Here is a 56,835-nt window from a genome sequence, read left to right as displayed (position 1 = left end):
GGGATACCCCGATCCCGGGCTGCTCAGGATCGCCGGGGTGCCGGCCTTCTCCGGGTTCATGTACGCCAGCGTCGGCTCCTACATCTGTCAGGCCTTCCGGCGGTTCGCCCTGCGGGTCTCCCACTACCCGGCTGCCGCGATGGTGGTGCTGGCGGGCTGCTCCTACGCGAACTTCTTCACCCACCACTGGCTGCCCGATCTGCGGGTGATCCTGGCGCTGGCCTTCGTGGCGGTGCTGTGGCGCAGCCGGGTGTGGTTCCGGGTCGGCCTGCGCTGGTACTGGATGCCGCTGTGGGCGGCCTTCGTGCTGATCGGCGCGGCGCTGTGGGTCGCCGAGAATCTGGCCACCCTGCTGGGGGCCTGGCGGTACCCCGACCAGGCATCCGGATGGCATCTGGTCCACGTCGGCAAATGGGGTTCCTGGGCGCTGCTGGTGAGCCTGTCGTTCGCCCTGGTCGCGGCCGTCAAACAGTGGGAGGGACAGTTGGAACCGGACGGCAACTGGCCCACCGCAGACTGAACAATGTTCAGCTTCTGAAGGACGACCCCTGCGCTGCGAGTGTCGGTCGCGGGTGCAAGGATAAGGGGTATGAGTCCGCGAAAGATTGGCGTTACCGAGCTCGCGCTCCGCGACGCGCATCAGAGCCTGATTGCAACCCGCATGGCCATGGAGGACATGGTCGGTGCCTGTGCCGACATCGACGCAGCTGGCTACTGGTCCGCAGAGTGTTGGGGTGGAGCTACCTTCGATTCCTGTATCCGATTCCTCAATGAGGACCCGTGGGAGCGGCTGCGGACATTCCGCAAGCTGATGCCTCACACCCGTCTCCAGATGCTGCTGCGTGGCCAGAACCTGCTGGGCTACCGGCACTACGCCGACGACGTCGTCGACAAGTTCGTGGAGAAGTCCGCCGAGAACGGCATGGACGTCTTCCGCGTGTTCGACGCTCTCAACGATCCGCGCAACCTCGAGCGCGCCATGCAGGCCGTCAAGAAGACCGGCAAGCACGCCCAGGGCACCATCTGCTACACCACCTCCCCGATTCACACCCCGGAGAGCTTCATCAAGCAGGCCGACCGGCTGATCGACATGGGTGCCGACTCCATCGCCTTCAAGGACATGGCCGCCCTGCTGAAGCCGCAGCCCGCCTACGACATCATCAAGGGCATCAAGGAGAACCACCCCGACGTGCAGATCAACCTGCACTGCCACTCCACCACGGGCGTCACCCTGGTCACCCTGATGAAGGCCATCGAGGCCGGAGTCGACGTCGTCGACACCGCCATCTCCTCGATGTCGCTGGGGCCCGGCCACAACCCGACCGAGTCGCTGGTCGAGATGCTCGAGGGCACCGGCTACGAGACCGGCCTGGACATGGACCGCCTCATCAAGATTCGCGACCACTTCAAGAAGGTTCGCCCGAAGTACAAGAAGTTCGAGTCGAAGACGCTGGTCAACACCAACATCTTCAAGTCCCAGATCCCCGGCGGGATGCTCTCCAACATGGAGTCCCAGCTGGCCGCCCAGGGCGCCTCGGGCCGCACCGACGAGGTCATGAGGGAGGTCCCGAGGGTCCGCAAGGACGCCGGGTACCCGCCTCTGGTCACCCCGTCCTCCCAGATCGTCGGCACCCAGGCGGTGTTCAACGTCCTGATGGGCAATGGCGACTACAAGACCCTCACCGCCGAGTTCGCCGACCTGATGCTCGGCTACTACGGCAAGCCCGTCGGCGACCTCAACCCGGAGCTGATCAAGCGCGCCGAGAAGCAGACCGGCAAGAAGCCGATCGACTGCCGCCCGGCCGATCTCATCGACAACGAGTGGGACGAGCTGGTCAAGCAGTCCTCCGAGCTCGAGGGATTCGACGGCACCGATGAGGACGTCCTCACCAATGCCCTGTTCCCGGGAGTCGCCCCGAAGTTCTTCAAGGAGCGCCCGCAGGGCCCCAAGAGCGTCGCGATGACCGAGGCCCAGATGAAGGCCGAGGCCGAGGGCACCGGTCCTTCCGGGGTCCAGGGCCCGGTCAATTACAGCGTCACGGTCGGTGGCCGCAGCCACGACGTGACCGTCGAGCCTGCGTGAGGATGATTGCCAATCATGGCTGAGAAGAAGCATGTGAAGCTCGCCGACACCATGGAGGGTCGGATCGAGCAGCTCGCCGAGGAGCGTCACAAGATTGAACTCGGCGGCGGCGAGAAGCGCCTCCAGAAGCAGCGCGACAAGGGCAAGAAGACCGCCCGCGAGCGCATCGACACCCTGCTGGACGCCCATTCCTTCGACGAGGTCGGCGCGTTCCGTCAGCACCGCACCACGCTGTTCGGGATGGACAAGGCAGTGGTTCCGGCCGACGGCGTGGTGACCGGTCGCGGCACCATCAACGGCCGTCCGGTCCACGTGGCCTCCCAGGACTTCTCCGTGATGGGCGGGTCCGCGGGCGAGACGCAGTCGACCAAGGTCGTCGAGACCATGGAACAGGCGCTGCTGACCGGCACCCCGTTCCTGTTCTGCTACGACTCGGGCGGCGCCCGAATCCAGGAGGGCATCGACTCCCTGTCCGGTTACGGCAAGATGTTCTACGCGAACGTCAAGCTGTCCGGTGTGGTTCCGCAGATCGCGATCATCGCCGGCCCGTGCGCCGGTGGTGCCTCGTACTCCCCGGCCCTCACCGACTTCATCATCATGACCAAGCAGGCCCACATGTTCATCACGGGCCCTGCCGTCATCAAGTCGGTGACCGGTGAGGACGTGACCGCCGACCAGCTGGGTGGCGCCGAGGCCCATATGTCGACCTCCGGCAACATTCACTTCGTGGCCGAGGACGACGACGCCGCGATGCTGATCGCCAAGAAGCTGCTGAGCTTCCTGCCGCAGAACAACACCCAGGACGCGGCGATCGAGTTCCCGAACAACGACGTCTCCCCGGTTCCGGAGCTGCGCGACATCGTGCCGCTGGACGGGAAGAAGGGCTATGACATCCGCGATGTCATCGCCAAGATCGTCGACTGGGGCGACTACCTGGAGGTCAAGGCGGGCTGGGCGACCAACATCGTCACCGCCTTCGCCAGGATCAACGGTCGTTCCGTGGGCATCGTGGCCAACCAGCCCAAGGTGATGTCCGGCTGCCTCGACATCGACGCATCCGACAAGGCCGCGGAGTTCATCAACTTCTGCGACTCGTTCAACATCCCGCTGGTCCAGCTGGTGGACGTCCCCGGCTTCCTGCCCGGCGTCCAGCAGGAGTACGGCGGCATCATCCGCCACGGCGCGAAGATGCTCTACGCCTACTCCGAGGCCACCGTCCCGAAGATCACCGTGGTGATCCGCAAGGCCTACGGCGGCTCCTACCTGGCCATGTGCAACCGTGACCTGGGTGCCGACGCCGTCTACGCATGGCCGACCGCCGAGATCGCCGTGATGGGTGCCGACGGTGCCGCCAACGTGATCTTCCGCAGGGAGATCGAGGCCTCCGACGACCCGGCCGCCACCCGCGCCGAGAAGATCGAGGAGTACCGGGACGCCTTCAACACCCCGTACGTGGCCGCCGGCCGCGGACAGGTTGACGACGTCATCGACCCGGCCGACACCCGTCGCAAGATCACTTCCGCCCTGGAGACCTACGCCAGCAAGCGTCAGTCCAGGCCGGCCAAGAAGCACGGGAACATGCCGTGCTGATCGGAGAAACTGATGACTGACAACGAGAAGGATCGCGTCATCGAGACGCTCACCAAGCGGTTGTCCGCTCTGGAGGCCGACGTGAGCCGCCTGAAGGCGGTCAGCGCCGACGTCCCGGAGGACGTCGTGACTGCGATCAGTGCGGCCGTGGCGGCCTACCTGGGTGACGACGGAAAGGTCCAGGCCATCCGTTTCGCCCCGAGTGAGAACTGGACCCGTCAGGGTCGCAGGACGCTCCAGAACCATTCCATTCGTTGACCCGGAGAGACTGACAATGAAGCTCAAGGTGACCGTCAACGGCGTCGCGTACGACGTTGACGTTGATGTCGACAAGTCCAACAATTCGCCCATCCCGCCGATCCTGTTCGGCGGCGGAGCGGGCGGCCCGGCACTGGCTCCCGCCAGTGGCGGTGGCGCCGGGAAGGCCGGTGCCGGTGAGGTTCCGGCCCCGCTGGCCGGAACCGTCGCCAAGATCCTCGTCAAGGAGGGCGACGCGGTCAAGGCCGGCGACGTTCTGCTGACGCTGGAGGCCATGAAGATGGAGACCGAGATCGCCGCTCCCTCCGACGGAAAGGTCACCGGGATCCTGGTGGCCGTCGGGGACGCCGTTCAGGGTGGCCAGGGCCTGGTGGCTCTGGGCTGAGGTTCAGCCCTCTGATTTGGTGGGGTCCGGCCTCGGGTGGGTCTTCAGACCGTTGTCTGAGGGCTCGCCCTGGTTCGGCCCTCCAGGTCTGGGACGGGGATTCTGGCCGGTTCTAGTGGTCGGCCGGAACCGTCTCTCACGCGGATTCAACGACGCCGCGCTCCTTTCGGGGAGCGCGGCGTCGTGGCGTCTGTGGGCAGGGTGCGGCGTCTGTCCAAATCCCCAGGCGTCCGTGACGTCGTCGGCGTCCCACCAGGTTCCCTCGTCTCCCTCCCTGCCTGCCGTGTCGCGTTGATCCAGTTACTCGGCGTTGATCCAGTTCTTCTGCTCCAGACGTCGAGAAACCCTGTCTCCCTGCCCATTTTGTCGCGTTGATCCAGTTACTCGGCGTTGATCCTCTTGCAAGAGGATCAACGCCGAGTAACTGGATCAACGCGGAAGAGGGAGGCGGAAGAGAGGAAGAGGGAGGCGGCGGAGGAGGTGGGAGGACGTCGGAGGCGGCGGCGCAGGTGGGAACTGGTGGAGGATAGGTGGGACGGGCTGCGGAAGCTCCCCCTGGGCCTTCAGACGGTCAGCCGAGGTTGTCCTGGGCCGGAGGTGATCGGCTGCGACCTACTTGGTCTCGCGGAAGACCTTGAACTGGGACGCCTGGGCGCGGGGACGGACCGTGATCCGGTCGATGTTGACGTGGTGGGGGAGCCCGGCGATCCACCGGACGCACTCGGCGATGTCCTCGGCGGTGAGCGGCTCGGCCACCCCGGCGTACACATTGTTCGCCCGCGACTGGTCACCGTGGAACCGGTTGAGGGAGAACTCGTCGGTGTGGACCATCCCGGGGCAGATCTCGGCGATCCGCACATCACGGTCGAACAGCTCGAGCCTGAGCGCCTCGGCGATCATCCGCTCACCGGCCTTGGCGGCGTTGTAGCCGGCACCGCCCTCGTATCCGGCATCGGCGGCGGTGGAGGTCATGAAGACGATCTCTCCGCGGGCCTTCTCCAGGGCCGGCAGCAGCGCCTTGGTGACTCTGGCGGTGCCCAGCACGTTGGTCTGGTACATGGTCTGCCAGGCGTCCAGGTCCGCCTGGTCGACGGGCTCCTGGCCGATCGCCCCACCGGCATTGTTGACCAGCAGGTCCAGCTCCGGTCCGACGGCCTCGATCAGACCGGCGACCGACTCCTCGGACGTGACGTCGCAGACCACCGACCGGCCTCCGATCTCCAGGGCCAGCGCTTCGATCCGGTCGTTGCGCCGGGCCGCGCAGATCACCGTCCATCCGTCGGCCGCCAGGGCGCGGGCGGTGGCCGCCCCGATTCCGGAACTGGCTCCTGTGACAAGTGCAGTACTCATGCCCACATTCTTACCCGCAGCCAGAGGCCCGGTGCCAGATCCGGACTGTGGACAGGGCCGCCCCGGGGACGGGCGCATCGGAGCACACCGGACGGATCCCGGGAATCGATCCGGAGAGGGCCTGGGCTCGGGTGAGAGGCCAAGGTCAGGACTGGATTCGGGCCGGCTCCGGAGAGGGTCTGATCTTGAGCCGGGAAGTAGTTGCGAACAGGGCTTGGGACAGCGCAGGGATCGGGCGACGGATCCGGGCCGGACTCCGGGCGAGAGACCGGCGCAGGACGCCGTGAAGGCACATGAACAGTGATCCGCCCCGACACCCAGCGGTGTCGGGGCGGATCGTGTGCCGAACGGCGGGCGTTCTCAGAACCCGGCAGCAGCCGGACTCAGGAGACCAGCACCTCCATGCTCGGATCAGCCAACTTGAGAGCAGCAGCCTTGGCCAGCTCGGGGGACGGCGCAGCCAGCGCGGCCTGGGCCATCACCTCGCACTGAGCGGTGGTGTGCATCGCCAGTGCCGCCTTGACCGCCTGGATCTTCCCGGCAGCCATCGACAGCGAACGGATCCCGACGCCGACCAGCACCAGGGCCAGCAGCGGATCGCCGGCGGCCTCGCCGCAGACGCCGATCAGCCGGTCCCCGGCACCGTCACAGGTGGCCTTGACCAGCTGGATGACGGCCGGCTGCCAGGGGGTGAGGAGCTCGGAGAGCTCGCCCTGCAGACGGTCGGCGGCCATCGCGTACTGGGTCAGGTCGTTGGTGCCGATCGAGGCGAACTCGACCGTCTCCAGCACCTGCGAGGAGCGCAGCGCCGCCGCGGGCACCTCGACCATCACACCCACGGTGCTCAGGCCGGCCTTGCGGGCCCGCGAGGAGAACCACTTGGCCTCGGCGGGGGTGGCCACCATCGGTGCCATCACATAGGGCATCCGGTCGGTCTTGCGGGCCGCCTCGGCCAGCGCGGCCAGCTGGGTGTCCATCAGATCGGTGCGCACCTGGGAGAGCCGCAGACCGCGACGTCCCAGGGCCGGGTTGTCCTCCGGGCCCAGATCGGCGAAGGCCAGGGGCTTGTCCGCCCCGGCGTCCAGGGTGCGGAAGACCACCTTGGCGTCCTCGTCGAAGGTGCTCAGCACCTGGGCGTAGACGTCGGCCTGCTCGGCCTTGCTGGGTGCGTCCTGACGCTCGAGGAAGAGGAACTCGGTGCGGAACAGTCCGACACCCTCGGCCCCCTTCTTCTTGGCGGTCACGGCGTCGGCGGGAGAGCCGATATTGGCCAGGGTGAGCACCCGCAGCCCGTCGGAGGTGCACGACTCGCCCTCGGGGGCGGACTCGAGCACCTGCTTGCGCTTGTCGGCGCGCTCGGTGAGCTTGATCACCGCGGCGTCCTCGGGATCGATGAGGACGGTACCGGTGACTCCGTCGAGGGCGAGGTTCGTCCCGGTGACGATGGAGCGGGCCTCCGGGCAGCGCACGATGGCCGGGATGCCGATCTGGGCAGCCAGGATCGCGGTGTGGGAGGTCGGTCCGCCGGCGGCGGTGATCAGTCCCTTCACCAGCTCGGGGTTGAGGGTGGCGGTGTCGGCCGGGGCCAGGTCCTCGGCGACCAGAATGGCCGGACGGTCCAGGGTCGGGACGCCAGGCTCGGGAAGCCCCTCCAGGACCGCCAGGGCCCGGGAGCGGACGTCCTTGAGGTCGGTGACCCGCTCGGCGAGGTAACCGCCGGCGGCCGCCAGCTGGTCGCAGAACTCGTCGAAGGCGTCCCACAGCGCGCGGGCCGGGCCGGCGCCGGTGTGGAGGTGGGCCTCCACCTTGGCCACCAGTCCCGGATCGCGAGCCATCATGGCGGTGGCGGTGAGCACCGCCAGACCCGAGGAGTCGGCGTGCATGGCCCGGTAGTCGAGCCGGTCGGCGACCTTGTTGAGGGCGACGGTGATCTTCTTCAGATCATCCTTGACCTCACCCTTCGGGTCGACCTCGGGAAGACCCGGGGCGGGCGAGACGACAAGGGCCTGTGCCTGGCCGACGCCGGCCGAGACACCCAGCCCTGTGAGGGTCTGCATCTGACTCAGGCCTCCGGATCGGTCTGCAGGTTGGCGACCAGGGTGTCGAGGACCTCGTCGGCGTTGTCGCCCTCGGCGGACAGTTCGACGGTCTCGCCGAACTTGGCGCCCAGGCCCATCACCGACAGGATGCTGCGGGCATCCACCGGGGTCTCGCCGGGCCGGCCGATGGTCACTGCCAGACCCGACTTGGAGGCCGCCTGGACGAACATGGCGGCGGGACGCGCGTGCAGGCCACTGGCTGCGGCAATGGTGGTGGTGCGAGTGGACATATGGGCTCTTCCTTGATCGGGTGGGCAGGACAACACCACGACGATAACCGATGGCGCTGCCGATGGCGCGTCCGGTCCGCAACATTCTGCATATGTGTGTCTTCGGCGCATCCTCCCGATGAGGGATCAGCGCTGTTCACGGCCTCATGACCAGTTCAGTCCAGCTCATTGCAGACACTCTCGCCGGTCGCCCCCGGTCGCCAGAAGCTCAGCTGCGACCCGCGTTCGCGGGTCGGTCCCGGGGCTGTCTGGAGGGAACGCGGCGGATATGGTGGAAACATGACCTTCAAGCTGATTCTGCTCCGCCACGGCGAGAGCGAGTGGAACTCGAAGAACCTGTTCACCGGCTGGGTTGACGTCGACCTCAATGAGAAGGGCGAGAAGGAGGCGGCGAATGCCGCCGGTCTCCTCAAGTCCGAGAACCTGCTGCCCGACGTCGTCCACACCTCTCTGCTGCGTCGAGCCATCCACACCGCCTACCTGGCGCTGGACGGCTGCGACCGCCACTGGATCCCGGTGCGCCGTTCCTGGCGGCTCAACGAGCGCCACTACGGCTCCCTCCAGGGGCTCAACAAGTCCGAGATCCGTGAGAAGTACGGCGAGACCCAGTTCATGGCATGGCGCCGTTCCTACGACGTCCCGCCGCCGGCGATCGACAAGGACGGCGAGTTCAGCCAGTTCAACGATCCCCGCTACGCCGACATCCCGGCTGACGAGCGTCCGCTGCACGAGTGCCTCAAGGACGTCGTGGCACGGATGATGCCGTACTGGGAGTCGGGCATCGTCCCCGACCTCAAGGCCGGCAAGACCGTCCTGGTCGCCGCCCACGGCAACTCCCTGCGCGCCCTCGTCAAGCACCTCGACGAGATCAGCGACGACGACATCGCCGGGCTCAACATCCCCACCGGCATCCCGCTCTACTACGAGCTGGACGACTCCCTCAAGCCGCTGGTCAAGGGTGGCCGCTACCTCGACCCGGAGGCCGCCGCCGCCGGACAGAAGGCTGTCGCCAACCAGGGCGCCAAGAAGTGAACCGCTGACCCTCCCGGCCTCAGGGGCGGGACGGTCCGGCAAGAATGTGGTGCGGCCCGGGAACCTCGGTTCCCGGGCCGCACCACATTGCGTTCCTGCTCAGACTGCGTTGCTGTTAAGACTGCGTTCCTGCTCAGAAGGCCTTCGGCCAGTCCTCGCCCTCGGGGGCCTCACCGGTGACGATGTAGATCACCCGGGAGCCGATCGCCACCGCGTGGTCGGCGATCCGCTCGTAGTAGCGCCCCAGCAGGGCCGTGTCGACGGCCTCCTCGACGCCGTACTGCCAGGTGTCGCTCAGCAGCATCCGGAACTGCTCGGCGCGGATGTCGTCGATCGCGGTGTCCTGACTGGCCAGTTTCTTGGCGTCCTCGACGTCGCGGTCCACCAGGGTCTGGCCGGCAGTGGCGATCATCTTGTCGGCGATCGTCGCCATCTTGGTGAACTGCTGGGCGACCGGATCGGGGACCGCGTGGTCGGGGTAGCGGTGCCGGGCGGTCTCGGCGACGTGCACGGCCAGATCACCCATCCTCGACAGTTCGTAGCACATCCGCAGCACGGCCACGACGGTGCGCAGCTCCCCGGCGACCGGGGCCTGGCGGGCCAGAAGATTGAACGAGCGCTGCTCGATCTCGTCGTGGAGCGCATCGAGCTTCGAGTCGGCGCTGATGACCTCCTCGGCGACGGCCAGGTCGGCGTCGATGAGGGCCGCGGTGGCCCGCTCGACGGCGGTGCGCACCAGGGCCGACATGGTGACGACGTCATTGGTGTTGGCGGCCAGCTCGTCGTGGTAGCTCTCGCGCATGGATCCTCCTTGTCAGCCAGGAGTCACCCCGGGCGGTGTCCTCGGCTGGTCGACAGCCTAGTGGGCGCCCCCGACGCTGACTGTCATCGCGGCGAACCGTCCGTGAACCCTCGGTGAACATGCCCGGCGGGGACGCCGTCAGGTCGTCCCGGGGGCGGTGCAACTCCTATGATCTGGGCTGTGAACTGGTGGTTGGCAGGGCTGATCGGCCTGGTGGTCGGAGCGGCCCTGACATGGCTCATCGAGCGCACCGTCAGCGCGGCACGCAACCCTCCCGACACCCTGGACACCGACACCTGGGAGCCGGAGGTCGACCCGACCCTGATCAGCGCCCTCGATCTGCGCAACGGACCCGGCATCGTCGTCGGGGACCATGACGAGGTGCTCTACGCCACCGAGCAGGCCATCTCCATCGGACTGGTCGAGGGCTCCCGGATCGTCGACCCCGAACTGCTCGACATGGTCCGCCGCTGCCGGCGCGAGGAGCAGACCGAGGTCCAGGATCTCGACGTGCGGCCCAACCCGAGCGTCCCGGTGCTCCACATGGTGGTCCGCGCGGCACCGATGGATGAGCACGGCAGCGCCTTGGTGCTCGCCGACGACCGCAGCGCGATGATCCGCGTCGAACAGGCCCGCAACGACTTCCTGGCCAATGTGAGCCACGAGTTGAAGACGCCGATCGGCGCCGTCTCGATCCTCGCCGAGGCGGTGGAGGACGCCGCCGACGATCCTGACGCGGTGCGGCACTTCGCCACCCGGCTGCACACCGAGGCCGTCCGGCTGTCCAGCCTGGTGACCCAGGTGATCGCCCTGTCGCGACTTCAGTCCGACCAGCCGCTGCTGCGCGCCGAGCCGACCGACGTCTCCGAGGTGGTGCACAAGGCCGTCCACCGGATGGACGAGCTGGCCCGTTCCCGGCACATCAATCTGGTGGTGCGCTGCGCCCCCGGACTCACCGTGATGGGCGATCCCGGCCCGCTCATCGACGCGGTGGCGAACCTCGTCCAGAACGCGATCGCCTACTCCGGACCCCGGGCGCGGGTCTCGGTGATCACCCGGGAGGGCCGGGAGGGCGACCTGCGGGTCGTCGAGATCGCCGTCACCGACAACGGGATCGGGATCAGCCAGGACGACCAGAAGCGGATCTTCGAGCGCTTCTACCGGGTCGACCAGGCGCGCTCCCGGGCCAGCGGCGGCACCGGCCTGGGCCTGTCCCTGGTCAAGCACACCGCCCGCGTGCACGGCGGATCGGTGTCGGTCTGGAGCAAGGTCGGGCAGGGCTCCACCTTCACCCTTCGATTTCCGATGCACCACCCATCCTCCGAGGAGACGTCATGACCCGAGTGCTGATCATCGAGGACGAGGAGTCCTACCGCGACGCCACTGCCTACATGCTGCGCAAGGAGGGGTTCGAGGTGGTGGAGGCCGCCGACGGCCTGGCCGGGCTCGCCGAGTACGACGCCGCGGGGGCCGACATCGTGCTGCTGGACCTCATGATGCCGGGGATGCCCGGCACCGATGTCTGCCGCCAGCTGAGGGCCCGCGGCAATGTCGGGATCATCATGGTCACCGCCCGCGACTCCGAGATCGACAAGGTGGTCGGCCTGGAGCTGGGGGCCGACGACTACGTCACCAAGCCGTTCAGCCACCGCGAGCTGGTGGCCCGGATCCGCGCGGTGCTGAGACGCGGCCACGACCAGGAGGCGGTCGACGACATCCTCGAGGAGGGCGGCGTGCGGATGGACGTGGAGCGCCACGAGGTGACCGTCGACGGGGCCGAGGTGTCCCTAGCCCTCAAGGAGTTCGAGGTGCTGGAGGTGCTGCTGCGCAACGCGGGGAGGGTGATGACCCGCGGCCAGCTCATCGACCTGGTCTGGGGCAACGACTACGTCGGGGACACCAAGACCCTCGACGTCCACATCAAGCGGCTGCGCGGCAAGATCGAGGCTGACCCGTCCCACCCGGTGCGGGTGATCACGGTGCGGGGACTGGGCTACAAGTTCGACTGAGGACTGCCCAGTTCTGAGGACTTCCCGGTCCCGGGACTCCCAGCTCTGCCGAGGTCCTGCGGGGCGCGGCTCAGGAGTGGGTGGGGGTCGGCGCCGCGGGGGAGAAGTCCGCGTGGGAGGCCGAGACCACCGGCGTCTGGAGGGTGATCGGCTCGCCCTGGCTGAAGGTGATGGTGACCGAGGCCAGCAGACCCTCGGTGAGCTTGGGGGAGGAGACCTGGATCCCGGCGTCGGTGAGGTTGACGGAGGTCTGCCGGGTGAGGGGCACCCGGGTGGTGCTGGGGGCCAGAGCCGCGGCGACCGAGTTGTCCGGCTTGAGGGCGTTGCCGGTGACCCCGGTGATGGCGTCGTCGGCGCTGGCGACCGCCATCCCGGACAGCCGGGCCTGACCACCCTGGGCGACCAGGACGATGTTGCGCAGTTTGACGGTGTCGTTGGCGCCGCTCACCCCGGCCGCCGGGGTGTAGGGGCGGATCACCTTGGGCTCCTGGCTGCACCCCACCGCGGTGGTGGCCAGCAGGGCCCCGGCCGTCACCAGCAGAACCGTGCGGCTCCGGAACCTGCTCGCGCTGATCATGCTCGTCTCCTGGCTGGTCGAGTCCTCAATGTCCCGGCCAGAGCCTATCGGATTCAGGGACCGGTCGGGGGTGCGTTTGCTCGCGCTCGAGGTGCCGGCCCGCAGCCTGCCGGAGGACCGCCCGACGAGCCGGTCTCCGACCACGAACGCCGTCGGCGCCCGCCCGTCCCGGCGCCCGGTCGCCAGCAGCGGGCCGCCGTCAAGGACGCGGCGTCCCACACCTAGTCAGCGCGGCAATACCGGTCCGCGACAGGCCGCGACCCACAGATTTGGCCGGAAGTCAACTCCTCGGTATAGGGTGGAGTCGCCGGTGACTAGGTGCGACATCTTCCTCTCAGGGCATTCTCATGGTAGAATCGACCCTTGAAAGGGGTTGCGTACATGACTTTTAACGTCGGCGAAACGGTTGTTTATCCCAATCACGGGGCGGCGGTCATCGAGGATCTCGAGACCCGGACCATCAAGGGCGAGGAGAAGCTGTACCTCGTTCTGAGGATCATCGGACAGAACGACCTGGTTGTCAGGGTGCCGGCGTGCAACCTGGATCTCGTCGGTGTTCGTGACGTCGTGGACGAGAAGGGCCTCGAGAAGGTCTTCGACGTGCTGCGCAAGACGCAGGTCGAGGAGCCCACCAACTGGTCCCGCCGGTACAAGGCCAACACCGAGAAGCTCCACAGCGGCAACATCATCAAGGTCTCCGAGGTGGTTCGCGACCTGTGGCGTCGTGAGCGCGATCGCGGCCTGTCTGCCGGTGAGAAGCGGATGCTCTCCAAGGCTCGTCAGATTCTCGTCTCCGAGCTCGCGCTCGCCGAGAAGGTCGAGGAGGGCAAGGCCGAGGAGATGCTCGACGAGGTTCTGGCCTCCTGAGCTGAGCGGCAGCTCCCGGTACGAACTCGTACTGAACAACTGATACGGCCGAGGGCCCCACGGACATCCGTGGGGCCCTCGGCCTGTCTGTTCCGGGAGCTCATGCCAGCGGTGTTGTGGCGTTCACTCCTGCTGGCCGACGGCCTTCAGGACGCCGGCCAGGATCTCGGGCAGCTCGGTGGGGTCGGCGGTGAGCAGACGCTGGCAGGAGGAGTCCTCCTGGAGCAGCGAGATCACGGCCCCGAGCATGTCCATCTGGTTGTGCGGGTCGGTGACCAGGGGCCAGATCGACAGCCGCACCGACAGCTCCCGGTCGGGATCGTCCATCGCCCGGAACGGCGTCTGCTGGGCGTTGCGGCAGACCAGGACCCCGGGGGTGATGACGTGCTCGGGGTCGATGTGGGGGATGGCCACCTGGCAGTGGCCGAAGTCGAGGCCGGTCGGGTACTTCTTCTCGCGGGCGCTCACGGCGTCCAGGAAGGAGTCGCGGACCGCCTCCTCCTCGAGCAGCCGGGAGTTGACGGTGGCGTACAGCTCGCTCTGGGAGTCGGTGTCGGCATCGACGACGATGAAACGGGGAGCTTCGGACATGATGATCAGTTTCCTTGGAAGTGCTGGGGTTGAGGTGCAGAACACGCGGTTCGCAACAGACGCCGTCAGCGGGCCAGGGACCGGCGACGACGCCCGGCCGAGGTCCCGAACTGCTGGTCGCGGAACCGGATGAGGTAGTTCGGCAGTTTCGTCATCTGGGCGACCACATCGTCTGGGCGGCAGCGCCGGATCCAGATGCCTCCGGGACCGGCGGGCATCCAGCGGTGCTGGGCGGCCCGCTCGCGGATCACCGGGAGCAACCGCTTGCGCAGCACCTTCTCCGGGGCGATCCGGCCGTTGGGCATCGCGATGAGGGTCGCCCGCATGGCCTGCTTGGCGTCCTTGATGACCCGGTGAGCGATGACGATGACCGCCATCCAGGCCACCAGTGGAACGACGATCCAGGTGAAGTGGGCCAGGTAGAAGGCGATCACGGACCGCCACCAGTGACCCAGGGTCATGTCGAGCATGGACTCAACCATCGGTCACCACCCCGCCTCGGCGGCCTCGGCCTCGGCCTGCAGCTCCTCCTTGGTCATGTACCGCTCGCGGTCCTCCATGCCCGGCTTGCCGCCGCGCAGCACGTGGGCGAAGAAGACGACGTAGCAGACCACGGCGATGGTGAGCAGGATGATGCTGAAGACGATGAACGCGGTGCCGTAGGCCTTCGCCTGTCCGAAGACGAAGAAGAAGGCGAAGAAGTATGCGATCAGGTGGGCCCCCGAGTCGATCGAGGAGATCTGGCTGGCGCCCTGCGGGATGGTGAAGTTCGCCTGGTGGGCGAGGATCGTGGTGGCCGGCGCCATGAAGGTGCCGATGGTGAGCATGCAGGCGACGAAGAAGGTGCCGATCACGGTGCCTCTGGCGATATTGCCCCGGCACCATGTCGTCGCCCAGACGGCGAAGAACGGGGTGTCGGCGAGGTCGGTGAAGGGCAGCATCTGGTTGAGGTGGGCGTAGCTCATCAGGACGCCGAGGGCCAGGGTGATCGGGACCAGGATGATGGCCACCGACATGTTGGCCGGGTAGCCGACCAGGATGGCGGCGTCCAGCCCGATGTTGAGCTCACGGTCGGGGTAGCGGGCCTTGATCCACTCCTGGGCGGAGTCCGACAGCGGGATGAGTCCCTCCATCAGCAGGGCCACCATGCGCGGCAGCAGGAGCATCACGGCGCCCATCGAGATGGCCACCGTGACGATCCCCTTGATGCCGCTGCCCCAGGCGCCCCCGGTGAGGTCGGGGAAGTAGGCCAGCAGACCGATGACGCCACCGAGGATGGTGCCCATCACCATCGGCTCGGCCCACGAGCCGAACTTCTCCTGGACGTAGTCCGGGGTCATCTTGTTGTGTCGGAAGCCGGGGACGTGGTCGAGGACCTTGTTGATGCACCAGCCGACCGGGGCCCACGAGACGGTGTCGGTGTGGGCCGTCGTGACGCCGGGGATCTTGTAGTAGTCCTGGATGATCGGCGCGCAGATGTCGGCCAGCTTGAGGACGATGACCAGGGTGATGAGGCCGACCGCCAGGCCGAGCCAGAAGTTGCCGGTCGCGATGTAGACGAAGGCCGACGAGAAGATGAAGTGCCAGAAGTTCCACATGTCGACGTTGAGGGTGGTGGTCCACCTCAGGCCGATCATGGCGAGGTTGATGGCGATGCCGAGGACGAAGATCCACGGCACCACCTTCGCGGTGCCGAAGGAGATCGCCGCGGCGACCGGCCAGCCGGCGTCGATGATCGGCAGGTTGAGGCCGGTGTTCTCGATCATGCGCTGGGCGGCGGGCCCCAGCGTGCTGCCGAGCAGGCCGATGACGAGGTTGATGCCGATGAATCCGATGCCGATCGTCAGCGCTGCGCGGATGGCCTTGCCGGGCTTCATCCGGAAGAACAGGCTGAGCAGGAATATAATGATCGGTAGGACCACACTGGCGCCCAGACCCAAGATGTACTGGATGACGGTAGTGACTGTTCCCATGATGGAAGGTTCTTTCTTCTGTCATGAGGGTCCTCGGCCGGGCTAGGGCCGGGGACCCTTTTTCATGTGTGGACAGTGGTGCTGCCAGGGCTAGTGGCGGCTCCGCTGCGGTGGGCTGGACTCAGCCCTTGAGATCTGCTGCGATCTCGTCGGCGAGCTTGTCGGCGCCGACGCCGGTGAGGAATGCGACTCCGCGGTAGACCTTGATGCCCTCCGCGGGGGACTTGACGACGGTGGTCGAGACGATGGCGTCGGGCTTGAACGCTGCGGTCTGGGCCGGAACCTCCACCGCCTTGCACTCCTTCATCGTCGCGTTGATGCCGCGGTCCTTCAGCAGGCGCTGAAGCTTGTTGGCAACTTGCACTGATGTGGCGATACCGGTGCCACAGCAGACCAGAACCTTCTTGCTGACCATTCTGTCCGTCTCCTTTGATCGGTGAAGGCTGCTCCGGGTGGGGCATCCTCACGCATGCGGGATGCGTAGCACACCCCGACTCCGGCGGTGGCAATTCTCGGTGAGAGGATCGCCGCCTGTGAATATTTCCTGACCCAGTCTGCACTCATGTGCAGGCGGACCTGCGTCGCCCGATGGGGCCGAGGCGACCGTGAGTCGCGGTCACCTCGCAGACCCTATTGTGGACCGGACGATCTCACCAGAGACATGCCGCCCCTGGCGAGATCCGGCCGGTGGGTTGGAGGGTCAGCGCTCCCCGCCGAAGAAGGTGCTCCACGGCAGATCCAGCGGGGCGTCGTGGGCGACGATCCGGTAGAGGGCGCGGACCAGCGGGAAGTCGTCGGCGGAGATGACGCCGCGGTCGGTCAGCTTCTCGACGGCCTCGCCGACCACGCCGATGGCGGCGACACCCTCGAGGGTGACCCCCTTCATCTTGACGTTGCGGATCTCGGAGAAGGGCACGCCCTCGCCGACGTAGGTGCCGGCGCGCACATTGCGCCCGCCCATCGTGGTGACGAACATGTCGCCGACGCCGCCGAGGTTCTCGGTGACCAGCGGGTCCCCGCCCATCAGCACGACCATCTGCTTGAGCTCGCGGGCGCCCTCGCCGAACAGCGCGGCGGCGTAGTTGTACATGACGTACTTGTCGTTCTCCTTGCCCATCTTCTTGAGCATGCCGGGGGCGAATCCGCCGCCGAAGGCGAAGATGTTCTTCATGCAGGAGCCGACCTCGTTGCCGATGAAGTCGGTGGAGGTCCACACGTGGTAGTAGTCGGTGCGGTACAGCGCGGCCAGCTTCTCGGCGATCTCCTGCTTCTCGGCGCAGAAGGTGACGCAGGTGAGGTGGTGGACGGCGAGCTCGCCGGCGATGGACGGGCCGACGATGGCCGCCCAGTCGACCTGGTCGGCCAGCGGACCCATCTTGGCCTTGAGGACGTCGGGGAGGATGTGGAGGGTGCCGTCCTCGTCGGCGCGCATCCCCTTGGTGATCGACAGGATGATCTGGCCGGGACGGGCCAGCTTGGCCAGCTGCTCGCCGGCCCACTCGACGCCGAAGGAGTTGACCCCGCTCATGATGATGTCGGCGTCCTTGACGGCCTCGGCCGCCTCGGTGAAGTAGAAGGCCTTGACGGTCTCGGGGACCTTGAGGCCGAGCACCGGGTGGGTGCCGTCGGCCTTGATGGAGTCGATGATCTCGTCATCGAGGTGGGTGCCGATGAGGTTGATGACGTTGCCGTTGTCGGCGGCCGGGAAGGTGAGGGCCGTCGCCATGATCCCCGCGCCGAGTACTGCAATCTTCGCCATGATTCTCCTTCTCCTGAGGGCGCACACAGCTGGGGGACGGTCTGCCGTCCGGTGTGCGTCGCCGTGATGTGATCCGGGATGGTGGTGCCCGGTGCTGTTCGGCGCGGCCAGCGACGATGCTGAGGCGGACCGGGTCGAACCGATGGTTCGACGCTAATGCTGCGGCCTTCCCGCTGTCCCGCTGTGACAGCGTCCTGCACAGATGTGGGATCAAGAGGTCATTTGTTGGGTAATGCGGGGTCTGAGCAGCTTTTCCGGGGTGGCCGGGGAGAGCGGGGTCGCAGAGTCGCTCCCCGGGGGCGGGGAATCAGGCCCAGCCCGGTGGGCAGGCCGGAGTAGGTGGCGGTCGCTCCCCAGGGGGCGGGGGATCAGGACAGGATGGCCTCGGCGACCTCGGAGTCGGTGACCACCTCGGTGCACAGGCCCCCGGCCAGGGCGGCCCCGGTGGCCTCGGCCTTCTCCATCCCGGCGGCCACCGCGATCACCCGGGGGGCGCTGCGGACGGCGTCCAGATCCATCGAGAGGGTGCGGGCGTCCAGATCCGGGTCGACCGGGGCCCCCGTGGAGTCCACCACGTGGCTCATCACATCGGCCCGCCCGCCGGCAGCGCGCAGTCTGGTCATGTCGTCGGCGCTCAGGTGTCCCGACCCGACCAGCACTGAACCGGCGTCGGGCGGTCCGGGGGAGTAGATCAGCAGGTCCGCGTGGGAGGCCATCTGCAGGGTGCGCGCCACCGCGGCGTCGGCGCGCAGCATGGAGCACAGTTCGGCCGACCCCAGGATGGTGGGGGCCTGCAGGGTGATCGCCCGTCCCCGTCCCAGTTCGGCGATCCGCACCACCGACCGCCCGACCAGGTCGTTGCGGGTGATCGCCACCCCGCCATTGGTCTGCACGACGGTGATGTCGTGGGCCCATCCGGGGTGCAGGTGCCGGGCGACCTGGGCGAGGGTGCGGCCCCAGCTCACCCCGATCACGGAGGGGGCCGGACGCAGCATGGTGAGACGGTCGGCGGCGGCCGAGGCGATGACGTCCAGGGTGCTCTCGGGGCGCGCCTGGGTGGGGACGACGACCGCCTTGGCCAGCCCGAAGCGGCTGGCGAGCTCCACCTCCAGACGGTGGTGGCGGGCCAGCGGATGGTCGATGGTGATGTGCACCAGGCCCGACTCGCGGGCCGACTCCAACATCCGTCCCACCGTCCAGCGACTCAGCGACAGCCGGTCGGCGATCGCCGACTGGGTCATCTGCTCGAAGTAGTACATCTCGGCGACGTGCAGCACCTGGATGAGGTGCTCGTCCCTGCTTCTGCGCGCCATCGCATTCCTTCGCGGCCATCGGTCATGTGTCTGCGGGCTCTCACTGTATGAGCAGAGAGGTGCCGCGGTACCAGGGCTGCCGGGCGGAGATCCATCGGCCACGCCCTGGTCCGGAGCCGTTCTCGTTGCTGGTCATGACACTCAGCGTCTCCGACGTCCCTTGATGCCCGACGGGAGCGTCGCGCACATCGTGCCACTGTCGGAGGCCCCTTATCGGAGGTGCTGCAGGGGAGGCCCTGAGGGTGGCGCGGACTGGCTTCTGCGATCCTTCTCGGCTCGCAGCGGAATCAGCATCTCCGAGACGGTGCCGCTCCAGTCCGGGGCGCACACGATGCCGCTGGTGCCGCCCGAGGCGTCAGCTCCCAGCGCAAGCACCCTGGCCACGTCCTCGCCGGTGGACACGCCCGCTCCCTGGAGCACCATGATGGAGGGATCGACCTCCTTGACGGCGGTCGTGGAGTCCCGGATGTAGTCGTCAGTGGTGAGCGTGCCCTTGCCGATCTGCGAGGAGGGTTCGCAGATCATGACGTCGGGTCCCAGCCGTGCGATCATCTGGCACTGGGCGATGGAGTCGGCGCAGACAACGGTGCTGAGGCCGACCTCGCGGGCGCGCACCAGATCGGCGTCCAGATCGGCGACGGTGAGCGGGTGCTCGGCATGGTTGAGAATCACGGCGCGCGCCCCCGCCGCCGCGAGTGACTCGGGCAGGATGTGTCCCATCCCGCGTCCGGGTGCGATGGGGTCCATGTGCTGTGCGACGACGATGAGCCTGTCGGTGTGCTCGGCGATGAGCCGGATGTCGGCGTGCTGAACGGCGAACATGATGTCGACGTCGGCATCGCGGCTCAGGCCGTCGGCGATCCGAGCGAGCCTCAGGGCCTGATCGCCGTACAGGTAGGCCTTCACGTTGATGATGAGGAACGGAGCCGTGACGGCTGGTGACATCTGCGTCTCCCCCGGGTCGTCGATCACGCCGCCAGGCTAGCCGCCGCGACGATAGAGTCACGATCATGTCAGAACCCGTGGTCGCGCTCGTGATGGCCGCCGGCCTCGGCACCAGATTCGGCGGTCCGGTGCCCAAACAGGTCCAGGAGCTCACCGGCAAGGCCGTGGTGGCGGTCGCCGTGGAGTCGATGGCCGCCGGCGGGTGCACTGACGCGGTGGTGGTCGTCAAGGACGGCATGCACAACCACTTCCGGCTGGCCCTGGCGGCCTCGCCGATCCCGGTGCGGTTCGCGACCGGCGGGTCGAGTCGCCAGGAGTCGGTGCACAACGGCCTCCAGCTCATCGATGCCAGCACCCGGCTGTCGAAGGCCCGGAAGGTCCTCATCCATGACGCCGTGCGCCCCCTGGTGCCCGCCTATGTCGTCAAGCAGGTGCTCGCCGCACTGGAGGACGGGGCGGTCGCGGTGACGCCGGTGGTGCCGGTGGTCGACACCATCCGCCAGATCGACGGCGACGTCTCGGAGGTGATCGACCGGTCCACCCTGCGTGCGGTGCAGACCCCGCAGGGATTCGACCGCGAGGTGATCACCGAGTGCCACCGCAGGCTGCACGCCGAGGGCGGCGAGGTCACCGACGATGTGAGCTGCTGCGAACGGTACGGGTACCGGGTGAGTCTCATCGAGGGGTCCCGGATGGCCCTGAAGATCACCGAGCCGATGGATCTGGACATCGCCGAGACCCTGGTCAAGGCCACCGCGGGAGCGGGCCACCACTCCGGACGTCGGGTCCGGCGGGTGCTGAGCCGGATGGACCCGCGGCCCTCCCACCGGCGTCGCGGATGATCCCGCAGATCCGTACCGGCATCGGCACCGACGTCCACCAGCTGGTGGATGGCGTGGGGATGCACCTGGCCGGGTTGTCCTTCCCCGATGAACCGGCCGGGCTGGCGGGTCACTCGGACGGTGACGTAGCCGCCCACGCCATCTGCGACGCCCTGCTGTCGGCCGCCGGTCTGGGCGACCTCGGGTCGACCTTCGGCACCGACCGTCCCGAGTGGGCCGGTGCCGCCGGCGTCGCACTGCTTGCCGAGACGGTGCGGATCCTCGCCGAGGCCGGATGGCGGGTGGGCAATGTCGCGGTCCAGGTGATCGGCAACCGGCCGCGGATGGCGGCCCGGCGTCTGGAGGCCCAGCAGGTGCTCTCGGAAACCGTCGGCGCCCCGGTCTCGGTCTCGGCGACCACCACCGATCACCTCGGCCTGACCGGCCGGGGCGAGGGGGTGGCGGCGATCGCCACCGCCCTGGTCCACAGCGCGGACTGAGTCTGGCCGGCCGATCCCGGTCGATTCCGGCCAGGATCTCAGGGCTGGCCAGGATCTCAGGACTGGGCGCTGTCGAAGGTCCGCAGGGTGTTCGAGGTGATCTGCTCGAGGTCGATCTGGTGGCCCAGCCCGGGGGCGGTGGGCACCTGGACCCAGCCGTCCTCGGCGATCACCGGCGGGATGATGACGTCGCGGGCGTAGTACTTGTCCGACCCGGAGACGTCGGAGGGCAGGGTGAATCCCGGCAGCGAGGAGATCGCGACATTGGCCGCGCGCCCGATCCCGAACTCGTGCATCCCACCGCACCACACCGGGATCCCGGCGTTGCGGGCCATCTCGTGGGCGGCCCGGGCGACGGTGAGCCCGCCCATCCGGGAGACCTTGATGTTGAGCACCCGGCCGGCCTTCAGGGAGATCATCAGTTCCAGGTCGAAGAGGTCCTCGACCGACTCGTCGAGGCACACGTCGGTGGCGATCCGCTGCTGGAGGCGGGCATGACCCAGCAGGTCGCGCGGTGCGAAGGGCTGCTCGATCATGGTCAGGCCGAAGGCGTCCAGCTCGGCCAGGTGGGCCATCGTCTCGTCGTCGTCGGTGTAGACCCCGTTGGCGTCGACGTGGAGATCCAGGTCGGGGTAGGCCGAACGCACCGCCCGCACGGGTTCCAGGTCCCAGCCGTGGGAGATCTTGAGCTTGACCCGGTGGTAGCCGGCCGCCACCTGGTGCTCGACCTGCTCGAGCAGGTCGTCGATGGTGGCCTCGATGCCCAGTGAGACGCCGGCGCGCACCTTGGTGCGGGTGCCGCCCAGACTGGCGGCCAGCGAGACCTCATGGGTCCGGCACCACAGGTCCCAGGCCGCCCCGACCAGCCCGGCCTTGGCGAACCGGTGGCCGCGGACCCGCTGCCACAGGTCGTCGACCTGCTCGGGGTGGTCCCAGTCGGCGTCCAGCACGGTCGGCAGCAGGAACGCGATGGTGGTGTCCCAGGCCGTCGTGGTGGTCTCGGGGCAGTAGAAGGGGCCGGCCGGGGAGGCGATCTCCCCCCAGCCGACCTGGCCGTCGGCGCCGGTGAACTCCACGAGGATGTGGTCGAGGGTGGACTTGGCGTGGGAGCTGGTCCGGAACCGGTGGACCAGCGGCAGCCGGACCTCGAAGAGTCGTGCTCGGGTGATTCTCATGAGATGCTCTCGCTCTCCTCGGTGGGGGAATGGATGATCGGAGGCGTGCCGTCGGCGTCGGGTTCGAGGCTGTCGGAGCTCTCGTCCCAGTAGAGGCCCAGCTCGGCGGTGACGACGTCGCGATTGGCCAGACGGCGTCTGGCCCCCTTCGCGGAGGCGCTGGCCAGGGAACTCAGCAGATGGCAGACGGCGGCCATCGCGGTGGGGGAGTCGGCGTAGGAGGCCGATCCGGTGTCGACCAGGATGAGGGCACTGGCGCTGCTAGCCAGAGGTGCCCGGGGATCGTCGGTGACGACCACCAGATGGCCTCCGGAGCTCGCGAAGAGACGACCCAGGCGGACCGTCTCGGCGCGGTAGCGGCGCACGCTGAAGACCACGCAGACGTCGGAGGAGCGGACGTCGCTCAGTACATCGGTGGCGCTCAGCCCGGCGCCGATGAGCATCACATTGGGCAGGGTGGCGGCCAGATCGGCGTTGAGCAGGGCCGCGTAGGCCGCCGACTTCCCGGCCCCGGCGATGTACTTGCGTCGCGAGGCCAGGATGAGCGCGGCGGCCCGCGACAGGCTGGAGTCGGCGGCCAGGGTGGCGAAGGTGCTCTCCAGAGAGGCCCGCTCGGCGTCGACCAGATGGGCCTGGAGGGCCTCGGCGCTGACATTGGGGCGCAGCCTCAGCATCCGGTCTCGGGGGCTGGAGGGTCCCCGGCCGGAATCGGTACTGAGACCCCCTTCGCCGGACTGGCTCACAGCGCGCCCCCGCGGCTCTCGACGGCCCGGTAGACCGACAGGGAGTCCCCGAGCCGGCGGCAGGAGACCAGGACCATACCCGATCCCATCACCTCCGAGAGGGTCTGACGGAGCCTGTCGCGCACCGGTTCGGTGCCCTCCTCCGAGTCGTCCCCGGCGACCACCCCGGAGGGGATCGGGATCCAGATGCCGTCCTGGTCGGGGACCGCGACGGCGGGCTCGGCCTCGGCCAGCTCAGGGGGGACGGTCAGGGCGTGCTCGTCGGCGTAGCGGTCGGCGTCCTCGGACAGGTTCCACTCGACGATCATCCGGTCGCTGTGCGGGCGGCCGTAGTAGTCGACGACGAACTCGCGGCCCACCCCGCGCAGCGAGTCGAGGTTGAAGTGGGCGTTGCGGGCGAACAGCGGGTTGTACCCCCAGCGCATGTGCGTGGCTCCCCAGTCCCTCGCCACCTCGGCCTGGCGGAGCTTGAGGATCCGGCCGATCCCCTCGCCCTGCATGCTCGGGTCGACGACGGCGGCCTGGGAGTAGTGGAACAGCTTGTGGGTCTCCGGGTCCAGGGCCGCGAAGCCGTAGGCGAAGCCGACCAGCGGTCCGTCCGGTGTGTCGCGGCGCACCCCGACCGAGGAGCCGCCGTGGCGTCCGAGCGCGCTCAGCAGGTTCGCGTTGAGGGAGAGTTGGGGCAGGTCGTAGTTGAAGGTTCGCCGGTAGAGGCGTGTCGCCTCCCCGAACTCGGCCGCCTCGGTGAGCGTGCCGATGTACAGCCTCACCGGGTGGGTGGGGTCCTGGTGTGCGGGTGAGACTTCTGTCAGATCCTCCATACCGAGAAAGATACGATTCGTATGTTGCATCGGTGTTACCGACATCACACCGTCACATGGCCTCTCTATGCTCTGTATCACCAAGACATCCAGGGGTGTCGATGAGATGTCCGGCATCTCGAGGGTGCCGGGAGCGGTCAACTTATGATCTGTATGAGAAGAGAGGTTCTCAGATGACAGACGGTGGTTCTGAGACGGCCCAAGGCGTTTCCGAGACGACACACCCCGGCTCGGAGGGGTCCCGAGGTGGTGCCGGGACGGCCCACCCTGGCTCGGAGGCGTCCCGGGGTGGTGCCGAGACGACCGCGAGAGCCTCCTGGCAGACCCGACCGGACTCCCGTCAGGTGCTGGAGCGGCTCGAGAAACTGGTGAGGGTCGAGAGCCCCTCCCGCGATCTCGACGCGAACCGGAAGGTCACCGATCTGCTGGTCTCCTGGTTCCAGAGGATCGGGCTGGAACTGCAGCGCATCAACAGCTCCTCGGGCATCCACCTCATCGTCGACGATCCGGGCGACGGGGTGGGGGACCCGGTCCTGCTGGTCGGACACTCCGACACCGTCTGGCCGATCGGCGCCCTGACCGACCAGGTGCCGTGGGTGCACGACGGCGATGTGCTGCGCGGACCCGGTGCCCTCGACATGAAGTCGGGTCTGGTGATCATCCTCACCGCCCTGGAGAAGCTGCGGTCCCGGCCCCACCGTCCGGTGCGCGTGGTGATCACCTGCGATGAGGAGATCGGGTCGCCGACCGGCACGGCCATCTGCCGACAGGCCGCCGAGGGGGTCGTCGGCGCCATCGGCTTCGAGTGTCCCCACCCCGACGGCGCGCTCAAGGTGGGACGACGCGGGTCCACCCGGCTGCGGGTCTCGGTCACCGGACGGGCGGCCCACGCCGCCCTGGATCCCGAGTCCGGGATCTCGGCGATCGACGAGCTGGTCGACCAGCTCGTCGGGGTGCGCCCGGTGATTGCCGAGGCCAGCCGGATCAAGGAGGTGCTGTGCAATGTCGGGATCATCTCCGGTGGCGCCCGGGCCAATGTGATCCCCGGCCATGCCCAGGCCGAGATCGGGCTGAGGTTCCTGGAGTCGCAGAGCGAGAGCTACGTGCTGGACCGGTTGACCTCCCTGACGCCGGTCCGCGAGGGCGCCCGGATTGACAGCGAGATCCTCACTCATCGTCCGACCTGGGCCCCGAAAGCCTCCGGTCAGGCCCTGCTGGCCGAGATCGCAGCTGCCGGGGCGGCTCTGGGGCAGACGATCGAGGGGCGTCCGGCCGCCGGCGCCGGGGACACGAACCTGGTCGGGGGACCGCTGGGCATCCCCGCGGTCGACGGGTTCGGGCCGATGGGCGGGGGAGCCCACGCGGTGAGCGAGCACATCCTGGTGCCGACCCTCTTCGACCGGCTGGATCTGTTGGTGAGATTCCTGGAGAGGTAGACCTGTCCGGGCCGTCCGGGTTGCGTGGGCTGTGTTGGCCGAGTGGGCCGTGTGGTCCGAGTGGGTTGCGTTGGCCGAGTGGGTCACGGTGGCGCTGATCGCGACGAGGCGCCTCTTCGTCCGCCAAGCGCCTCATCTAGCTGGCGCCTGGTTGATGAAGGGGCGCCTCGTGCGAGGATCGGGCCGGACTGCGGGGAGGGGGAGGGGACGGAGGTCCGGCTCGGCTCAGCGCTTCACCTTGTCGCGCACCCATTCCCAGACCGGATTCGGCGGTGGTTTCGGGCCCTTCGGTGTGGCGCCGATCGCCCGGGAGAGGCGTCGGTTGTCGACCACACCCATCACCAGCAGCGCCGCTCCCGACACGACGCCGCAGACCAGCAGGGCGCCAGAGGGCGGAACCAGCAAGGACGTCAGACAGCCGGCCACCATCAGCAGCCAGCAGATCAGGTGCCAGGGGGTCAGGGCCGGCGAGCGCTCGGCCAGCCAGCGGGTCCCGAAGGCGACCACCGCCAGCACCACGGGGCTGATGAGGGGTGCAGTACCCACCGGTAGATCCATCGACAAGGTGGCCACCACCGCCACCACGCCGGCCAGCCCGGCTCCCAGCACCACGGCAGTCCTGATTGCGGAGCGCGTCATCTCACGACGGGTCCGGTAGTTGTGACACATCCCGACGGTGGTGGCCAGCCCCAGGGCCACCACGATTGCAGCGGTGGGCGGGTTGGACGCCGTCAACGCTGTGAAGGCCAGGGTGAGTCCGATCCCGATCTCGCCAGCGCCGGTGACGGTGTCCGGAAGTATCGGGGCGGAGGAATCCGGCGTCAGTGCCTGCCGTGTACCCAGCGATCCCGGACGAGCTTCGGACGCGCTCTGGCGATCGCGCGGCCCATGGTCCTGAACGTGCGATCCGTGCGCCGGCGTCGTCGAGGCGGCGGTGGCCGGCGACACGGTGGGCCGGTCTCTCCGCCGCGACTGCGCGCGTCCCCTGCCCCTCTTCCTGCTGCGTGATCGGGAGGTGCTCACCTTGACGATGATACGGGTGGCCCGTGATCAGTCATCTGCCAGAGCGGAATCCCCGCTCTGGCAGATGACTGATCTCATGATGCGGTCGCTGGGCTCAGGAATACCGAGAAGTCTGAAGTTCTCGTGATCCAGGCGATTGAATCAAATATCCATCCCACCGCGACCGGATCGTCTGGGATGTCGACACAAATCTCGCTGTCCTGTGCGTGACAGGTGAAACCATCAGCGTCAACGAAGAACTCTGACAGGGACTTCATGAGGGCAGGTTGAAGTGAGTCGATGCACGCTGTGCATGTTGATTCTCCACCGGTCCATCCGAGCCATCGATCACGCTGCTCATAAAGACCCCAGTATGTGTCCCCGGAGTTGCCGATCCATGCCTCGAGCAACTGGGAATCCCCGGTGATTCTCACACTTTGAGTATGTGAGATACCGAGCATCCTCAGTGTCTCGACGATGCACGACATGAACTGTCCGCCTGGTCCTGTGATGCATGTCGTGGGTGCAATATCGGCACGAAAAGACAGCGCGATCATGTCTGCGGACATGCTGGTTGCACTGGCTGCGGCATAGCTCCAGCGGGGTGGCCCCTCATTAATCGGCGAACGGAGGCCAAGACTGTCGATGACCGGATAGAACACTTGATCCAAGGCGAGGACGGGTCTCTTTGGCGAGAAAACTGTCAGGTGGGCCCTTATCGTGGCCGGACTTCCGAGGTTCATCACCACGGAGAGCACTCCAACGTGACGACATCGGGCTGCGCAACACCAGAATCTCGCGGTTCTATATTGGACGTCGAGGAGTCGGTCTGAGACGAGGTTTCTGGGGCAGCTTGCGCAGGAATTGCCACACCACAGAATAAGATCGCTGCCGCAACGGTGCGTCCTGCAAGCTTCTTGTAGTTCACAACCGTCCTTCTTTCGTCGGAAGTAGTACCATTCGTGCGGTATCTTCTTTTGAAGAGCTTATGGGTGGCAAGTGAGAAGCGCAATAGATCTGATGAAAATCTGACCGATCGGGCAATTGTTGACATTTACGATGACGTGAGTCTGGTGATTGAGGCCGTGTCTCAGGCAGGCGACATCAGGATCCTCAGGTGCGCGTTGAGCAACCCCGATCCAGGCAGGTCGTTCCCAGGACTCGTCAGATGAAGATCGGTTGTGGCCCGCGATCACCAAGGATCGCCGAGCCACAACCGATGCGGCCGGACGAGACGGAGTGCTGGCCCGCGTCGGGGCCCGGACTCAGAGCTCCAGGCCGGGGTACAGCGGGAAGTTGCCCACCAGCTCATCGGCCTCGGCATGCACCCTGTCGGCCACGCCGTCGGCCATCACGTACTTGGCCTTGCCCGGCTTGCCGGAGGAGGCGGTCCTGGGGGTGGTGGCCTTGAGAGCCTCCACGATGAGGGCCGCGACCCGGTCGAACTCCTCGGCTCCGAAACCGCGTGAGGTCAGCGCCGGGGTGCCGATCCGGACGCCCGAGGTGTACCAGGCGCCATTGGGATCGGCGGGGATCGAGTTGCGGTTGGTGACGATGCCGGAGTCCAGCAGGGCCGACTCCGCCTGACGTCCGGTCAGCCCGAAGCTGGCGGTGACGTCGAGCAGGTTGATGTGGTTGTCGGTGCCATTGGTGACCAGCTTCACGCCACGGCTCATCAGCCCCTCGGCCAGCGCCTTGGCGTTGTCGGCGACCTTCTGGGCGTAGTCGCGGAAGGTCTGGGTGCGGGCCTCGGCCAGGGCCACCGCCTTGGCGGCCATCACATGGCCCAGCGGACCGCCGAGCACCATCGGGCAGCCGCGGTCGACGTCGTCGGCGTACTCCTTGGTGACCAGCACCATGCCGCCGCGCGGCCCGCGCAGCGACTTGTGGGTGGTCGTGGTGACGACCTGGGCGTGGGGCACCGGATCCTCGTCGCCGGTGAACACCTTGCCGGCCACCAGCCCGGCGAAGTGGGCCATGTCGACCATCAGCACAGCGCCGATCTCGTCGGCGATCTCGCGCATCTTCGCGAAGTTCACCCGGCGCGGGTAGGCCGAGTAGCCGGCCACGATGATCAGCGGCTTGAACTCCAGGGCCAGCTCGCGGACCTTCGCGTAGTCGAGCAGTCCGGTGGTCGGATCGGTGCCGTAGGAGCGCTGGTTGAACATCTTGCCCGAGATGTTCGGACGGAATCCGTGGGTGAGGTGACCGCCGGCGTCCAGACTCATCCCGATCGCGCGCTGGTCGTTGAACCGGTGACGCAGGGTGTCCCAGTCCTCCTGGGACAGGTCGTTGACGGTCCTGGAACCGAACTCGGCCAGAGCCGGCATCTCCACATGGTGGGCCAGGATCGACCAGTAGGCGGTGAGGTTCGCGTCGATGCCCGAGTGCGGCTGGACATAGGCGTGGTCGGCACCGAACAGCTCGCAGGCGTGCTCGGCGGCGACCGCCTCGACGGTGTCGACGTTCTGGCAGCCGGCGTAGAAGCGGTGCCCGATGGTGCCCTCGGCGTACTTGTCGGAGAACCAGGTGCCCATGGTGGCCAGCACCGGCAACGAGGCGTAGTTCTCGGAGGCGATCAACTTGAGGGAGTGACGCTGATCGTGCAGCTCCGCGCGGGTGGCCTCGGCGATCCGGGGCTCGACGGAACTGATGATGTCCAGCAGCGTCCGGTATGCCGGAGCGGCCTTCTCATTGATGCTCACGGGCTCTGGGTAGGTCGAGTCGGGCACGGAAATCTCCTGTCGTGGGGCCGCAGCACAATCTAGTACGGGTCGTGCTGCGGGTGGTCGCGGTGAGATGGACGGCGTCGATCCCTCGCGGTCTCGGCGACCAGGACCAGCCCGGCGGCCACCACGAAGCCGACCGCCGCCAGCACCACCCCGTGCCAGCCGAACCGCGGCCACAGGAACACCGCTACCGCCGAGCCCACCGATCCGCCGATGAAGTAGGTCGTCATGTACAGCGAGTTGAGACGCGAGCGCAGGGCCGGCTCCTGGGCGTAGACCACCGACAGATTGATGATGTGGGCGGCCTGGAGTCCGCAGTCGGTGAGGATGAAGCCGATGCCGAACATCAGCACCGAGGAGGACCCGAACCACAGGGTGCCCCAGCCGACCAGCAGCAGTCCCGTTCCCAGGGCGACCACCTGGGTGCCCAGGCCGCGGTCGGCAAGTCGTCCGATCGGGCCGGCGGCCAGGGCTCCGACCACCCCGAGCAGACCGACCAGGCCGATCATCGCCGGTCCCAGACGGTGGGGCGGGCCGGCCAGCAGGGGGGTCATCGTCGCGAAGCATGCGCTGACCGAGGCGAACAGCAGCCCCGACATCACCGACCGGGAGCGGACCTTCGGGAGCCTGCGCCAGGCATCGATCATGGACGCCGGCACCCGGGTCAGGCTGAAGCTCTCCGGGACCGCAACGGTCGGCAGACGGCGCCACAGCAGAGCGGCGATCACGATCAGCAGACCGCCGAGAATCCAGTAGGCGGTCTTCCAGCCGCCCACCAGACTCAACCCGCCAGAGACCGCCCGGGCCACCAGGATGCCGATCAGCAACCCGCTCATCATGGTGCCGACCGCCGCCCCCCGCCGGCCGGGGGAGGCCAGTTCGGAGGCGAAGGGCACCAGCACCTGGGCGGCGACTGAGAAGACGGAGGCGGCACCGGTCCCGATCAGCATGACGGGGAAGGTCGTCGAGGAGGCGGCCACCAGCTGTCCTGCTGCCGACAGCAGGATCAGGCCGGCCGCGAGTTTTCGGCGGTCGACCATGTCGCCCAGCGGCACGAAGAGCACCAGGCCGATCGCATAGCCGAACTGGGCGACGGTGACGCTGGACGCGGCGGTTGAGACGGTGACGCCGAAGTGGCGTGAGATCTCATCGATCAACGGCTGGTTGAGGTAGTTGCCTCCCACGCACAGGCCGGTGGCGGTGGCCATCAGCATCAGCAGTCCGCGACTCAGTTCGCGATGGCCTCCGGGTGAGGTGATGCTCATCCTCGTCCTCCTCCGCGGCCGGGGGGTCGCCGGTCGCCGGTCACACGTGTGATCCAGCGCTCGGTGGCCATCGGGATCTCCACGCTCTCGATATCGGCCACCTCGGGATCGGTGGCCAGTATCTCCCTCCGCCCCGGCATCCACCGGGTGCGCTGCTCCTCGGTGGTGGTGAGCCACTGGGAATAGGTCTGCCGCGGGGTCAGACCCGTGTGGGGATGGCTCGGGTACTGGTGAGTTCTGCCATCACGGGTTCGGCGACTGGATAGTGCAGCTGCTGGGCTCTGTGGTGGCAGATCTCGTGTGGTCCTGGATCGGTATGGGGTTGAGTTCTGCCCTGTGGGGCGCGGCGACTGGATAGTGCGGCTGCTGGGTCCTGTGGTGGCAGATCTCGTCGGAAACCGCGCCGCACGCACCGGAAACCGCGCCGCACGCACTGGAAACCGCGCCGCCGAAGGGCCCGGCACGGGCCGACCAACCGGGAGTCTCAGGCGCGGGCCCGAGCGACCTCGTAGAGCGCGATGGAGGCCGCCACCGAGGCGTTCAGGGACTCGATTCCGGTGATCGGGATGGATGCCACCTGGTCGCAGTGCTCGCGGGTGAGGCGGGACATTCCCTCCCCCTCCGAACCGATCACCAGGACCAGCGGGCCGTCCAGGCCGTGTGTGTCGGCGATGTCGGCATCGGCCTCACCGGCCAGTCCGACGATGGTGTAGCCGGTCTTGGCCAGCTTGGCGAGAGCCTGGTTGAGGTTGGAGGCCATCGCCACCGGCACCCGGGCGGCGGCCCCGGCCGAGGACTTCCAGGCGGCCGCGGTCATCGAGGCCGAGCGCCGGGACGGGATGAGCACCCCCTGGGCGCCGAAGGCGGCCGCCGAGCGGATCACGGCGCCGAGATTGCGGGGATCGGTGACCTTGTCCAGGGCCACGATGAGGCCGCCGTGGGAAGACTCGGCGCCGGCGGCGATGAGGTCGTCGACGGCGGCGTACTCGTACTCGGGCATCCTGATCGCCACGCCCTGGTGGACCGCCCCGCCGGTCATCCGGTCCAGCTCACCGCGGGTGGTCTGGAGCATCGGCATGTTGTGGTCGGCGGCGTAGGACAGGATCTCGCGCAGTCGGGAGTCGTGCTCGGCCCCCTCGGCGATGTAGGCGGTGCGCACCGGAAGTCCTGCGTGCAGGGCCTCCAGCACCGGGTTGCGGCCGATCACCCACTCCGGGCCGGCTCCTCGGGAACCCTGCCCCGATCCGGACCCCGGGCGGGACCCACCAGCACCGGGACGGCCCTGCTGCTTGGTGGTCCGCTGCTGCTTGTCCTTGTAGGCCTTGTGGTAGGGCCGGTCCTCCGCCCGGGGGGTCGGGCCGCGGCCGCGCAGACCGCGCCTCACCCGGCCGCCCGATCCCGCCGCGCTGCCCTTGCCGGCGAACTTGCCGGCCTTGTTCCCGCCGGCGCCTCGCCGCTGTGAGTTTCCAGGCATGGTGCCTCCTGAGTTGTGGGTCCCGGAATGCGGATGACGCGATGTCGGTGCCGGTCCGGGATGGTGAGAAATGGTTCGAGAGAGATGGACTGCGGTGCGGGCCCCACCCGCAGGGTGAGCCCCGGGGCGAGTGCGCTCAGAGGGACCAGCGGGCGCCGGCCTGGGTGTCCTCGACAGTCAGCCCGAGATCGGACAGGGTGTCGCGGATGGCGTCAGCGGCCGCCCAGTCCTTGCGGGCGCGAGCCTCGGCTCGCTGGTTGAGCATCGCCTGGACCAGCCCGTCGACGACCGGTTCGAGCTTGTCGGGGGAGGCTCCGGGGCCGACTCCGGCCCACTCCGCGGAGTCCGGGTCCAGGCCGAGGACGTCGAGCATCCGCCGGACGCCGGCGGCGACCACGGCGGTCTGTTCGGCATCGCCGGCGCCGATCGCCCGGTTGCCGGCGCTGATCGCCTCGAAGAGGGCTGCGACCGCACCGGGGGTGCCGAGGTCGTCGTCCATCGCGGCGGCGAACCGCTGCTCCTGGGGGATCGGCGCCGAGGTGTCGGTGGCGCTGTCGGTCTGGGCGTCGGAGACCGCGGCCGGGAAGTCGGCCGCCAGCTCGTCGGCGCGGCGCAGGAATCCGTCGATCCGCTCGATGGCCTTGGTGGCCTCGTCCAGGGATCCCTGGGTCTGCTCGTCGGAGGGGGAGAACTCGATCGCCGACCGGTAGTGCGGGGCGAGCAGGAAGTACCGGACGGCGCGCGGGTCGTGGTTACGGGTGACCTCGGTGACCCGGGCGGTGTTGCCCAGGGACTTGCTCATCTTCTCCCCGGCCATCGTCACCCAGGCGTTGTGCATCCAGTAGTGGGCGAAGGGACGCCCGGCGGCGGCCGACTGGGCCAGCTCGTTCTCGTGATGGGGGAAGCGCAGGTCGATCCCGCCGCCGTGGATGTCGAAGGCGTCGCCCAGGTACTTGCCGGCCATCGCCGAGCACTCCAGGTGCCAGCCCGGTCGGCCCCGGCCCCACGGCGTCTGCCAGGAGGCGGTGAGGGGCTCGGAGTCCTTGTGGCCCTTCCACAGCGCGAAGTCCCGGGGATCGCGCTTGCCGCGCGGGTCGGAGTCCTCGGCCGGGGCCATCTCGTCGACCTTGATCCCCGACAGCTCCCCGTAGCGCGGCCAGGAGCGCACATCGAAGTAGACGTCCCCCGAGCCGTCATCGGCCGGGTAAGCGTGCCTGGCGTCGATGAGGGTGCTGATGAGCTCGATCATCTCGGGGATGTGACCGGTGGCACGCGGCTCGTAGGTCGGCGGGCGGCACCCCAGGGCGTGGTAGGCCTCGTGCAGCTCGGTCTCGAAGTGGTAGGCCAGCGCCCACCACGGAACACCCTGCTGGGCGGACTTGGTGAGGATCTTGTCGTCGATGTCGGTGACATTGGCGACCACCGTGACCCGGTAGCCGGAGTGCTCCAGCCAGCGTCGCAGGACGTCGAAGACGACCTCCTTGCGGATGTGGCCCAGATGGGGGGAGCCCTGCACCGTCATCCCGCAGTGGTAGATCGACACCTCGCCGGGAACCAGCGGGACGAAGGTCTCGGTTCGGTGAGAAGCGGTGTTGTAGAGCTGAAAGGTCACGGGAACAGGGTACCGGCGCCGTCTCGTACCATGGTCGCATGGCCGAGATCCGCACCCACAAGTCCTCCTCGAACCCGATCGCCCAGGCTCTCGCGGCGGCGATGGGCGATCCGATCCGTCCCGTCACCCCGGGGGCCCGTCCGGTGGGCGCCGATGATGACGACAGGCCCGAGGCCGCCGGCCCGGCATCCCTGACGATGGCCGCCGGATGGCAGGGATTCACCGTCGGCACCGTGTCCGCCGGGGAGGCCGCCGGCAAGGCCGGCTCTGCTGAGGGCGCTGAGGCCGCGGACGACGCCGCGGATGGCGAGGTGGACGAGCAGGACGTGTAGGACCCGTAGGACGCGCAAGCCGGGTCGAGTCCGGCCGATTCCGCGCACTGAACCTCGCGGGGAACGACCCCGGCGGGACTACTTCTTCGACTTCGACCTGGCGCGCAGCGCCGCCATGTCCAGGACCTCCGGGCCGGTGTCCTCGGTGGCCTCGGCGTCCTCCCAGGGATCGTAAGGGGGCTCCTCCTCCTCGTCCTCCACGTACCCCAGTGACGGGTCGTAGGGGTTGACCATCTTGTGCACCGCCTGGTCGGAGACGTTCTCCCCGGCCACCGGCACCACCGACTCGATGCTCATCGCCTCGTCCGGCAGTTTCGCCAGCACGTCGCGGACGTATCCCTTGGCGGCCTCGATATGGGAGACCTCGCGGTGCTCCCGCTGGGACTGGTACCAGCGGTAGTCGAGCACCTCGTGGAAGAACTGGGCGAGCTCGCGCTTGCGGTTGAGCTCGGGGGGAATCTCGGCGACCACCGGCTCGAAGCACTCGGTGAGCCACATGTGGGCGACCACCGCCTCGTCGACGTGCTGCAGCCCCTTGCGGGCGCGGAAGGTGTCCAGGTCGTTGAGCAGACGCCGCGCCTGGTTCTCCTCGACGTCCAGCCCGGTGAGGCGCATCAGGCGCCGCTGGTGGTGGCCGGCGTCGACCACCTTCGGCTGGATCCGCAGGGTCGAGCCGTCGGGGGAGGTCTCGATGTCCAGCTCGGCGACGTCGAATCCCAGGGCGTTGAGCCGGCGCACCCGCGACTCGACCTGGGAGATGTCGGAGCCGGCGTACTCCTCGGCGCCGGTGAGCTCGCTCCACAGCTGGCGGTAGCGGGTCTCGATGGTGGTGACGAGGTTGAGCGGGTCCAGCGAGGAGTCGAGCATGTCGCCCTCCTCCAGGTCGAGGAACTCGCCGAACATGTTGGTGCGCGCGATCTGCAGGTCGTGCTCGCGCTGGCCGTCGGTGAGTCGGTCGTGCAGCTCGCCGGTCTCCGCGTCGACCAGATAGGCGGCGAAGGCGTCGGCGTCGCGCAGGAAGAGCACATTCGACAGCGAGACGTCTCCCCAGAGGAAGCCGACCAGGTGGAGTCGCACCAGCAGCACGACCAGGGCGTCGAGCAGCCTCATCACGGTGTCCTGGCGGACCCCGGTGTGGAACAGCGACCGGTAGGGCAGCGAGAACTGGAGGTGACGGGTGATGAGGATCGGGTCGAGGGCCTCGCCTGAGGAGTCCACCCGGCCGGTCACCACGCCGATCGGTTCGACCGAGGGGGTGCCCAGCCGCTTGAGATCGGTGAGCAACCGGTACTCGTGGATCGCCAGGTGCTCGATGACCTCCTTGGCGGCGTAGACGTCGCTGCCCACCTTGATGAATCGCACCACGTGCCGCGAGATACCTCGCGGCAGGGCGACCAGGCGGTCCGTCGGCCAGTTCGCCAGGGGTGTGCTCCAGGGCAGCGGGAGCAACCGGGCATCAGGTTTTGCCGACAGGAATCGCGTCACGGCTCAAGTCTGCCATCCGGTTGCGCGGCCGGGCACCTTCTGCTCAGTCGGTTCGGTCCGACACGCCCGGGCCGGGAGGGACCAGGTGCGGGCCGCATGACGTCGGGGAGGGACCGGTCACGGCCCGAGAGGCCCGGTCCGGCAGGGGACAGGACGCCGGGAACCGTCAGGACATCGGCAGGAGTCAGGACGCCGCGCGACCCAGGGCCTCGGTGAGGCAGGCGACCAGGTCCTCGGCGGGCTCGATGCCCACGCTCATCCGGATCATCGACTCGGTGACGCCGGCGTCGGCCTTGGCCTTCTCGCTCATCGCGGCGTGGGTCATCGTGGCCGGGTGGCAGACCAGGGACTCGACGCCGCCCAGGGACTCCGCCAGGGTGAACCCGCGCAGGCCGTCGAGGAAGCGGCGCACGGCGTCCAGCCCGCCGGCCAGTTCGAAGCTGAGGAGGGAGCCGGGGCCGTCCTGCTGCCGGGCGGCCAGATCGTGGCCGGGGTGGTCGGCCAGGCCGGGCCAGTGCACCGCGGTGACCGCCGGGTGGCAGGTGAGGGTGTCGACGATTCGTCGGGTGTTCTCGGCGTGCACCCGCAGCCTGGCGTCCAGGGTCCGCAGTCCGCGCAGAGTCAGCCAGGAGTCGAATGGGGATGCCGTGACGCCGATGACATTGGCGTGGTAGGCGATCCTCTCGGCCCCCTCGGTGGTGGCCGAGGCCACCGAGCCGCCGACCACATCGGAGTGGCCGTTGATGAACTTCGTGTCGGAGGCCACCACGTAGTCGGCGCCCAGGGTGAGGGGACGCTGCAGCAGCGGGGAGCAGAAGGTGTTGTCGACCGCCACCACCGCGCCGGCCTCGTGTCCCAGGCGGGAGACCTCGGCGATGTCGGTGATGCGCAGCAGCGGGTTGGACGGCGTCTCCACCAGCACCAGGTCGGTGTGCACGGGGGCTCCGTCGAACTGTCCGAGGGCCTGCGTGAGATGGTCCGGATCGGTCTGGTCGACCCAGTCGACGGTCAGTCTGCCGGTCTGCGACCAGGTGTCCAGCAGCCGCCAGGTGCCGCCGTAGCAGTCGTGCGGGGCGATGACATGGCCGCCGACCGGCACGGTGGTCTCGATCAGCAGGGTGATCGCCGCCATTCCGGAGGAGGTCACGGTGGCTCCCGAGGCGTGCTCCAGGGTGGCCAGCGCCTCGCCCAGCAGGTCGCGGGTGGGATTGTGCCCACGGGAGTAGTCGAACTGGGGACGCCCGTCGAGTCCGGAGAAGACGTAGTTGGTCGACAGGTACAGCGGGGGGACGACCGCACTGCGCAGTTCGGGGGCGGCGATGCCGGCGGTGAGCCCGCGCATCCGCTCCGACAGCCCCTCCCGTGCCGGGGTCCCCGACAGGGGGGTGGCCAGATGCCGGTCGTCTGAACTCATGAGACTCTCCTCGCAGATGAAGCGGTTCGCTCGCTGAGACTGTATCGGTCCGGTCGCCGGGGGGAGGCGTCCTCGTCCGGGGACTGTCGCCCCGGTGCCAGGGCCGGGCGGCCGCCGTCCGGCTCGACCGGGGTGGATGGTCCGCGGTGCAGCAGCACACCACCAGACTCTGCCGGACACCGCCAGATCCATAATTATGTGAAAGTCTCAGCTTTTCTTTCGTTTTCATTCAGCTTCGGTTACAGTGACAGGGACCTTCATCCCACGTCATCCGCCATGGAGGGTGATTCATGTCCAAGTCGACCCCAACCGGTCCCCGACGAGCGCTCGACGAGAGCGCCTCTCACGATCTCGGCACCGAGGCCTCCGACGACAGCCTGCTGGAACCCCTCGACGCCGCACCGCGCCGCGCCCGGCCGCGACTGGCCACCCGGGTGAGACGACGGGCGGTGGTCGGCGTCACCGCGGTGGCCGCCCTGGCCGTCATCGGCTCGGGGGTGGTCGCCGGGGCGAACGGGGGATCGGGGGTCGCCGACCGGGCCGAGGCCCCCGCCGCCTGGACCACCACGGCCACGCCCGCCTCCGAGGGATCCACCGCCTCGGCCACCCCGTCGAGGGGGGAGCGTTCGCGCACCGGTGGCATCAGCCGCTCCGACGCATCCCGCCCGCCGGTCACGACGTCGGCCCGGGCGACCGAGATGGGACGGCTCACCGCCTCTGCCAGCCCGACCCGCGCCACGACCAAGCCCAGTGCGACGGCCAACCCGACCCGCACGAAGACGACGTCCCGGACGAAGGCGACGACCTCACCTTCGGCGACCAGGACCACGACCAAGGCTCCGACCCGGAGCGCGTCGAAGGTCTCCATCGGCGACACCTCGGGACTGGCCGCCAACACGGTCGCCGTGATGAGGGCGGTCAAGGCCCGATACCCGCAGGTCAGTCTGCTGACCGCCGGTTCTCAGGATCACGCCACCGGCCACGCGGTCGACATCATGGTCTCCGGCGGGATGGGCGACGAGATCGCCGCTTACGTCCGCGCCAATGCTTCCAGCCTGGGAGTGCACTACATCATCTGGAGCCAGAAGATCTGGAACGTTCAGCGCTCCTCGGAGGGCTGGCGTCCGATGTCGGACCGCGGTTCGACGACCGCCAACCACTATGACCACGTCCACGTCTCGGTGAGCTGACCCGACAGGTCCCGATCCCGGCACGCCCTGACCGGTCCGGGCCGTCCGGCGCCAGTGGTGGCCGGCCACGGCTGGGACCGGTGCGACCCGCACCATCGGGCGACCACTGAGCGGACAGCACGCGGCGGCGCCCCCGAACCACAGGTTCGGGGGCGCCGCCGTGTCTCCAGGAGTCGGTCAGACCTTCTGGGTCATGCCGTCATTCAGCTCACCGGGTTGGAGATCCGCTCGCCGGACTCCTTGCTGAACACGTGCACCGTCGTCGGGTCGACGCCCAGACGGACCTGTGCGCCGTGCTGCGGGGGACGCCGCGAGGAGATCCGGGCCACGATCTGGTGACCCTCGCCGTCCTCGAGGTTCGCCGCCCGGCCGGAGCCGGTGAGCGAGCCGTAGAGGTAGGCGTCGGAGCCGAGCTCCTCGACCACCGCGACATCCAGCGGGATGCCCTCGTCGGCCAGGGATAAGTTCTCCGGGCGGATACCGAGGGTGAAGCTCGTCTCGTTCGGGGCCTTGTCCAGCACCTCACGAGCCACCGGCACGACGAAGTCGCCGACCTTGATGCCGCCGTCGACCCGGGTGCCGTCGATGAGGTTCATGGCCGGAGAGCCGATGAACCCGGCGACGAAGAGGTTCGCGGGGGCGTCGTAGAGGGTGATCGGGGTGTCGACCTGCTGCAGCAGGCCGTCGCGCATCACGGCGACCCGGTCGCCCATCGTCATGGCCTCGACCTGGTCGTGGGTCACGTAGACGGTGGTGACTCCCAGACGCTGCTGGAGGGCCGCGATCTGTGTACGGGTCTGGACACGCAGCTTGGCGTCCAGGTTGGACAGCGGCTCATCCATCAGGAAGACCTGAGGGTTGCGCACGATGGCGCGACCCATCGCGACACGCTGCCGCTGGCCACCGGAGAGGGCCTTCGGCTTGCGGTTGAGGAAGTCCTCCAGGCCCAGCAGCTTGGCGGCCTCGAGGACCCGCTGCTGACGCTCGGCCTTCGGCACGTTCTGCATCTTCAGCGCGAAGCCCATGTTGTCCGCGACAGTCATGTGGGGGTACAGCGCGTAGTTCTGGAAGACCATGGCGATGTCACGGTCCTTCGGCGGGAGGTCGGTGACATCCCGATCCCCGATCCAGATGCTTCCCGCGTTGACCTCTTCCAGGCCGGCCAGCATTCTCAGCGAGGTGGACTTGCCACAGCCGGACGGTCCGACGAGAACCATGAACTCGCCGTCACCGATATCGAGATTCAGCTTGCTGACAGCCGCGCGATCCGTGCCCGGGTAGACGCGGGTCGCCTCCTTGTACTGAACAGTTGCCATGTCGGCTGTTCCTTTCCACGGGCAGGTACGTGCCCGACGATCCGTAGTGGAAGTTGGCGGCCAGGCGGCCGCCGGGGCCCGGTCAGGCGCAGCACCTCACCGGTCAGTCCTGAGCATAGCTGCTCGGGGGAGATTGAGGCAGACCGGCACCGAAATCCCGGACGGCGTCCGCCGCGCCGTGATCAGGCCTTGTCGGACAGGGCTGCGTCGATGTCCTCGGAACCCGCCGGGCGCGTCCCCGGGTCCATGAATCCGGGCTTGGCGAAGAACACCGCGGCGATCACTCCGACCATCATGACGATCGCCGGGAGGACGACGGTCTGTGCCATGGCGGTGGTGAACGGAGCCTTCAGGAAGGCCGGCAGGGAGGCGGCGTCACCCATCCTGGCGGCGCCGTGGCCGCCCCGACCGCCGGTCGCCGCCGACAGCTGGGTGCTGATCCGGTTGGTCATCAGCGCCGCCACGGCGGCCGACCCGATCACCGAGCCCAGCTGCCGGGTGGCGTTGAACACCCCGGATCCCGCGCCGGCCAGGTGAAGAGGCAGGTTGCGGGTCGCGGTGGCCGAGATCGGACCCCACACGAAGGCGCTGCCGAGTCCCATCACGGCCGAGGGCAGGAGAAGCCAGCCCCATCCGACGGTGGGCGACAGGATCGTCGCGTAGAGCCACATCCCCACAGACATCAGCGCCATGCCCGGCCCCGCGAGCAGAGCGGGGTGGACGCGGTCGGTGAGGCGTCCGGCCGGTGCGGCCAGGACCAGTCCCAGGATCGAGGAGGGTGCGGTCATCAGCGCCGACTCGGTCGGCCGCATGCCGTGGACGAGCTGGAAGTAGTAGATGAGGGGGACGAACAGCGAGGTCACCGCCAGACCGACGGCCGCGATCGCCAGATTCGCCAGGGAGAAGTTGCGGTCGCTGAACAGATTGAGCGGCAGCAACGGCTCATTGCGGTTGACGGCCTGCCACCACACGAACAGGCCCATCACCACGACGCCGGCGATGATCCCGGCCCACACCCAACCGTTCCACTGGTAGCTGTTGCCCTCCTGGAGGCTGAAGACGAGCAGGAACATGGCCGTCCCCGAGATGGCGACGCCCAGCCAGTCGAACTGGTGGGTGCGCAGCTCCAGGTTCGGTACCAGCCGGGTGACCAGGACCAGTCCGACGATGCCGATCGGCACGTTGACGAAGAAGATCCACTCCCAGCCGAGGGCGTCGACCAGGACGCCGCCGAGGATCGGTCCGATGAGGGTGCCGACCCCTGCGGTGGCACCCCACAGGGCCATCGCGCCACCGCGGTTCTCCCGCGGGAAGGTGCGGGTGAGGACGGCCATCGGCTGGGGAGCCATCACGGCAGCGCCGAGGCCCTGGACGGCCCGGGCGATGATGAGGTTGGTGATCCCGCTGCCCGGCAGAAGGTTGGACAGGCCGCACCACAGGGAGGCCAGGGTGAAGATCACCAGGCCGATCAGGTAGACCTTCTTGGGGCCGAACCGGTCGCCCAGTCGACCGGTGACCAGCAGCGGGACGGCGTAGGCCAGCAGATATGCGCTGGTCACCCACAGCACCCCGGTGGTGGAGGTCTCCAGTCCCCGCTGGATGGAGGGGTTGGCGACCGACACGATGGTGGTGTCGATGAGGATCATGAAGAAGCCGATGAGCATCGCCCACAGGGATGGCCACGGCCTGGTCTGATCGCCGCGCTGGAGTTCTGTCATCGAGGTCCTGTTCTGTGTCACTGGTAATGCGGGTTCGGGGGCCACGCGATGCTACTCCGCAGTCCCGCCAGGTCCGAGCGGGCGAGTGTTCCCCCTGAGCGGACGACGTCGGCGCACCGGGGCGGAGAGGGTCGGCTCCTGCTGGGGACGGACGGCTAGCACTCGACGATGTTCACCGCGAGGCCGCCGCGGGCGGTCTCCTTGTACTTCCTCTTCATGTCGCGACCGGTCTGCATCATGGTCCGGATCACCTGGTCCAGACTCACGATCTGCTGCTCGTCGCCGGCGCAGGCCAGCCGCGCCGCGGTGAGGGCCTTGATGGCGCCCACCGCGTTCCGCTCGATGCAGGGGATCTGCACCAGTCCGCCCACCGGGTCGCAGGTGAGCCCCAGATGGTGCTCCAGCCCGATCTCGGCGGCATTGCACACCTGATGGACGGTGCCGCCCAGCACCTGGGTCAGACCGGCCGCCGCGATCGAGCAGGCCACTCCGACCTCCCCCTGGCAGCCCACCTCCGCTCCCGAGATCGACGCCGACTGCTGGAAGATCGTCCCGATCGCACCGGCGGCCAGAAGAAACGCCACGATGGCGTCGTCGTCCTCGGTCCCCACCCCCGGCGTCCCGGAGTCGGTCACCCGATCGACAACCAGGTAGCGGACCACCAGATGCAGGGCCGCCGGGACGATTCCCGCCGCACCGTTGGTCGGGGCGGTCACCACCCTGCCGCCGGCCGCGTTCTCCTCGTTGACCGCCAGCGCCCACACCGTCAGCCAGTCCAGCGCGCCGAAGGGCTCGGGAGACCCGGGTACGCGCCGCTCCCGGGCCTCCAGATCGCGGCGCATCTTCATGGCCCGTCGTCGCACGTGCAGACCGCCCGGAAGCACCCCGGACCTGGAGGTGCCGCGCTCCACGCAGTCGTGCATCACCTCCCAGATGTGCAGCAGCCCCTCGCGCACCCGCTCCTCGGCCCGCCCCGGATCCTCGGACCGCAACGAGACCTCATTGGCCATCGTCACCTCGGGAATGCTCATGCGGTTGTCGACGCAGTGCTCCAGCAGCTGCGCCCCGGTGCGGAACGGGAAGGGCACCGGGGTGGAGTCCGGCACCACAGCGGGATGCCCGTCATCGCCGTGCTCGACGACGAAGCCTCCGCCGATCGAGTAGAAGGTCCGCTCGGCGACCACGTCGTCGTCGGCCCAGGCCGTGAAGATCATGCCGTTCGGGTGGAAGGGCAGCGACCGGGTGCGATAGAGAACGAGATCCTCATCGGCGTCGAAGCCGATCTCCAGTGACTCGTCGGGCCGTGCGGCATTGAGGGCGATCCGCCCCGAGGTGCGGATCATCGCCTCACGCGGGCGCATCGCGTCGGTGTCCACCGTCGCCGGGTCCTCGCCCTCCAGACCCAGCAGCACGGCCCCCTCCGAGCCGTGCCCGTGACCGGTCGACCCCAGGGATCCGAAGAGCTGCGCCCGTACCCGTGTCAGCTCCCTGTACCGGGGATCCGATGCCAGATCGCCGGCAAAGACCCGGGCCGCCCTCATGGGTCCCACCGTGTGGGAACTCGACGGCCCGATGCCGATCTTGAAGATGTCGAACACACTCACAGCCACGCACTCATTATCGGCAGGGGGCAACCCCCTTGCATCCCCTGGCCGCAAGTTCGCGGGATTCAGGTCGGCCGGGCTGGCCTCAGCCCTCGCGACCCCCGGAACTCAAGTTCGTGGGCGGCATGGTCTGCGGGGCGGGCCTCAGCCGTCGCGACCCCCGGAACTCAAGTTCGTGGGCGGCATGGTCTGCGGGGCGGGCCTCAGCCGTCGCGACCCCCGGGACTCAAGTTCGGAGCGAGGTGGGGATTCTGCATCCCAACACGCCGTCCCAGCGCCCGTCAGAGCTGGGGGACGGCGTGTTGGGAGGAGAAACCCCCGAGGGAGAGGGCGGTCGGGGGGCGGGAGGGGGATGTGCGGGCGGACCTGCGCGGTGACCGGATGGTGGGAATCCCGCCGAGCCTGTTGACAACTGCCGCCCTCTGCGCTGAGAGTGGAGCTGTTCATTTGAAAGACCCTTTCGAAAAGGGCTTTTGTAACCATCGTGTTTCAGCTTCGACACCGGGAGGGGCCATGGTCAGCAGCGATCAGGAGGCCAAGCGCGCCAGGGCCGACGTCGTCCTCGCGGCGCTGCGCCACACGAGCCCCGCCACCGTCCGGGACCTCGTCACGAAGACCGGTTTCTCCCGCCCGACCGTCATCTCCCTGCTGGGCGCCCTCGAATCGCACGGCGTCGTCCGCCAGTCGCAGGGCGGTGCCGGGAACGCCGTCGGACGCCCCGCGGCCAGCTGGGAGATCGAGCCCGCGGCGGGCATCATCGTCGCCGCCGACGTCCTGGTGAGCTCGGCCCTGGTGGTCGTCGCCTCCATCCACGGCGGGATCCTGTCCGCCCGGACCGTTGCGATCCACTCCCAGCAGCGCGAGGCACGGCTGGCGGAGGTGAGCGAGATGATCGCCGAGGCGGCGGGCCGCCAGGCCCCCGGTCACGGCGCCCTGCGCCAGATTGCCATCTCCACCACCGGCGTCATCGACGGCGACGGCGTCATCCAGCGCAGCGACCTCGTCCCGCAGTGGAACGGCCTGCCGCTGGCCGCCGAGATCTCCTCTCGGCTGGGGGTCCCCGTCGCCGTCGACAACGACATCAACATGGCGGCCCTCGGCGAGTTCTCCGCCAGACGCCAGGCCGGGTCCATCGCCCCCGACGCCGACCTGCTCATGGTGCAGATGACCCGCGGCTTCAACACCGGCCTGGTGCTGGGCGGGCGGGTCCACCACGGCCGGCAGTGGAACGCCGGCGAGGTGAGCGACATCCTCGGCCAGCCCCTCGACAAGTTCGACAGCCCCACCGACGAGTGGGTCGAGAGCGCGGCTGTGGCCATCGGCTCGATGGCCGCCGTCATCGATCCGGACCTCATCGTCATCACGGGCCCGACCCCGGCCTCCCTGCTGGCCATCCGCCGTGTCGTCGCCCGGCTTATCAGCAACCGCCCGGTCGGCGCCCCGCCGCTTCCCGCGGAGGTCTCCGGGCTCGGCTGGGCCGCCTCGGTCTCGGGTGCCCTGGCCGTCGCCCTGCACACCGCCGCCGGCACCCTCCTGGGCATTCCGGACCCTCGGCCGGTGCCTTTCCGGAATTTCGATCTCGTCACAGCAGAACTTGAGAAAGGACCTCACTCCACAATGACGACCACCGTCCCCTCGCAGCTTCGCACCGACACCCTCAGAGTGGGGGTCGTCGGGGTCGGCGCCCGGGCCAGCCTCGCTCTGAACTCCGAACTCGAGGAGAACAACGGCGCGATCACCGCCGTCGCCGAGCCCCACCACCTGGCCCGCGAGCGGGTCGTCTCCCGGCTCAAGAAGGACCCCGACGAGATCTCCATCAGCCCCGACGTCGACGGGCTCATCAAGGCCGGGGTCGACGTCGCCTTCGTCACCTCTCCGGACGACACTCACGCCGACGCCACCTGCGCGCTGCTGGAGGCCGGCATCCCGGTCTATCTGGAGAAGCCGCTGGCCATCACCCTCGACTCGGCCACCCGCGTCCTGACCACCGCCTACGAAACCGGCACCAAGCTCTACGTCGGCCACAACATGCGCCACATGAACGTCGTTCGCTCGATGCGCGACCTCATCCGCACCGGGCGGATCGGCGAGGTCAAGGCCATCTGGTGCCGCCACTTCGTCGGCAACGGCGGCGACTACTACTTCAAGGACTGGCACGCCACCCGCGAGCACGGCACCGGCCTCCTGCTCCAGAAGGCGGCCCACGACATCGACGTCATGCACTGGTTCGCCGACTCCCACACCACAGACGTCGTGGCCATGGGCGGCCAGACCCTCTACAACCAGGTCTCCGACCGCCGCGACAACACCGACGACCTGATGGTCGACTGGTTCTCCCACGACAACTGGCCCCCGCTCACCCAGAAGGGGCTCAACCCGGTCATCGACGTCGAGGACCTCTCGATGATGCTTATGAGGATGGAGTCCGGCGTCTTCGCCTCCTACGAGCAGTGCCACTACACCCCCGACTACTGGCGCAACTACACCGTCATCGGCACCGAGGGCCGCATCGAGAACTTCGGTGACGGCGAGGGCGGGCTCATCCGGCTGTGGAACCACCGCACCGAGTACAGCGCCGAGGGGGACGAGCAGTTCCCGATCCTCGGGGACGCCAACGGCCACGGGGACGCCGACGTGCTCACCGTCACCGAGTTCATCCGGTTCGTTCGCAGCGGCGCCCGCACCGACACCTCCCCCCTGGGCGCCTGGTATGCGGTCGCGGCCGGTATCCAGGCCACAGACTCGCTGCGGCACGGTTCGACGCCGCGGCAGATCCCGTCGCTCCCTGGCGAGATCGTCACGTATTTCCTCAACAATCAGGTCAAGTGACCTCGGGAAAGCAAGGAGAAGACCATGAAGAGGCGTAGTTTCCTCACCGGAGCGGCAGCGCTCGCCGCAATGGCCGTGGCCGGATGCGGGTCGAAGGAGAGCGGGTCGCCCTCGGCGGCCGCATCCATCGACGCGAACACCTCCGCCACCCTGACCCTGGCGTACTGGGACAAGAACCAGACCCCGACCGTCCAGGCCAACATCAAGAGCTTCAACGCGAAGTACCCGAAGATCAAGATCCGGACGAATCTGACGGCCTACGCGGACTACTGGACCAAGATGAAGACCCAGGCGCAGGGCGGGGAACTGCCCGACGTCATGTGGATGAACGGCCCGAACATCCAGCTCTACGCCTCCAACAACATGCTCGAGCCGCTCGACTCGATCACCTCCCAGGGCGTCGACTGGAAGAACTACCCCGACGCCCTGGTGACGCTCTACACCTACGACGGCAAGCACTACGGCGTCCCGAAGGACTACGACACCATCGGCGTCTTCTACAACAAGGACCTGTTCAAGCAGGCGGGGGTGGAGGAGCCCAAGGCCGACTGGACCTGGGACGACTTCCACGACAAGGCCAAGAAGATCTCCGACTGGGGCAAGTCGAAGGGCATCTACGGCTGCGCCACCACCATCAACGGCGACGGACAGGGCACCTACTACAACACGATCGCCCAGGCCGGCGGCTACGTCATCAAGGACGGCAAGTCCGGCTACGACGACCCGAAGTCCATCGAGGGTCTGCAGTGTTGGGCCGACTGGATCAAGGACGGCTCGGTGGCCTCCGCCAAGATCGTCACCGACACCAAGCCCGACGTCATGTTCGAGAACGGCAAATCCGCCATGTTCTGGTCCGGGGACTGGATGGCCTCTCAGCTGGCCGCCGACCTCAAGGGCAAGGAGGACAAGTTCGGGGTCATCGACCTGCCCAAGAAGGAGAAGAAGGGCACCATCATTCACGGCCTGGCGTGGGCCGTCTCCCAGAAGTCGAAGAACAAGGCCGCAGCCATCGCGCTGGCCGCCCACATGAGCTCCAAGGAGGCCCATGAGGTGGAGGCCAAGAACGGCACCGCCATCCCGGCCTTCAATGACACCCAGGACGCCTGGGTGAAGGCCTTCCCGAAGTTGAACATGCAGCTGTTCATCGACGCCGCCAATGACTACGCGGTCACCTACCCGGTGAGCAAGAACACCGACGTCTGGGCCAACAAGGAGGCCGACATCCTGGTGCCGGCCTTCGACGGCTCGACGACCGTCAAGGCCGCGGCCAAGCAGATGGCCGACTTCATGAACGCTGAGCTGGCCAAGGAGAAGTGATGTCCGAAGCTGGTGCGCGGGGCGCCACCGCCCCGCGCCCCGGCTCCGCCAGCCCGAAGGGCCGGCGCCGCCGGGGCTCTCCCACAAGCGTCGGAGCCTGGCCCGTCGCCTTCATCGGCCTGCTCATGCTGGGCGTCGCGGTCTTCTACTACTGGCCCATCGTGAAGAACATCATCACGTCCTTCCAACAGACCAACGCCTTCGGCGGCGACCCCCAGTTCGTCGGCCTTGACAACTACAAGTCCCTGTTCGCCGAGCCCGAGATCGGCTCGGCGATCGGCAACACCCTGCTGTACACGCTGATCCTGCTCATCGGGGTGCCGCTGTCGGTGGCCATCGCCTCGATGGTGGAGCTGCCCGGGCTGCGCGGCAAGAGCGTGTACCGGATGATCTACTTCCTGCCCTACCTGGCCATGCCGATGGCCGTGGCCCAGGTGTGGAAGGTGCTCTACAACGGCAACTTCGGACTCATCAACCAGTTCCTGAGAGTCGTCGGCGTCGACGACCCGCCGTACTGGATCGTCACCCCCGGATTCGCGATCGTGGCCGTCTCGGTCTTCGGCCTGTGGTGCTCGATCGGGTTCAACGTCATCATCCTGTCCAGCGGTCTCAAGGGCATTCCCAGAGAGCTCTACGAGGCCGCTTCGATCGACGGGGCCACCGGCGTCAAGCAGTTCCGCTGGGTGACCGTGCCGCTGCTCACCCCGTCGATCTTCTTCCTGTCCATCACCACGACGATCGGCGGTTTCCAGCTCTTCGACGCGCTCTTCGCGATGATCGGGAGAGGCAACCCGGCCGAACCGAAGACCCGTTCCCTGGTCTCGCTGTTCTACCGGCAGGCCTTCGTCGACAGCAATCAGGGGGCCGGCGCCGCCACCGCGATCGTCATCCTGCTCTTCGTGGCGATCGTCACGGTGATCCAGTTCATCGGCCAGAAGAAGTGGGTGAACTATGTCTGACTCGATGATCCAGACCCCGGGCGCCTCGGCCTCCGGTGTGAGCACGCCACTGGTGAGCACCGACGTCACCGGCGAGTACAGCCGCGAAGAGATCGCCCGGATGGCGAAGAAGCAGGGGCACGTCTCCCAGAAGCGCTACCTGCCGGTCCACATCCTGCTGATCCTCGGCGGGATCGTGATGGTCTTTCCGTTCGTCTACCAGATCCTCATGTCGCTCTCGACGAATGCGCAGATCCAGGCGGTGCCGCCGAAATTCATCCCGGAGCACTGGAAGTGGAGCAACTACTCCGACGTCTTCGCGAAGCTGCCCTTCCTGCACCAGTTCTGGGTGTCGATCGAGATCACCGTGCTGAGGACTGTCGTCCAGCTGCTGCTGTGCTCGATGGCCGGCTACGCCTTCGCCCGGATGCGGTTCAAGGGTCGCGGTCTGCTCTTCGGTCTGCTGCTGGCCATCCTCATGGTGCCCGGCCAGTCCTACCTCATCGGCCAGTACCAGGTGGTTCAGAATCTGGGCCTGCTGGAGACGCCGTGGGGCATCGTGCTGCCCGGGTTCTTCTCGGCCTTCGGCGTCTTCCTCATGAGGCAGGCCTTCATGAGCCTGCCCATGGAACTGGAGGAGGCCGCCCGGCTGGACGGCTGCAACCCGTGGCAGACCTTCTGGAGGGTGATGTTCCCGTTGGTCAACCCGAGCCTCTTCGCGGTGATGATCACCACCGTGCTGTGGTCCTGGAACGACCTGCTGTGGCCGCTGATCGTCACCACCCGTGAGGAGTCGATGCCGCTGAGCGTCGGCATCGCCACCCTGGCCGGCCAGCATTCCACCGACTACGCCCTCATGATGGCGGCCTCGACGATGGCGATGGCGCCCATCTTCATTCTCTTCTTCTCCATGCAGAAGAGGGTCATCGAGGGACTGGCGACCTCGGGCCTCAAGGGCTGAGACCCGGCCGCGTCGCTGCAGCGGCGGCTCCGACGGCATAGTGTGTGCCGTACGGGGCCGCCGTGGCTGTCGGCCCTTGTGGTCGACGACTTCTTGTCGCCTGACAGGTACATGGAGGTACTGATGAAGGCTCTGGTGAAGACCCGCCCCGCCCCGGGGCTGGACCTCATCGACGTCCCCGACCCGGTCGCCGGGCCCAACCAGGTGATCGTCGAGGTGATGCGCACCGGCATCTGCGGCACCGACGTCCACATCGACCGGTGGGACGGCTGGGCCCAGCGCAATGTCGAGGCGCCCAGGATCGTCGGCCACGAGTTCTGCGGGCGGATCGTCGAGCTGGGCTCGGAGGTCGACGACCTGGAGGTGGGCCAGTTCGTCTCCGGTGAGGGTCACTACGTCTGCGGACGCTGCCGGGCCTGCCTGGCCGGCAAGCGCCACCTGTGCCGCAACACGAAGGGCATCGGCTACGCCGTCGACGGCGCCTACTGCCAGTATTTCGCGATGCCGGCGGCCAACGTCTGGGTGCACCACATCCCCGGTCTGGACCCCGACGTCGCCGCCATCTTCGACCCCTTCGGCAATGCGGTGCACACCGCCCTCCAGTTCCCCTGCCTGGCCGAGGACGTGCTGGTCTCCGGGGCCGGCCCGATCGGCATCATGGCCGCCCTGGTGGCCCAGTTCCAGGGGGCCCGCAACGTCGTCGTCGCCGACGTCTCCCCGCAGAGGCTCGCCCTGGCCCGAGCCCTGGGCCTGGCCAACACCGTCGACGTCTCCCGCGAACCGCTGGCAGGGGTGTGGGACCGGTTCGACATGAGGGAGGGGTTCGACATCGGACTGGAGATGTCGGGATCGGCCTCCTCCCTCACCGCGATGATCGCCAACATGGCCCACGGCGGGCGGATCGCCCTGCTCGGCACCCCCACCGCACCCACCGAGGTGGACATCGAGAAGGTGATCTTCTCGATGCTCACCCTGCAGGGAGTCACCGGCCGGCAGATCTTCGAGACCTGGTACGCGATGGCCTCACTGCTGCGCTCCGGGCTGGACATCTCTGGGGTGATCACCGACCGGGTCCCGGTCACCGAGTACCGCCGGGCCTTCGACATCGCCGGTAACGGCCGGTCGGGGAAGGTCGTCATGAACTGGGAGGCGCTCGACTGAGCGGTCGGTCGCCGGGAAGGAGCCGACAGGAGACTGCCGGCCGAGAGATTGGGAGAAGGTGCCCCGTGTACGGAAAAGTCAGGGACCAACTGACCGGCCAACTCGACGTCCTCAGGAAGGAGGGCCTGTTCAAGACCGAGGCCGCACTGACCAGCCCCCAGTCGGCGTCGATCACGGTGGCCGACGGTCGCCGGGTGATCAACCTGTGCGCCAACAACTACCTCGGCCTGGCGGACTCGCCGACCCTCATCGCAGCGGCCGCGAAGGCCCTGGACACCTGGGGATTCGGGATGGCCTCGGTGCGGTTCATCTGCGGCACCCAGACCCTGCACCAGCAGCTGGAACAGGCGATCACCGAGTTCCTCCATCCCGACGACCCGCAGTCCTGGGACACCATCCTCTACTCGTCCTGCTTCGACGCCAACGGCGGGCTCTTCGAACCGCTGTTCGGGGCCGACGACGTCATCATCTCCGATGAGCTCAACCACGCCTCGATCATCGACGGGGTCCGGCTCTCCCGGGCCCGTCGGCTGCGCTACCGCAACCAGGACATGGCCGATCTGGAGGATCAGCTGCGCGACGCCGCCGGGGCGCGACGAGTGGTGATCGCCACCGACGGCGTCTTCTCGATGGACGGCTTCGTCTCCCCGCTGCCGCAGATCTGCGACCTCGCCGACAGGTACGGCGCGATGGTGATGGTCGACGACTCCCACGCGGTCGGACTGGTCGGGGCCACCGGAGCCGGGACGCCGGAGCACTGGGGAGTGCGCGACCGGGTCGACATCCTCACCGGAACTCTCGGCAAGGCCCTGGGCGGAGCCTCCGGCGGCTACACCTGCTCCTACCGGGAGGTGGTGGAGACCCTGCGGCAGACGTCGCGGCCCTACCTCTTCTCCAACTCCCTGGCGCCTTCGATCGCGGCCGCCACCCTGGCCACCCTCGACCTGCTGCGCCGCTCGCCCGAACTGCTCGAGCGGCTGCGCGAGAACACCCGGTACTTCCGCTCGCAGATGACCCGGCGCGGATTCGACATCCCGGCGTCCGACCACCCGATCTGCCCGGTGATGATCGGCGATGCCGTCGCCGCGGCGCGGATGGCCGACGCGATGCTGGCCCGCGGGGTCTATGTGCGCGCCTTCTCCTACCCCGTGGTGCCGCGGGGCAGGGCGCGGATCCGCACCCAGATGTCGGCCGCCCTCGACCGCACCCAGATCGACCGGGCGATCCTCGCCTTCGAGCAGGCCAGGGAGGAGATCGACCCCTCCTCACCGTCGCGTGGAAAGGTGGGGTCATGACCACCTTCACAGTCCTCAACATTCGAGACGATCTTGCCGGCAAGGACGGCGAGCCGCCCGAGGTGGGCGGCTACCGGGTGCTCGTCGACCGGCTCTGGCCGCGCGGCATCAGCAAGGTTCGCGCCGCCCTCGACGCCCATCCCAAAGAGGTCGCCCCGAGCACCGAGCTGCGCAAGTGGTTCGGCCACGACCCCGCCAAGTTCGACGCCTTCGTCGAGCGCTACCGCCAGGAGCTCGAGGCTTCTGGCGCCGCCCGTGACCTCCTCGACGAGCTGGCCGACCAGGACGACGTCGACCTCCTATACGACGCCAAGGACCGCGAGCACAACAACGCGGTGGTCCTCAAGGCCGTCCTCGATGAGCTGGCCGCTGACCGGGGTTGAGCCGCTGACCTGCGCAGATGCCGGGCGACCGGGTCATTGCGGGGATGAAGAGCGGACCGGGGCGAGCTCCGCTCCCGGGTATCGTCGAGGCCATGGATCGCCCCGCCGACGAGCAGCTGAACCCCTCATCAGACGTACCCGATGAGAGGGCCGCAGTCGACGAGAGGGCCGCTGGCAGGGAGGACGCCGCAGCCGATGGCGGGGCGGTAGCCAACGAGGGGACCACTGCCGACGAGGGGACCGCAGCCGACGAGGAGGCGCCCTGGTGGCAGGACTCCGGCATGCCGTGGCACCAGAAGCCCGGCAAGCGGGACTACTGGTGCATGGCCTGCATCGGCCTGGTCGGCGTCGTCGGGCTGGCCATGCTGCCGCTCAAGGGGTGGCTGCTCGGACTGCGCCCCGACATCATGCTGGGGGTGTCCGGGTCCCGGATCGGGGCCGCCGCGACCGGCGCCCTGGTGGCGGTGGGGAGCGCACCGCACTGGTGGGCGTGGCTGCTGCTCGGCTCACTGGTCTCGATCAAACTGGACTGGGTCTACTGGTGGGCCGGAAAACTGTGGGGCCGGGGCATGATCGAGGTCTGGGCCGGTAGTTCTCCGCGTGCCCAACGGCGCTACGACCGACTCGAGAGATGGGCCGGACGGCTCGGATGGCTGGGCATTCTGGTGGCCTACGCGCCGATCCCGCTGCCCCTCATGCCGGTGGTCTTCGTGCTCTCGGGAGCCTCCGGGATGAAGCTGCGCACCTTCCTCATCATCGACTTCATCGCCGCGACCGTGTGGAACCTGGGATTCCTGCTCGCCGGGAGGGCGGTCGGCGACCCGATCGTCGACCTTCTGCACGAGTACAACAAGGTCGTCAACTGGGTCACCGTCGTCCTGCTGGTCGCCGTTCTCGTGCCGATCTTCCTCAGGTCGGGGCGCAGGACCGCGCGCTGAGTGGCTGGGGTCCGAGAGTTCCCGTCAGGCTCCTTCGGTGATGCGACTGGCGATGGGGGCAGCGATCAGCTTTCTGCCATTGCCGCTTGGAGGGCTTTCTCCGCCCGGTCGTCGTAGGCCACCAGGATGATGCGGTTGACGATGTCGGGGCGCGCCTGACGGCAAGTCGTCACTGCGACCCGGCTCGCCCGGTCGATCGGATAGCCATACACGCCGGCGGAGATGCACGGGAAGGCGATGCTGTAGGCGCCCACCTCGTCGGCCACGGCGATGCTGTGGCGGTAGCAGTTGGCCAGCAGGCCGTCCTGGTGCCCGGAACCGTCCCAGATCGGGCCGACGGTGTGGATCACCCACTTGGCGGGCATTCGACCCGCCGAGGTGGCGACCGCCGCACCGGTCGCCAGGCCGGCCCGGTACCTGGTCTGGCGCAGCGTGCGGCACTCCACGTCCAGGGTCGGTCCAGCGGCGCGGTGGATGGCGCGGTCCACCCCGCCCCCTCCTGCCAGCGACGAGTTGGCCGCGTTGACGACGGCGTCGACAGCGAGGGTGGTGATGTCGGTTCGAAGGATCTCCACTGTGGCCATGAGCGCATTCTCGCGCACGATCGTTCCTGCGTCAGCCCTTTGCGCCGGTGAGCGCCAGCAGGTGGGCGGCCATCGAGCCGGTGGGGACGCCGACGTCTCTGCGCGGAGTGGTCGTCTCAGACTCCTCGCTGGGAACGGGCCGGTGGCCGGTCGCCGCGAATGGACGACACCATGTCCGCCACCCGGCGAGTGGCGCGGACATCATGGGCACGGATCACGGTGGCTCCCATCCAGACCGAGACCGCGACCGCTGCCAGGGTGCCCTCCAGACGGTCGTCCACCGGAAGATCGAGAGTCTCCCCGACGAAGTCCTTGCGGGAGGCGGCCACCAGCACGGGATAGCCGAGATCCACGAACAGGTCGGTTCGGCGCAGGCAGGCCAGCGAGTCGGCTGTCGTCTTGCCGAAGTCCAGGGTGGGATCGATGATGATCCGCTCGGCCGGGATGCCGATCTCGCGGTCATGGGTGGCGCTGCGGGCCAGCTCGGTCAGGGCATCGGCCACCACCCCGCGCTCGTAGTGCACGTGGTGCGGGTCGGTACGCGGGGGGAGGCCCCCGGTGTGCGAGACGACGTGACCGGCCTCCAGTCGGGCGGCCACCCCGGCCAGCTCGGAGTCGGCGCCGGCCCAGGTGTCATTGACCACGTCGATCAGTCCGGCGCAGGCCAGCGCCACCCCGGAGCGCCATGTGTCGACGCTGAGCAGGATCTCCGGATGCTCGGCGCGGGCCCGTTCCAGGAAGGGGCGCACCCGCTCGATCTCGGCCTCCTCGGAGACCTCGGGACCGTCCTGGCCGGCCCGCACCCCGCCGATGTCGACGATGTCGGCACCGTGGCCGGCCACCTCGTCGAGGCGGCGCAGTGCGTCGTCGAAGGTGTGGCGGGCCTGGGAGTAGAAGGAGTCCGGGGTGCGGTTGATGACGGCCATCACCGCCGGATGGGATGCGTCGAAGCGCCGGCCGCGCAGGATCAGCGCGGCGGGCTGACGGAGAGTCGGGTCCTGGCTCAGCACGCTGGTCAGGCTACGCTGACCCGCCCGGCCAGGTCCGAGTGATGACATCTCCGTTGCCCAGGACCAGGTTGAAGTCGCACTCGCGATGACTGCGGCCGTCCAGCAGTGCGATGAGTACTCGCAGGGCGTCACCGTGACCGACGATCACCGCCTGGTCGGGGGCATGACCGTTCTCGCTGACCGCCAGATCCGCGAGGAAGGAGCGGCTGCGCGCGGCGACATCGGCCAGCGACTCCCCGCCGGCCCACCGGACATCGGCGATGTCGACTCCCTCGGGAATGGGTTCGGGGGTGAGCTGATCGGGGGTGAGACCCTCCATCCGGCCCAGGTCCTGCTCGCGCAGCCTCGGATCCGGGTGAATGGTCGAGGCCAGGGCGGCCGCGATGGGGGCGGCGGTCTGGAGGGCACGGTCCTGATCGCTGGAGAAGACCGGGGTGCTCCGGTCGACCAGACCGGCAACCGTGCTCGCGGCGGCGGTGGCCTGGTCGCGACCCAACGGGCTCAGCGGTACGTCCATTCGCTGCCCCTGGAGCCGGTGCTCCAGATTCCAGGTGGACTGGCCATGACGGACCAGGACAATGCGGGTCACGGAACCGAGGTTACCGGCGCCGGAAGGAATGGCCGGCGGGCCGGTGGGCCGACCTTCGGTTGAGATCTGCCATATGTGGGGCGGCGGCTGGATAGTGCGCCCGCCGGGTCCCTGCGTGGCAGATCTCGTTTCTGCTGCGGCCGGTCTTCGGTTGAGATCTGCCATATGTGGGGCGGCGGCTGGATAGTGCGCCCGCCGGGTCCCTGCGTGGCAGATCTCGTTTCTGCTGCGGCCGGACCCACCCCAACCGGGCCGATCAACAACTTCCCGAACGCGGTCGCAGTCACTTGACCTCTCGGCGCAAAGTGCGGATCGTGCCCACAACGGCCGGAATGACGATCCAGATGAGAGCCGACACAGCCACATGGGCCCAGCCGCGGGTGTCGAGGGATCCGGCACCCAGCATTGAGATCGCGTCGAGCGAGACCCAGCCCATTGCGGTGTGCAACCCGGGGATCAGCGCCAGAGTTGTCGTCAGCACCGGCAGGATCAGGTAGAGCACGATGGCAGCCGGGGCATTGCCGATCGCCAGTCCCAGCGCCGCCGCGACAAGCACCAGCAGCACCGCCTGGGCGAGGTCACCGCCCAGCGCGGACCAGCGGATCGTCCACGACACCGGTGAGGAGGAGTGAATCACCTCTCCGAGCAGCGCGGCGAGGGCGGCGAGTCCCTGGCACAGCGCCCAGATGAGCACTGTGGCTGCCACCGTGACAACAGTCTTGGCTCCGATCACCCGGCCGCGGCGCGGTTCGAGGGTGAAGGTGGACAGGGCCAACCGGGTACTCCACTCCGAGGTGATCAGCAGGATTGCAAGCACCGGCAGCAGAGTCATCGGGACGAACGGGATGAAGGCACCACCGAGCGTCCAGGAGGGGTTCGGCCCGTCGGCCAGACGGTCCCAGGTCGCCACGACGGTGACAGCCGCCGCCAGCGCTCCCAGAATCAGCACCAGCACCAGCCAGAAGCCGGAACGGGTGTCGGTCATCTTGCGCCGCTCGGCGCGGAGCAGCCGGGTGAATGGGATGCCGGGGTGCCGCGCACTGTCGGTCTCGACGGAGGTGGGGGATGAACCGGTGAGGGTCGTGGTGGTCATGACAGGACTCCTGATCTGAAAAAGGCGAGGATGATCGCTGGAAAGGGGTGGCGGATCAGCGGCGGGCGGTGGTCTCGGTGCGGGACAGGTAGAGCTCCTCGAGGCTGCGATCGCCGTTCAGCAGCTCGTCGACCGGACCCGCAGTGAGGATCCGCCCACCGCCGATGAGAACGAGGGTGTCGGCGACCAGCTCCACCTCGTGCAGCAGGTGGGAGCTGAGCAGCACCGCGTCCCCTCGATCGGCCCGGTCGCGCAGCAGGGCGCGCATCCAACTGATCCCCTCGGGATCCAGGCCATTGGCGGGCTCGTCGAGAATGAGGACGCGGGGGTCGCCGAGCAGCGCGACCGCCAGGCCGAGTCGCTGTCTCATGCCCAAGGAGTAGTTCCGCACCCGGGACCGGGACTCCGCAGCGGTGAGTCTGACGAGCTCCAGGGCCTCGTCGACGCGACCATCGGGGAGCCCCTGGATCAGCGCCGCCAGCTTCAGCGTCTCCCGGCCGGTGCGGCCAGGGTGCTGGGCCGAGGCGTCGAGCATGACGCCGACCTGACGACCCGGATTCGGGATGCGGGAGTACTGGGTGTCCAGCACGGTCGCACTTCCCGAGGTGGGTCTGGTGAGTCCGGCGAGGCACCTCATGGTGGTGGACTTGCCGGCGCCGTTGGGTCCCAGGAAGCCACAGACCTGTCCGGGCCCCACGGTGAAGGAGATGTCGTCGACGGCGGTGACGGGACCGTATGTCTTGGTGAGATGTGTCACGGTGATCATGGCCGTCAGCCTGCGCGAGCCACCCGGGCGGGCCGCAAGGTCGAGAGGTACGGAGAATTCTCGACCAACGGACTGCCGTCATGGACCATCGGACCGGCTCGGAGCCGCGCGTGCTGCCTAGATGTACTTCCCCGTGAGGTTGTGAACACGTTCTGAGGGGGTCTGGCCGCCGATACCGGTGTGGGGTCTGTGGTGATTGTAGTGATGCAACCATTCCGTGTAGGCCGCTTCGCGTTCAGTTTCACTGGTGTAGTCGCGGGCGTAGGCCCACTCGGCGGCCAGGGACCGGTTGAACCGTTCGACCTTCCCATTGGTCTGAGGCCGGTACGGCCGGGTCCACTTGTGACCGATCTTGGCGTCGTCGAGGACCTGGCTGAAGACCCGGGACCGGTAGCAGGCCCCGTTGTCGGTCATCACGGCCTTTACGGCGACCCCGATGGATTCGAAGAAGGTCAGAGCCCGGGTCATGAA

At 68.1% G+C, this 56,835-nt stretch carries 54 protein-coding genes (1 of these 54 only partly in view); 22 read left to right on the top strand and 32 right to left on the bottom strand.

Features of this window, described 5'->3' with window-relative positions; translation table 11 throughout:
* From H590_RS0108170 to H590_RS0108150, 5 genes are all read left to right on the top strand, one after another.
* Window positions 1-520: the 3' portion of a DUF817 domain-containing protein gene (locus H590_RS0108170; RefSeq protein ID WP_084149368.1), read on the top strand. Its footprint begins 335 nt before the window's first position; 520 of the gene's 855 nt are visible here — the last part of the coding sequence; its start codon lies off the left edge, out of view; it ends in the stop codon at window positions 518-520.
* Between the two features lie 69 nt (window positions 521-589).
* Window positions 590-2,083: a methylmalonyl-CoA carboxytransferase subunit 5S gene (locus tag H590_RS0108165; RefSeq protein ID WP_028703179.1), complete on the top strand. Its 1,494-nt coding sequence runs from the start codon at window positions 590-592 to the stop codon at window positions 2,081-2,083.
* Window positions 2,084-2,098: 15 nt separating this feature from the next.
* Complete coding sequence (locus H590_RS0108160) at window positions 2,099-3,673, top strand: acyl-CoA carboxylase subunit beta (RefSeq protein WP_028703178.1); 1,575 nt, start codon at window positions 2,099-2,101, stop codon at window positions 3,671-3,673.
* 12 nt (window positions 3,674-3,685) lie between these two features.
* Complete coding sequence (locus H590_RS0108155) at window positions 3,686-3,931, top strand: hypothetical protein (RefSeq protein ID WP_028703177.1); 246 nt, start codon at window positions 3,686-3,688, stop codon at window positions 3,929-3,931.
* A 16-nt stretch (window positions 3,932-3,947) separates the two neighbouring features.
* Window positions 3,948-4,316 (top strand): biotin/lipoyl-containing protein, encoded by a 369-nt coding sequence (locus H590_RS0108150; protein WP_028703176.1) that lies wholly within the window; start codon window positions 3,948-3,950, stop codon window positions 4,314-4,316.
* 612 nt (window positions 4,317-4,928) lie between these two features.
* Here the strand turns inward: H590_RS0108150 and H590_RS0108145 are convergent.
* The 3 genes from H590_RS0108145 to H590_RS0108135 all read right to left on the bottom strand — a co-directional run bounded on the left by H590_RS0108145 (window position 4,929) and on the right by H590_RS0108135 (window position 7,995).
* Window positions 4,929-5,666, bottom strand: coding sequence for an SDR family NAD(P)-dependent oxidoreductase (locus H590_RS0108145; RefSeq protein ID WP_028703175.1), 738 nt, complete (start codon window positions 5,664-5,666; stop codon window positions 4,929-4,931).
* A gap of 383 nt (window positions 5,667-6,049) precedes the next feature.
* Complete coding sequence (ptsP, locus tag H590_RS0108140; RefSeq protein ID WP_028703174.1) at window positions 6,050-7,723, bottom strand: phosphoenolpyruvate--protein phosphotransferase; 1,674 nt, start codon at window positions 7,721-7,723, stop codon at window positions 6,050-6,052.
* A 5-nt stretch (window positions 7,724-7,728) separates the two neighbouring features.
* On the bottom strand, window positions 7,729-7,995 hold the full coding sequence (locus H590_RS0108135) for an HPr family phosphocarrier protein (RefSeq protein WP_028703173.1): 267 nt from the start codon (window positions 7,993-7,995) through the stop codon (window positions 7,729-7,731).
* Between the two features lie 279 nt (window positions 7,996-8,274).
* Between H590_RS0108135 and H590_RS0108130 the strand changes: the two genes are divergently transcribed.
* On the top strand, window positions 8,275-9,027 hold the full coding sequence (locus tag H590_RS0108130; RefSeq protein ID WP_028703172.1) for a phosphoglyceromutase: 753 nt from the start codon (window positions 8,275-8,277) through the stop codon (window positions 9,025-9,027).
* A 133-nt stretch (window positions 9,028-9,160) separates the two neighbouring features.
* Here H590_RS0108130 and phoU read toward each other — a convergent pair whose 3' ends face one another.
* Window positions 9,161-9,829: a phosphate signaling complex protein PhoU gene (gene phoU, locus H590_RS0108125; RefSeq protein ID WP_028703171.1), complete on the bottom strand. Its 669-nt coding sequence runs from the start codon at window positions 9,827-9,829 to the stop codon at window positions 9,161-9,163.
* A 171-nt stretch (window positions 9,830-10,000) separates the two neighbouring features.
* Between phoU and H590_RS0108120 the strand changes: the two genes are divergently transcribed.
* Window positions 10,001-11,167 (top strand): sensor histidine kinase, encoded by a 1,167-nt coding sequence (locus H590_RS0108120; protein WP_028703170.1) that lies wholly within the window; start codon window positions 10,001-10,003, stop codon window positions 11,165-11,167.
* Complete coding sequence (locus H590_RS0108115; protein ID WP_028703169.1) at window positions 11,164-11,838, top strand: response regulator transcription factor; 675 nt, start codon at window positions 11,164-11,166, stop codon at window positions 11,836-11,838. The genes H590_RS0108120 and H590_RS0108115 overlap by 4 nt, the downstream gene beginning before the upstream one ends.
* Before the next feature lie 70 nt (window positions 11,839-11,908).
* Here H590_RS0108115 and H590_RS0108110 read toward each other — a convergent pair whose 3' ends face one another.
* Window positions 11,909-12,415: a hypothetical protein gene (locus tag H590_RS0108110; RefSeq protein ID WP_028703168.1), complete on the bottom strand. Its 507-nt coding sequence runs from the start codon at window positions 12,413-12,415 to the stop codon at window positions 11,909-11,911.
* A gap of 381 nt (window positions 12,416-12,796) precedes the next feature.
* On the opposite strand from H590_RS0108110, the gene H590_RS0108105 reads away from it, so the two are divergent.
* Window positions 12,797-13,282 (top strand): CarD family transcriptional regulator, encoded by a 486-nt coding sequence (locus H590_RS0108105; RefSeq protein ID WP_028703167.1) that lies wholly within the window; start codon window positions 12,797-12,799, stop codon window positions 13,280-13,282.
* Window positions 13,283-13,405: 123 nt separating this feature from the next.
* Here H590_RS0108105 and H590_RS0108100 read toward each other — a convergent pair whose 3' ends face one another.
* The 7 genes from H590_RS0108100 to H590_RS15625 form a co-directional block, all read right to left on the bottom strand.
* Window positions 13,406-13,873, bottom strand: a complete 468-nt coding sequence (locus H590_RS0108100) for a PTS sugar transporter subunit IIA (RefSeq protein WP_028703166.1) — start codon at window positions 13,871-13,873, stop codon at window positions 13,406-13,408.
* Between the two features lie 65 nt (window positions 13,874-13,938).
* Window positions 13,939-14,355: a hypothetical protein gene (locus H590_RS0108095; RefSeq protein WP_036981638.1), complete on the bottom strand. Its 417-nt coding sequence runs from the start codon at window positions 14,353-14,355 to the stop codon at window positions 13,939-13,941.
* Between the two features lie 3 nt (window positions 14,356-14,358).
* Complete coding sequence (locus H590_RS0108090; protein ID WP_028703164.1) at window positions 14,359-15,846, bottom strand: PTS galactitol transporter subunit IIC; 1,488 nt, start codon at window positions 15,844-15,846, stop codon at window positions 14,359-14,361.
* Between the two features lie 121 nt (window positions 15,847-15,967).
* Window positions 15,968-16,261, bottom strand: a complete 294-nt coding sequence (locus tag H590_RS0108085; RefSeq protein WP_028703163.1) for a PTS sugar transporter subunit IIB — start codon at window positions 16,259-16,261, stop codon at window positions 15,968-15,970.
* Window positions 16,262-16,546: 285 nt separating this feature from the next.
* On the bottom strand, window positions 16,547-17,605 hold the full coding sequence (locus H590_RS0108080) for an NAD(P)H-dependent glycerol-3-phosphate dehydrogenase (RefSeq protein ID WP_028703162.1): 1,059 nt from the start codon (window positions 17,603-17,605) through the stop codon (window positions 16,547-16,549).
* Between the two features lie 368 nt (window positions 17,606-17,973).
* Window positions 17,974-18,918, bottom strand: coding sequence for a sugar-binding transcriptional regulator (locus tag H590_RS0108075; protein WP_028703161.1), 945 nt, complete (start codon window positions 18,916-18,918; stop codon window positions 17,974-17,976).
* A 210-nt stretch (window positions 18,919-19,128) separates the two neighbouring features.
* On the bottom strand, window positions 19,129-19,890 hold the full coding sequence (locus H590_RS15625; protein ID WP_232020939.1) for a triose-phosphate isomerase: 762 nt from the start codon (window positions 19,888-19,890) through the stop codon (window positions 19,129-19,131).
* 38 nt (window positions 19,891-19,928) lie between these two features.
* On the opposite strand from H590_RS15625, the gene ispD reads away from it, so the two are divergent.
* Entirely contained in the window at window positions 19,929-20,705 is a 777-nt protein-coding gene (ispD, locus tag H590_RS0108065; protein WP_036981636.1) for a 2-C-methyl-D-erythritol 4-phosphate cytidylyltransferase, read from the top strand.
* The gene (gene ispF / locus H590_RS0108060) at window positions 20,702-21,184 is read left to right on the top strand and encodes a 2-C-methyl-D-erythritol 2,4-cyclodiphosphate synthase (RefSeq protein WP_036981634.1); all 483 of its coding nucleotides are present in this window, start codon (window positions 20,702-20,704) and stop codon (window positions 21,182-21,184) included. Before ispD ends, ispF begins: the two co-directional genes overlap by 4 nt.
* A gap of 56 nt (window positions 21,185-21,240) precedes the next feature.
* Here ispF and menC read toward each other — a convergent pair whose 3' ends face one another.
* The 3 genes from menC to H590_RS17310 form a co-directional block, all read right to left on the bottom strand.
* Window positions 21,241-22,359 carry an o-succinylbenzoate synthase gene (gene menC, locus H590_RS0108055; RefSeq protein WP_028703158.1) on the bottom strand — a complete coding sequence of 373 codons (1,119 nt, stop codon included), beginning with the start codon at window positions 22,357-22,359 and terminating at the stop codon, window positions 21,241-21,243.
* Window positions 22,356-23,033, bottom strand: coding sequence for a MurR/RpiR family transcriptional regulator (locus H590_RS15620; RefSeq protein WP_071161723.1), 678 nt, complete (start codon window positions 23,031-23,033; stop codon window positions 22,356-22,358). The genes menC and H590_RS15620 overlap by 4 nt, the downstream gene beginning before the upstream one ends.
* Before the next feature lie 65 nt (window positions 23,034-23,098).
* Window positions 23,099-23,923, bottom strand: a complete 825-nt coding sequence (locus H590_RS17310) for a hypothetical protein (protein ID WP_126412840.1) — start codon at window positions 23,921-23,923, stop codon at window positions 23,099-23,101.
* A gap of 344 nt (window positions 23,924-24,267) precedes the next feature.
* Here H590_RS17310 and H590_RS0108040 point away from each other — a divergent pair, with 344 nt between their 5' ends.
* Window positions 24,268-25,359 (top strand): M20/M25/M40 family metallo-hydrolase, encoded by a 1,092-nt coding sequence (locus H590_RS0108040; RefSeq protein ID WP_028703157.1) that lies wholly within the window; start codon window positions 24,268-24,270, stop codon window positions 25,357-25,359.
* A gap of 225 nt (window positions 25,360-25,584) precedes the next feature.
* On the opposite strand, the gene H590_RS0108035 is transcribed toward H590_RS0108040, so the two are convergent.
* From H590_RS0108035 to cysS, 6 genes are all read right to left on the bottom strand, one after another.
* Window positions 25,585-26,094: a hypothetical protein gene (locus H590_RS0108035; RefSeq protein ID WP_154655314.1), complete on the bottom strand. Its 510-nt coding sequence runs from the start codon at window positions 26,092-26,094 to the stop codon at window positions 25,585-25,587.
* A 362-nt stretch (window positions 26,095-26,456) separates the two neighbouring features.
* Window positions 26,457-27,110, bottom strand: a complete 654-nt coding sequence (locus H590_RS18345; protein ID WP_126412843.1) for a hypothetical protein — start codon at window positions 27,108-27,110, stop codon at window positions 26,457-26,459.
* A 516-nt stretch (window positions 27,111-27,626) separates the two neighbouring features.
* The gene (locus H590_RS0108025; RefSeq protein WP_028703154.1) at window positions 27,627-29,093 is read right to left on the bottom strand and encodes a glycine hydroxymethyltransferase; all 1,467 of its coding nucleotides are present in this window, start codon (window positions 29,091-29,093) and stop codon (window positions 27,627-27,629) included.
* Between the two features lie 32 nt (window positions 29,094-29,125).
* Window positions 29,126-30,355, bottom strand: coding sequence for an MFS transporter (locus tag H590_RS15610; RefSeq protein WP_051238311.1), 1,230 nt, complete (start codon window positions 30,353-30,355; stop codon window positions 29,126-29,128).
* A 484-nt stretch (window positions 30,356-30,839) separates the two neighbouring features.
* Window positions 30,840-31,829 (bottom strand): 23S rRNA (guanosine(2251)-2'-O)-methyltransferase RlmB, encoded by a 990-nt coding sequence (gene rlmB / locus H590_RS0108010; protein WP_028703153.1) that lies wholly within the window; start codon window positions 31,827-31,829, stop codon window positions 30,840-30,842.
* Window positions 31,830-31,965: 136 nt separating this feature from the next.
* Window positions 31,966-33,441: a cysteine--tRNA ligase gene (gene cysS, locus H590_RS0108005; protein WP_028703152.1), complete on the bottom strand. Its 1,476-nt coding sequence runs from the start codon at window positions 33,439-33,441 to the stop codon at window positions 31,966-31,968.
* Between the two features lie 38 nt (window positions 33,442-33,479).
* On the opposite strand from cysS, the gene H590_RS18340 reads away from it, so the two are divergent.
* On the top strand, window positions 33,480-33,773 hold the full coding sequence (locus tag H590_RS18340) for a hypothetical protein (RefSeq protein WP_036981631.1): 294 nt from the start codon (window positions 33,480-33,482) through the stop codon (window positions 33,771-33,773).
* A gap of 78 nt (window positions 33,774-33,851) precedes the next feature.
* On the opposite strand, the gene H590_RS0107995 is transcribed toward H590_RS18340, so the two are convergent.
* Together H590_RS0107995 and H590_RS0107990 are read right to left on the bottom strand one after the other, a co-directional pair.
* Entirely contained in the window at window positions 33,852-35,258 is a 1,407-nt protein-coding gene (locus H590_RS0107995) for a DUF4032 domain-containing protein (protein WP_028703151.1), read from the bottom strand.
* 184 nt (window positions 35,259-35,442) lie between these two features.
* Window positions 35,443-36,672, bottom strand: coding sequence for a trans-sulfuration enzyme family protein (locus H590_RS0107990; RefSeq protein WP_232020940.1), 1,230 nt, complete (start codon window positions 36,670-36,672; stop codon window positions 35,443-35,445).
* A 290-nt stretch (window positions 36,673-36,962) separates the two neighbouring features.
* On the opposite strand from H590_RS0107990, the gene H590_RS17300 reads away from it, so the two are divergent.
* A complete protein-coding gene (locus H590_RS17300) occupies window positions 36,963-37,862 on the top strand; it encodes a VldE C-terminal domain-containing protein (protein ID WP_028703149.1) in 900 nt (299 codons plus the stop codon).
* Window positions 37,863-38,065: 203 nt separating this feature from the next.
* On the opposite strand, the gene H590_RS0107980 is transcribed toward H590_RS17300, so the two are convergent.
* The 3 genes from H590_RS0107980 to H590_RS0107970 all read right to left on the bottom strand — a co-directional run bounded on the left by H590_RS0107980 (window position 38,066) and on the right by H590_RS0107970 (window position 42,506).
* Window positions 38,066-39,178: an ABC transporter ATP-binding protein gene (locus tag H590_RS0107980; protein WP_028703148.1), complete on the bottom strand. Its 1,113-nt coding sequence runs from the start codon at window positions 39,176-39,178 to the stop codon at window positions 38,066-38,068.
* 182 nt (window positions 39,179-39,360) lie between these two features.
* On the bottom strand, window positions 39,361-40,896 hold the full coding sequence (locus tag H590_RS15595; RefSeq protein WP_036981628.1) for an MFS transporter: 1,536 nt from the start codon (window positions 40,894-40,896) through the stop codon (window positions 39,361-39,363).
* Between the two features lie 155 nt (window positions 40,897-41,051).
* Window positions 41,052-42,506, bottom strand: a complete 1,455-nt coding sequence (locus H590_RS0107970; RefSeq protein WP_028703147.1) for an L-serine ammonia-lyase — start codon at window positions 42,504-42,506, stop codon at window positions 41,052-41,054.
* Window positions 42,507-43,013: 507 nt separating this feature from the next.
* Here H590_RS0107970 and H590_RS0107965 point away from each other — a divergent pair.
* From H590_RS0107965 to H590_RS0107930, 8 genes are all read left to right on the top strand, one after another.
* Window positions 43,014-45,329: an ROK family protein gene (locus H590_RS0107965; RefSeq protein ID WP_028703146.1), complete on the top strand. Its 2,316-nt coding sequence runs from the start codon at window positions 43,014-43,016 to the stop codon at window positions 45,327-45,329.
* A 24-nt stretch (window positions 45,330-45,353) separates the two neighbouring features.
* Entirely contained in the window at window positions 45,354-46,646 is a 1,293-nt protein-coding gene (locus H590_RS0107960; protein ID WP_028703145.1) for an ABC transporter substrate-binding protein, read from the top strand.
* Window positions 46,646-47,605 carry a carbohydrate ABC transporter permease gene (locus H590_RS0107955; protein ID WP_015069612.1) on the top strand — a complete coding sequence of 320 codons (960 nt, stop codon included), beginning with the start codon at window positions 46,646-46,648 and terminating at the stop codon, window positions 47,603-47,605. Before H590_RS0107960 ends, H590_RS0107955 begins: the two co-directional genes overlap by 1 nt.
* A 52-nt stretch (window positions 47,606-47,657) precedes the next feature.
* On the top strand, window positions 47,658-48,545 hold the full coding sequence (locus tag H590_RS0107950) for a carbohydrate ABC transporter permease (RefSeq protein ID WP_028703144.1): 888 nt from the start codon (window positions 47,658-47,660) through the stop codon (window positions 48,543-48,545).
* Window positions 48,546-48,668: 123 nt separating this feature from the next.
* Window positions 48,669-49,706 (top strand): L-threonine 3-dehydrogenase, encoded by a 1,038-nt coding sequence (gene tdh, locus H590_RS0107945; RefSeq protein WP_028703143.1) that lies wholly within the window; start codon window positions 48,669-48,671, stop codon window positions 49,704-49,706.
* 65 nt (window positions 49,707-49,771) lie between these two features.
* Entirely contained in the window at window positions 49,772-51,001 is a 1,230-nt protein-coding gene (locus tag H590_RS0107940) for a glycine C-acetyltransferase (protein WP_028703142.1), read from the top strand.
* Window positions 50,998-51,384, top strand: coding sequence for a DUF488 domain-containing protein (locus tag H590_RS0107935; RefSeq protein ID WP_028703141.1), 387 nt, complete (start codon window positions 50,998-51,000; stop codon window positions 51,382-51,384). Before H590_RS0107940 ends, H590_RS0107935 begins: the two co-directional genes overlap by 4 nt.
* A gap of 92 nt (window positions 51,385-51,476) precedes the next feature.
* Complete coding sequence (locus tag H590_RS0107930; RefSeq protein WP_028703140.1) at window positions 51,477-52,322, top strand: DedA family protein; 846 nt, start codon at window positions 51,477-51,479, stop codon at window positions 52,320-52,322.
* 65 nt (window positions 52,323-52,387) lie between these two features.
* On the opposite strand, the gene H590_RS0107925 is transcribed toward H590_RS0107930, so the two are convergent.
* From H590_RS0107925 to H590_RS0107900, 6 genes are all read right to left on the bottom strand, one after another.
* On the bottom strand, window positions 52,388-52,906 hold the full coding sequence (locus H590_RS0107925) for an O-acetyl-ADP-ribose deacetylase (RefSeq protein ID WP_028703139.1): 519 nt from the start codon (window positions 52,904-52,906) through the stop codon (window positions 52,388-52,390).
* Window positions 52,907-53,022: 116 nt separating this feature from the next.
* Window positions 53,023-53,916, bottom strand: coding sequence for a dihydropteroate synthase (folP, locus tag H590_RS0107920; protein ID WP_028703138.1), 894 nt, complete (start codon window positions 53,914-53,916; stop codon window positions 53,023-53,025).
* A gap of 10 nt (window positions 53,917-53,926) precedes the next feature.
* A complete protein-coding gene (locus H590_RS0107915) occupies window positions 53,927-54,505 on the bottom strand; it encodes a histidine phosphatase family protein (RefSeq protein WP_036981624.1) in 579 nt (192 codons plus the stop codon).
* 283 nt (window positions 54,506-54,788) lie between these two features.
* Window positions 54,789-55,598 (bottom strand): ABC transporter permease, encoded by an 810-nt coding sequence (locus H590_RS0107910; protein WP_036981621.1) that lies wholly within the window; start codon window positions 55,596-55,598, stop codon window positions 54,789-54,791.
* A 55-nt stretch (window positions 55,599-55,653) separates the two neighbouring features.
* Window positions 55,654-56,364: an ABC transporter ATP-binding protein gene (locus H590_RS15590; protein WP_036981619.1), complete on the bottom strand. Its 711-nt coding sequence runs from the start codon at window positions 56,362-56,364 to the stop codon at window positions 55,654-55,656.
* A gap of 117 nt (window positions 56,365-56,481) precedes the next feature.
* Window positions 56,482-56,835 (bottom strand): integrase core domain-containing protein (locus H590_RS0107900; protein ID WP_028702403.1); only part of this gene is annotated, 354 nt, incomplete at its 5' end.

It is taken from the genome of Acidipropionibacterium jensenii DSM 20535, assembly GCF_000425285.1.
GTDB classification, from domain to species: Bacteria; Actinomycetota; Actinomycetes; order Propionibacteriales; family Propionibacteriaceae; genus Acidipropionibacterium; species Acidipropionibacterium jensenii.
The sequence above is the reverse complement of the archived record's forward strand: the minus strand, read 5'-3'. Positions and strand labels throughout refer to the sequence as shown.

What these genes read in the sequence shown, in the direction of transcription:
- H590_RS0108110 (WP_028703168.1), bottom strand. Translation starts at nt 12,415, where the DNA reads ATGATCAGCGCGAGCAGGTTCCGGAGCCGCACGGTTCTGCTGGTGACG.
- ispF (WP_036981634.1), top strand. Translation starts at nt 20,702, where the DNA reads ATGATCCCGCAGATCCGTACCGGCATCGGCACCGACGTCCACCAGCTG.
- H590_RS0107925 (WP_028703139.1), bottom strand. Translation starts at nt 52,906, where the DNA reads ATGGCCACAGTGGAGATCCTTCGAACCGACATCACCACCCTCGCTGTC.
- H590_RS15620 (WP_071161723.1), bottom strand. Translation starts at nt 23,033, where the DNA reads ATGCTGAGGCTGCGCCCCAATGTCAGCGCCGAGGCCCTCCAGGCCCAT.
- ispD (WP_036981636.1), top strand. Translation starts at nt 19,929, where the DNA reads ATGTCAGAACCCGTGGTCGCGCTCGTGATGGCCGCCGGCCTCGGCACC.
- H590_RS0107955 (WP_015069612.1), top strand. Translation starts at nt 46,646, where the DNA reads ATGTCCGAAGCTGGTGCGCGGGGCGCCACCGCCCCGCGCCCCGGCTCC.
- H590_RS0107960 (WP_028703145.1), top strand. Translation starts at nt 45,354, where the DNA reads ATGAAGAGGCGTAGTTTCCTCACCGGAGCGGCAGCGCTCGCCGCAATG.
- H590_RS0107910 (WP_036981621.1), bottom strand. Translation starts at nt 55,598, where the DNA reads ATGACCACCACGACCCTCACCGGTTCATCCCCCACCTCCGTCGAGACC.
- rlmB (WP_028703153.1), bottom strand. Translation starts at nt 31,829, where the DNA reads ATGCCTGGAAACTCACAGCGGCGAGGCGCCGGCGGGAACAAGGCCGGC.
- H590_RS15610 (WP_051238311.1), bottom strand. Translation starts at nt 30,355, where the DNA reads ATGAGCATCACCTCACCCGGAGGCCATCGCGAACTGAGTCGCGGACTG.
- H590_RS0108135 (WP_028703173.1), bottom strand. Translation starts at nt 7,995, where the DNA reads ATGTCCACTCGCACCACCACCATTGCCGCAGCCAGTGGCCTGCACGCG.
- phoU (WP_028703171.1), bottom strand. Translation starts at nt 9,829, where the DNA reads ATGCGCGAGAGCTACCACGACGAGCTGGCCGCCAACACCAATGACGTC.
- H590_RS0108160 (WP_028703178.1), top strand. Translation starts at nt 2,099, where the DNA reads ATGGCTGAGAAGAAGCATGTGAAGCTCGCCGACACCATGGAGGGTCGG.
- H590_RS0107990 (WP_232020940.1), bottom strand. Translation starts at nt 36,672, where the DNA reads ATGAGTTCAGACGACCGGCATCTGGCCACCCCCCTGTCGGGGACCCCG.
- H590_RS15590 (WP_036981619.1), bottom strand. Translation starts at nt 56,364, where the DNA reads ATGATCACCGTGACACATCTCACCAAGACATACGGTCCCGTCACCGCC.
- H590_RS0107935 (WP_028703141.1), top strand. Translation starts at nt 50,998, where the DNA reads ATGACCACCTTCACAGTCCTCAACATTCGAGACGATCTTGCCGGCAAG.
- H590_RS0108105 (WP_028703167.1), top strand. Translation starts at nt 12,797, where the DNA reads ATGACTTTTAACGTCGGCGAAACGGTTGTTTATCCCAATCACGGGGCG.
- H590_RS0108150 (WP_028703176.1), top strand. Translation starts at nt 3,948, where the DNA reads ATGAAGCTCAAGGTGACCGTCAACGGCGTCGCGTACGACGTTGACGTT.
- H590_RS0108075 (WP_028703161.1), bottom strand. Translation starts at nt 18,918, where the DNA reads ATGGCGCGCAGAAGCAGGGACGAGCACCTCATCCAGGTGCTGCACGTC.
- H590_RS0107930 (WP_028703140.1), top strand. Translation starts at nt 51,477, where the DNA reads ATGGATCGCCCCGCCGACGAGCAGCTGAACCCCTCATCAGACGTACCC.
- H590_RS0108130 (WP_028703172.1), top strand. Translation starts at nt 8,275, where the DNA reads ATGACCTTCAAGCTGATTCTGCTCCGCCACGGCGAGAGCGAGTGGAAC.
- menC (WP_028703158.1), bottom strand. Translation starts at nt 22,359, where the DNA reads ATGAGAATCACCCGAGCACGACTCTTCGAGGTCCGGCTGCCGCTGGTC.
- H590_RS0108090 (WP_028703164.1), bottom strand. Translation starts at nt 15,846, where the DNA reads ATGGGAACAGTCACTACCGTCATCCAGTACATCTTGGGTCTGGGCGCC.
- ptsP (WP_028703174.1), bottom strand. Translation starts at nt 7,723, where the DNA reads ATGCAGACCCTCACAGGGCTGGGTGTCTCGGCCGGCGTCGGCCAGGCA.
- H590_RS0107965 (WP_028703146.1), top strand. Translation starts at nt 43,014, where the DNA reads ATGGTCAGCAGCGATCAGGAGGCCAAGCGCGCCAGGGCCGACGTCGTC.
- tdh (WP_028703143.1), top strand. Translation starts at nt 48,669, where the DNA reads ATGAAGGCTCTGGTGAAGACCCGCCCCGCCCCGGGGCTGGACCTCATC.
- H590_RS0108145 (WP_028703175.1), bottom strand. Translation starts at nt 5,666, where the DNA reads ATGAGTACTGCACTTGTCACAGGAGCCAGTTCCGGAATCGGGGCGGCC.
- H590_RS0108085 (WP_028703163.1), bottom strand. Translation starts at nt 16,261, where the DNA reads ATGGTCAGCAAGAAGGTTCTGGTCTGCTGTGGCACCGGTATCGCCACA.
- H590_RS15595 (WP_036981628.1), bottom strand. Translation starts at nt 40,896, where the DNA reads ATGACAGAACTCCAGCGCGGCGATCAGACCAGGCCGTGGCCATCCCTG.
- H590_RS0108165 (WP_028703179.1), top strand. Translation starts at nt 590, where the DNA reads ATGAGTCCGCGAAAGATTGGCGTTACCGAGCTCGCGCTCCGCGACGCG.
- H590_RS0108155 (WP_028703177.1), top strand. Translation starts at nt 3,686, where the DNA reads ATGACTGACAACGAGAAGGATCGCGTCATCGAGACGCTCACCAAGCGG.
- H590_RS17310 (WP_126412840.1), bottom strand. Translation starts at nt 23,923, where the DNA reads ATGGAGGATCTGACAGAAGTCTCACCCGCACACCAGGACCCCACCCAC.
- H590_RS0108095 (WP_036981638.1), bottom strand. Translation starts at nt 14,355, where the DNA reads ATGGTTGAGTCCATGCTCGACATGACCCTGGGTCACTGGTGGCGGTCC.
- H590_RS0108115 (WP_028703169.1), top strand. Translation starts at nt 11,164, where the DNA reads ATGACCCGAGTGCTGATCATCGAGGACGAGGAGTCCTACCGCGACGCC.
- H590_RS17300 (WP_028703149.1), top strand. Translation starts at nt 36,963, where the DNA reads ATGTCCAAGTCGACCCCAACCGGTCCCCGACGAGCGCTCGACGAGAGC.
- H590_RS18340 (WP_036981631.1), top strand. Translation starts at nt 33,480, where the DNA reads ATGGCCGAGATCCGCACCCACAAGTCCTCCTCGAACCCGATCGCCCAG.
- H590_RS0107980 (WP_028703148.1), bottom strand. Translation starts at nt 39,178, where the DNA reads ATGGCAACTGTTCAGTACAAGGAGGCGACCCGCGTCTACCCGGGCACG.
- H590_RS0108100 (WP_028703166.1), bottom strand. Translation starts at nt 13,873, where the DNA reads ATGTCCGAAGCTCCCCGTTTCATCGTCGTCGATGCCGACACCGACTCC.
- H590_RS0108080 (WP_028703162.1), bottom strand. Translation starts at nt 17,605, where the DNA reads ATGGCGAAGATTGCAGTACTCGGCGCGGGGATCATGGCGACGGCCCTC.